52 protein-coding genes (1 of these 52 running past the window's edge) are annotated in these 57,671 nt (G+C 42.0%); 20 read left to right on the top strand and 32 right to left on the bottom strand.

What is annotated here, in order from left to right:
* The 6 genes from HWQ44_RS03900 to HWQ44_RS03875 form a co-directional block, all read left to right on the top strand.
* Window positions 1-274, top strand: partial view of a hypothetical protein gene (locus HWQ44_RS03900; RefSeq protein WP_292715092.1) — the 3' portion only. Its footprint begins 311 nt before the window's first position; only the last 274 of its 585 coding nucleotides appear in the window; the start codon falls outside the window, past its left edge; the stop codon is at window positions 272-274.
* A complete protein-coding gene (locus HWQ44_RS03895) occupies window positions 264-2,630 on the top strand; it encodes a collagen-like protein (RefSeq protein ID WP_292715091.1) in 2,367 nt (788 codons plus the stop codon). The genes HWQ44_RS03900 and HWQ44_RS03895 overlap by 11 nt, the downstream gene beginning before the upstream one ends.
* Before the next feature lie 3 nt (window positions 2,631-2,633).
* Window positions 2,634-3,482 (top strand): hypothetical protein, encoded by an 849-nt coding sequence (locus HWQ44_RS03890; RefSeq protein WP_292715089.1) that lies wholly within the window; start codon window positions 2,634-2,636, stop codon window positions 3,480-3,482.
* A 321-nt stretch (window positions 3,483-3,803) separates the two neighbouring features.
* Window positions 3,804-4,373: a hypothetical protein gene (locus HWQ44_RS03885; RefSeq protein ID WP_292715086.1), complete on the top strand. Its 570-nt coding sequence runs from the start codon at window positions 3,804-3,806 to the stop codon at window positions 4,371-4,373.
* On the top strand, window positions 4,373-4,750 hold the full coding sequence (locus HWQ44_RS03880; RefSeq protein WP_292715083.1) for a hypothetical protein: 378 nt from the start codon (window positions 4,373-4,375) through the stop codon (window positions 4,748-4,750). The genes HWQ44_RS03885 and HWQ44_RS03880 overlap by 1 nt, the downstream gene beginning before the upstream one ends.
* A gap of 25 nt (window positions 4,751-4,775) precedes the next feature.
* A complete protein-coding gene (locus HWQ44_RS03875; protein ID WP_292715082.1) occupies window positions 4,776-5,087 on the top strand; it encodes a hypothetical protein in 312 nt (103 codons plus the stop codon).
* Window positions 5,088-5,161: 74 nt separating this feature from the next.
* Here the strand turns inward: HWQ44_RS03875 and HWQ44_RS03870 are convergent, their stop codons facing one another.
* The 9 genes from HWQ44_RS03870 to HWQ44_RS03830 form a co-directional block, all read right to left on the bottom strand.
* A complete protein-coding gene (locus HWQ44_RS03870; RefSeq protein ID WP_292715079.1) occupies window positions 5,162-5,368 on the bottom strand; it encodes a hypothetical protein in 207 nt (68 codons plus the stop codon).
* A gap of 85 nt (window positions 5,369-5,453) precedes the next feature.
* Window positions 5,454-6,002, bottom strand: a complete 549-nt coding sequence (locus tag HWQ44_RS03865; protein WP_292715116.1) for a hypothetical protein — start codon at window positions 6,000-6,002, stop codon at window positions 5,454-5,456.
* A 54-nt stretch (window positions 6,003-6,056) separates the two neighbouring features.
* Window positions 6,057-6,833 (bottom strand): class I SAM-dependent methyltransferase, encoded by a 777-nt coding sequence (locus HWQ44_RS03860; RefSeq protein ID WP_292715077.1) that lies wholly within the window; start codon window positions 6,831-6,833, stop codon window positions 6,057-6,059.
* A 69-nt stretch (window positions 6,834-6,902) separates the two neighbouring features.
* On the bottom strand, window positions 6,903-9,494 hold the full coding sequence (locus HWQ44_RS03855) for a U32 family peptidase (RefSeq protein ID WP_292715075.1): 2,592 nt from the start codon (window positions 9,492-9,494) through the stop codon (window positions 6,903-6,905).
* Between the two features lie 115 nt (window positions 9,495-9,609).
* Window positions 9,610-12,021 carry an AAA family ATPase gene (locus HWQ44_RS03850; RefSeq protein ID WP_292715072.1) on the bottom strand — a complete coding sequence of 804 codons (2,412 nt, stop codon included), beginning with the start codon at window positions 12,019-12,021 and terminating at the stop codon, window positions 9,610-9,612.
* A gap of 74 nt (window positions 12,022-12,095) precedes the next feature.
* Window positions 12,096-12,671, bottom strand: coding sequence for a Uma2 family endonuclease (locus tag HWQ44_RS03845; protein ID WP_292715071.1), 576 nt, complete (start codon window positions 12,669-12,671; stop codon window positions 12,096-12,098).
* Between the two features lie 162 nt (window positions 12,672-12,833).
* On the bottom strand, window positions 12,834-14,642 hold the full coding sequence (locus HWQ44_RS03840) for an ABC transporter ATP-binding protein (RefSeq protein ID WP_292715113.1): 1,809 nt from the start codon (window positions 14,640-14,642) through the stop codon (window positions 12,834-12,836).
* Window positions 14,643-14,854: 212 nt separating this feature from the next.
* Window positions 14,855-15,985 (bottom strand): aldo/keto reductase, encoded by a 1,131-nt coding sequence (locus HWQ44_RS03835; protein WP_292715069.1) that lies wholly within the window; start codon window positions 15,983-15,985, stop codon window positions 14,855-14,857.
* 194 nt (window positions 15,986-16,179) lie between these two features.
* Window positions 16,180-16,677: a bifunctional nuclease family protein gene (locus tag HWQ44_RS03830; protein ID WP_012406891.1), complete on the bottom strand. Its 498-nt coding sequence runs from the start codon at window positions 16,675-16,677 to the stop codon at window positions 16,180-16,182.
* Window positions 16,678-17,017: 340 nt separating this feature from the next.
* Here HWQ44_RS03830 and HWQ44_RS03825 point away from each other — a divergent pair, with 340 nt between their 5' ends.
* Window positions 17,018-17,698, top strand: coding sequence for a riboflavin synthase (locus HWQ44_RS03825; protein ID WP_292715067.1), 681 nt, complete (start codon window positions 17,018-17,020; stop codon window positions 17,696-17,698).
* A 76-nt stretch (window positions 17,699-17,774) separates the two neighbouring features.
* On the opposite strand, the gene HWQ44_RS03820 is transcribed toward HWQ44_RS03825, so the two are convergent.
* Both HWQ44_RS03820 and HWQ44_RS03815 read right to left on the bottom strand, forming a co-directional pair.
* Window positions 17,775-19,346, bottom strand: a complete 1,572-nt coding sequence (locus HWQ44_RS03820; RefSeq protein WP_292715064.1) for a M23 family metallopeptidase — start codon at window positions 19,344-19,346, stop codon at window positions 17,775-17,777.
* 90 nt (window positions 19,347-19,436) lie between these two features.
* The gene (locus HWQ44_RS03815; protein ID WP_292715061.1) at window positions 19,437-20,255 is read right to left on the bottom strand and encodes a biotin--[acetyl-CoA-carboxylase] ligase; all 819 of its coding nucleotides are present in this window, start codon (window positions 20,253-20,255) and stop codon (window positions 19,437-19,439) included.
* A 78-nt stretch (window positions 20,256-20,333) separates the two neighbouring features.
* On the opposite strand from HWQ44_RS03815, the gene pgeF reads away from it, so the two are divergent.
* Window positions 20,334-21,119 carry a peptidoglycan editing factor PgeF gene (gene pgeF, locus HWQ44_RS03810; protein ID WP_292715058.1) on the top strand — a complete coding sequence of 262 codons (786 nt, stop codon included), beginning with the start codon at window positions 20,334-20,336 and terminating at the stop codon, window positions 21,117-21,119.
* A gap of 85 nt (window positions 21,120-21,204) precedes the next feature.
* On the opposite strand, the gene HWQ44_RS03805 is transcribed toward pgeF, so the two are convergent.
* Together HWQ44_RS03805 and csaB are read right to left on the bottom strand one after the other, a co-directional pair.
* Window positions 21,205-21,993 (bottom strand): hypothetical protein, encoded by a 789-nt coding sequence (locus HWQ44_RS03805; protein ID WP_292715055.1) that lies wholly within the window; start codon window positions 21,991-21,993, stop codon window positions 21,205-21,207.
* 69 nt (window positions 21,994-22,062) lie between these two features.
* Window positions 22,063-23,100, bottom strand: a complete 1,038-nt coding sequence (gene csaB, locus HWQ44_RS03800) for a polysaccharide pyruvyl transferase CsaB (RefSeq protein WP_292715110.1) — start codon at window positions 23,098-23,100, stop codon at window positions 22,063-22,065.
* A gap of 150 nt (window positions 23,101-23,250) precedes the next feature.
* Between csaB and HWQ44_RS03795 the strand changes: the two genes are divergently transcribed.
* The 4 genes from HWQ44_RS03795 (at window position 23,251) to HWQ44_RS03780 (ending at window position 26,269) form a co-directional block, all read left to right on the top strand.
* On the top strand, window positions 23,251-23,586 hold the full coding sequence (locus tag HWQ44_RS03795; protein ID WP_292715053.1) for a DUF2499 domain-containing protein: 336 nt from the start codon (window positions 23,251-23,253) through the stop codon (window positions 23,584-23,586).
* Window positions 23,583-23,882 (top strand): DUF3593 domain-containing protein, encoded by a 300-nt coding sequence (locus tag HWQ44_RS03790; RefSeq protein WP_292715050.1) that lies wholly within the window; start codon window positions 23,583-23,585, stop codon window positions 23,880-23,882. Before HWQ44_RS03795 ends, HWQ44_RS03790 begins: the two co-directional genes overlap by 4 nt.
* Before the next feature lie 47 nt (window positions 23,883-23,929).
* A complete protein-coding gene (gene hisA / locus HWQ44_RS03785) occupies window positions 23,930-24,703 on the top strand; it encodes a 1-(5-phosphoribosyl)-5-[(5-phosphoribosylamino)methylideneamino]imidazole-4-carboxamide isomerase (protein ID WP_292715046.1) in 774 nt (257 codons plus the stop codon).
* A gap of 300 nt (window positions 24,704-25,003) precedes the next feature.
* A complete protein-coding gene (locus HWQ44_RS03780; protein WP_292715043.1) occupies window positions 25,004-26,269 on the top strand; it encodes an MFS transporter in 1,266 nt (421 codons plus the stop codon).
* A 274-nt stretch (window positions 26,270-26,543) separates the two neighbouring features.
* Here HWQ44_RS03780 and HWQ44_RS03775 read toward each other — a convergent pair whose 3' ends face one another.
* Complete coding sequence (locus HWQ44_RS03775) at window positions 26,544-28,541, bottom strand: serine/threonine-protein kinase (protein ID WP_292715040.1); 1,998 nt, start codon at window positions 28,539-28,541, stop codon at window positions 26,544-26,546.
* Between the two features lie 301 nt (window positions 28,542-28,842).
* Between HWQ44_RS03775 and HWQ44_RS03770 the strand changes: the two genes are divergently transcribed.
* Together HWQ44_RS03770 and HWQ44_RS03765 are read left to right on the top strand one after the other, a co-directional pair.
* Window positions 28,843-29,391 (top strand): MFS transporter, encoded by a 549-nt coding sequence (locus tag HWQ44_RS03770; RefSeq protein ID WP_292715038.1) that lies wholly within the window; start codon window positions 28,843-28,845, stop codon window positions 29,389-29,391.
* The gene (locus tag HWQ44_RS03765) at window positions 29,336-29,590 is read left to right on the top strand and encodes an MFS transporter (protein ID WP_292715036.1); all 255 of its coding nucleotides are present in this window, start codon (window positions 29,336-29,338) and stop codon (window positions 29,588-29,590) included. The genes HWQ44_RS03770 and HWQ44_RS03765 overlap by 56 nt, the downstream gene beginning before the upstream one ends.
* Before the next feature lie 19 nt (window positions 29,591-29,609).
* On the opposite strand, the gene HWQ44_RS03760 is transcribed toward HWQ44_RS03765, so the two are convergent.
* Window positions 29,610-31,280 carry an alpha-amylase family glycosyl hydrolase gene (locus HWQ44_RS03760; RefSeq protein WP_292715033.1) on the bottom strand — a complete coding sequence of 557 codons (1,671 nt, stop codon included), beginning with the start codon at window positions 31,278-31,280 and terminating at the stop codon, window positions 29,610-29,612.
* Between the two features lie 100 nt (window positions 31,281-31,380).
* Window positions 31,381-31,602 carry a hypothetical protein gene (locus HWQ44_RS03755; RefSeq protein ID WP_292715031.1) on the bottom strand — a complete coding sequence of 74 codons (222 nt, stop codon included), beginning with the start codon at window positions 31,600-31,602 and terminating at the stop codon, window positions 31,381-31,383.
* 333 nt (window positions 31,603-31,935) lie between these two features.
* Between HWQ44_RS03755 and HWQ44_RS03750 the strand changes: the two genes are divergently transcribed.
* Window positions 31,936-33,306 carry a glycosyltransferase family 2 protein gene (locus HWQ44_RS03750; RefSeq protein ID WP_292715029.1) on the top strand — a complete coding sequence of 457 codons (1,371 nt, stop codon included), beginning with the start codon at window positions 31,936-31,938 and terminating at the stop codon, window positions 33,304-33,306.
* A gap of 310 nt (window positions 33,307-33,616) precedes the next feature.
* Here the strand turns inward: HWQ44_RS03750 and HWQ44_RS03745 are convergent, their stop codons facing one another.
* Genes HWQ44_RS03745 through HWQ44_RS03735 form a run of 3 tightly spaced genes read right to left on the bottom strand, consistent with a single transcriptional unit; the run spans window position 33,617 to window position 36,067 of the window.
* Window positions 33,617-34,207, bottom strand: coding sequence for an SAM-dependent methyltransferase (locus HWQ44_RS03745; protein ID WP_292715027.1), 591 nt, complete (start codon window positions 34,205-34,207; stop codon window positions 33,617-33,619).
* Window positions 34,204-34,932 carry a PIG-L deacetylase family protein gene (locus tag HWQ44_RS03740; RefSeq protein ID WP_292715025.1) on the bottom strand — a complete coding sequence of 243 codons (729 nt, stop codon included), beginning with the start codon at window positions 34,930-34,932 and terminating at the stop codon, window positions 34,204-34,206. The genes HWQ44_RS03745 and HWQ44_RS03740 overlap by 4 nt, the downstream gene beginning before the upstream one ends.
* Before the next feature lie 10 nt (window positions 34,933-34,942).
* Window positions 34,943-36,067, bottom strand: a complete 1,125-nt coding sequence (locus tag HWQ44_RS03735; RefSeq protein ID WP_292715107.1) for an acyl-CoA dehydrogenase family protein — start codon at window positions 36,065-36,067, stop codon at window positions 34,943-34,945.
* Window positions 36,068-36,343: 276 nt separating this feature from the next.
* Here HWQ44_RS03735 and HWQ44_RS03730 point away from each other — a divergent pair, with 276 nt between their 5' ends.
* Window positions 36,344-36,658, top strand: coding sequence for a hypothetical protein (locus HWQ44_RS03730; protein WP_292715022.1), 315 nt, complete (start codon window positions 36,344-36,346; stop codon window positions 36,656-36,658).
* A gap of 27 nt (window positions 36,659-36,685) precedes the next feature.
* Window positions 36,686-42,124: an ATP-binding sensor histidine kinase gene (locus HWQ44_RS03725; protein ID WP_292715020.1), complete on the top strand. Its 5,439-nt coding sequence runs from the start codon at window positions 36,686-36,688 to the stop codon at window positions 42,122-42,124.
* Between the two features lie 249 nt (window positions 42,125-42,373).
* Here HWQ44_RS03725 and HWQ44_RS03720 read toward each other — a convergent pair whose 3' ends face one another.
* Window positions 42,374-42,526, bottom strand: coding sequence for a lmo0937 family membrane protein (locus HWQ44_RS03720; protein WP_292715017.1), 153 nt, complete (start codon window positions 42,524-42,526; stop codon window positions 42,374-42,376).
* A 353-nt stretch (window positions 42,527-42,879) separates the two neighbouring features.
* Between HWQ44_RS03720 and HWQ44_RS03715 the strand changes: the two genes are divergently transcribed.
* On the top strand, window positions 42,880-43,839 hold the full coding sequence (locus HWQ44_RS03715; protein WP_292715015.1) for an N-acetylglucosamine kinase: 960 nt from the start codon (window positions 42,880-42,882) through the stop codon (window positions 43,837-43,839).
* A gap of 47 nt (window positions 43,840-43,886) precedes the next feature.
* Here the strand turns inward: HWQ44_RS03715 and HWQ44_RS03710 are convergent, their stop codons facing one another.
* The 4 genes from HWQ44_RS03710 to HWQ44_RS03695 all read right to left on the bottom strand — a co-directional run bounded on the left by HWQ44_RS03710 (window position 43,887) and on the right by HWQ44_RS03695 (window position 47,007).
* Window positions 43,887-44,627: a dienelactone hydrolase family protein gene (locus HWQ44_RS03710; RefSeq protein WP_292715012.1), complete on the bottom strand. Its 741-nt coding sequence runs from the start codon at window positions 44,625-44,627 to the stop codon at window positions 43,887-43,889.
* A gap of 347 nt (window positions 44,628-44,974) precedes the next feature.
* Entirely contained in the window at window positions 44,975-45,619 is a 645-nt protein-coding gene (locus tag HWQ44_RS03705; RefSeq protein ID WP_292715009.1) for a nucleotidyltransferase family protein, read from the bottom strand.
* A 12-nt stretch (window positions 45,620-45,631) separates the two neighbouring features.
* Entirely contained in the window at window positions 45,632-46,789 is a 1,158-nt protein-coding gene (locus HWQ44_RS03700; protein ID WP_292715006.1) for an XdhC family protein, read from the bottom strand.
* Window positions 46,786-47,007 carry a hypothetical protein gene (locus HWQ44_RS03695; RefSeq protein WP_292715003.1) on the bottom strand — a complete coding sequence of 74 codons (222 nt, stop codon included), beginning with the start codon at window positions 47,005-47,007 and terminating at the stop codon, window positions 46,786-46,788. Before HWQ44_RS03695 ends, HWQ44_RS03700 begins: the two co-directional genes overlap by 4 nt.
* Before the next feature lie 328 nt (window positions 47,008-47,335).
* Here HWQ44_RS03695 and HWQ44_RS03690 point away from each other — a divergent pair, with 328 nt between their 5' ends.
* Window positions 47,336-47,953 carry a flavin reductase family protein gene (locus HWQ44_RS03690; RefSeq protein WP_292715000.1) on the top strand — a complete coding sequence of 206 codons (618 nt, stop codon included), beginning with the start codon at window positions 47,336-47,338 and terminating at the stop codon, window positions 47,951-47,953.
* 160 nt (window positions 47,954-48,113) lie between these two features.
* On the opposite strand, the gene HWQ44_RS03685 is transcribed toward HWQ44_RS03690, so the two are convergent.
* The 5 genes from HWQ44_RS03685 to HWQ44_RS03665 form a co-directional block, all read right to left on the bottom strand.
* Window positions 48,114-49,430, bottom strand: coding sequence for a Gfo/Idh/MocA family oxidoreductase (locus tag HWQ44_RS03685; RefSeq protein WP_292714997.1), 1,317 nt, complete (start codon window positions 49,428-49,430; stop codon window positions 48,114-48,116).
* A gap of 60 nt (window positions 49,431-49,490) precedes the next feature.
* Complete coding sequence (locus HWQ44_RS03680) at window positions 49,491-49,622, bottom strand: hypothetical protein (protein ID WP_292714995.1); 132 nt, start codon at window positions 49,620-49,622, stop codon at window positions 49,491-49,493.
* A gap of 217 nt (window positions 49,623-49,839) precedes the next feature.
* Complete coding sequence (locus HWQ44_RS03675) at window positions 49,840-50,535, bottom strand: DUF4142 domain-containing protein (RefSeq protein ID WP_292714992.1); 696 nt, start codon at window positions 50,533-50,535, stop codon at window positions 49,840-49,842.
* 178 nt (window positions 50,536-50,713) lie between these two features.
* Window positions 50,714-51,784: an aldo/keto reductase gene (locus tag HWQ44_RS03670; protein WP_292714989.1), complete on the bottom strand. Its 1,071-nt coding sequence runs from the start codon at window positions 51,782-51,784 to the stop codon at window positions 50,714-50,716.
* Between the two features lie 265 nt (window positions 51,785-52,049).
* Window positions 52,050-52,310 (bottom strand): hypothetical protein, encoded by a 261-nt coding sequence (locus tag HWQ44_RS03665; protein ID WP_292714986.1) that lies wholly within the window; start codon window positions 52,308-52,310, stop codon window positions 52,050-52,052.
* Between the two features lie 135 nt (window positions 52,311-52,445).
* Here HWQ44_RS03665 and HWQ44_RS03660 point away from each other — a divergent pair, with 135 nt between their 5' ends.
* Window positions 52,446-54,836, top strand: a complete 2,391-nt coding sequence (locus HWQ44_RS03660; protein ID WP_292714983.1) for a tetratricopeptide repeat protein — start codon at window positions 52,446-52,448, stop codon at window positions 54,834-54,836.
* Between the two features lie 156 nt (window positions 54,837-54,992).
* Here HWQ44_RS03660 and HWQ44_RS03655 read toward each other — a convergent pair whose 3' ends face one another.
* The 3 genes from HWQ44_RS03655 to HWQ44_RS03645 form a co-directional block, all read right to left on the bottom strand.
* Entirely contained in the window at window positions 54,993-55,370 is a 378-nt protein-coding gene (locus HWQ44_RS03655) for a DUF6632 domain-containing protein (RefSeq protein WP_292714980.1), read from the bottom strand.
* A 404-nt stretch (window positions 55,371-55,774) separates the two neighbouring features.
* Window positions 55,775-56,713: a cation diffusion facilitator family transporter gene (locus HWQ44_RS03650; protein ID WP_292714977.1), complete on the bottom strand. Its 939-nt coding sequence runs from the start codon at window positions 56,711-56,713 to the stop codon at window positions 55,775-55,777.
* Between the two features lie 204 nt (window positions 56,714-56,917).
* Window positions 56,918-57,671: macro domain-containing protein (locus HWQ44_RS03645; protein ID WP_292714974.1), on the bottom strand; the 754-nt coding region annotated here is incomplete at its 5' end.

Genomic DNA, 57,671 nt, shown 5'->3' with positions numbered 1-57,671 from the left:
TTACAGTGACAACACAGGTGATATGACCTTTAAGGTGGATTACAAATCTACCGATAATATCATTAGAGTCACTCATGATGGTGAGTTGATATTCAAAGATGTGGCAGTCGCACCGATAACATTTAAAGTCGATTGCATCAGAGTGAGATGTCCTGAAGGTACTTGTGAATGCAAGCAGGATGCTTACCCCGGCTACTGTTGCAATGATTGTGAAAAGACCACAGCTAACTTACATGCGATGGTAGAGCAACTTAGGAGGGTAAATGGCAAATGATTGTGAAAGTTTAGCAAGAGAATTAGCGTTATTGAGGGCAGAGATTGCGAGTATACAGCGAGTAGATGAAAACAGGATTATTGCATCTACAAAAGCCGCGTTAGAGCCGGGAATTGCAAGCGCGGTAGTTGGCGGAATAGCGGTAGTTTCTAATAAGTTACAACCACAGATTGATAGCGGTATAGAAAAGGCACGTCAAGCATTTGAGAAAGCTTTTAGTGCCGAACGATCAGCAGGATTTGCTGGAAGTGCAGCCCAAGCCGCTAATGCGGAAGCCTTAAGAGCTAATAGAGAAGCTTTAGCAGCTAGCGTAAAGGCTGCGAGAGCATCATCTGCTGCGGAGGCGGCAAGTGCGTCGGCTGGCACATCGACAAAGGTTGCAAATAATGCTTTTGACAAAGCAGGGAATGCAGCAAGAAAAGCTGAACTATTAGAAGCTCAGGCAGAGGCAGCACGAATAAAATTAAACAATGTAGAGGATATTGCTAAAACTGCCAGTAGAGAGTCAAAGCTTGCACAAGGACTAGCAAATACTGCTGACGGTAAAGCAACGGGAGCCGTAGCAAATTCTGCAAAAGCAATTCGTGACGCTGCCGCCGCTAGTAATGAGGTTGGTGGATTACGCGGGATAGTTAACGGTATCGGTTCAAAAGTCGATAGCTTTGGTAGAGCGATCGGAAAACTAGAAAGCGCTGTTGGCGACGCAGTTGTTAAAGCAGCTAACGCTATTGGCATCAGCAAGGAAGCACTTTCTACTACCGCAAAGTGGGCGGGTCGAGTACTTGAATTATTCAACGTCGTTGCAACAATATTTACGCTACTTGAACAGCTTGCGGTGCTAGAAGTCCTTGGGGCGCGGATTGACGCGGTAGAGAATCAGGTGTTGTCTCTTGGTGGTCAAGTTAGCGGAATTCTTGGGAATTTACTGGCGTTAAAGAATAGGGTAAATGTGATCAATGGCATCGCAGTAGATGCGACATATTTAGCACGGCAAGCACTTGGAATCGCTGACAATGCCGCATCCATCGGTCGTGACGCCCTCGGATCGGCATCAACAGCCGGGGTAATTGCTGTGGGTGCGGCAAAGGAAGCGCAAAGGGCTAGTACATCGGCGGCGGCAGCAAAACAGCAGGCATCGAATGCATATCAAAAAGCCCAGGAATCGCAGGGCATCGGTGAACAAGCAAAACGTGTTGCAGGTGTTGCTTTGAACAAAGCAGGTATAGCGTTGGGAACAGCACTGACTGCAATTGCTTTGTATCAAGGAATCAAAAGCCTACGAGGTCTGCAAGGAATTCCAGGTAAGCAGGGCGAACGTGGTGAAAGAGGATTTCCGGGCGCACCTGGTAGGGATGGTGTTAATGCCAACACGATTGTAATCAATGTGCCAGGTCAACAGGGCGCTCCTGGCGCACCTGGTAGAGATGGCAACGACGGTAGAAACGGTATCAATGGGAGAGATGGACAAGACGTGAACCCAGCAGATTTGGCAGCATTACAGGCATTGATAGTACAGCAACACCAGGAGACACGAGCCAATGTAAATGCAACGACAACGGGCTTGATTGGTGGATTGCAAGCTTTTGCAAGTGCTAGATTTGCTGGGATAACTTCGCTCATGACTAGCATTGCTCAGAATACTTATGTAGAAAAAGCTTTGCAAGTACTAACTTTTGCTACTACTTTGCACAATGCTTTGATGCTTACAAATAATTTGGGGCAGACATTAGGTAGTATTATTAATACCGTACTTGGATTAGTGCTTCCTAAGGGAATCGACGGAACGCCACTTGATATTAATTCGATTCTCGGCAAGGCAACAACAAGCCTGATTCAAGAAGCTATCGGAGAAGATAATTACACAAAACTTTCTCAAGAATGGGCGCTTGCCAATAGAATTTATCAAGCATCGGCGAACGTTTTCAACTCCATTACAAATGCCACAAGCACTCTGATAAACGGATTAGAAGTTATCGGTAGTCATGTAGCCAAAATCGGCAATGCTCTCAAGGTGTGGCGAGTATTAGGAGAAAAAGCTTATGAATGGTTTCATCCAAATCCCAATTTCCACAATAAGTTTTTCACGTTCTTGAATAATGCCGAAGCTGGCGCTAACACTATACAAGCTGTGGTGCAAGTTCCTGTCAGCATTGTTGATGCCAAAAATCAGATTGATAGTGCCAACGCTGAATTTAAGTCAGCCATCAAAGGTGAAAAAAATCCAGATGGCAGTCCAAAAGAAAGTGGCATACCTACTGAAGAGAATAAGGATAAGAAGGATGAAATTGCGGCTGCAAGAGCTAATTCTCAGCCATTTAACTTTGACTTCTCAGATTTGTTTGATGGAGAAGATTAATTTATGGACTTGCCAGATAATTTTAATCCAGTTGAACACCTCCAGCAGACTTATAAAACTGAATTTAATCGACGGGTAGATAGATATTTTAGAGATGTAGAAGGTAATGGTGATTTGTCGGGGACAAGACCATCACTAAAATTAGCGTGCCGAATTACAGATGACGATAATGACGCGATAATGAATATCCGTCACAATTTATTCTTTAATGTAATCGGCTATAGCAGAAAAAATTTAGCTGTAGTTTATGGCTCAAAATTTGATACCGCTCCCCCTGTTGCTGGTCATCCTCAACTATTTTTGTATTTCTCCCAAGATGGAGCTGCACAACCAACAGATGAGCCATTGATTGAACATGAGAAAAGTTGCAGGTTAATGAATTTCTCATGCTCAAGCGGAGGGATAAAACCTGCTATTACCAAAGCAGACATGGTGGCAATCGGAAATGAGATAAAAACCTTATTTTTAGATTCTAAAAAAGGTATTACTTATAGCTGTGGCAATAAATCTGCATCCTATACAGATCCAGATAACGGTTTTCCAAAAGGAAATTATATTCTAGTAAATTCTAAGACTGATGCAGAAAATATATATTCAAAGATGTGCAACGCAATTGATGCACCTTTTAAGGGAGAATCCCATATCGTTTTAAACGATCCAGATAAGCCAAGTACAACTACAGCAACTGCCGGCAAAACAACTATTCTCGGTAAACCGACAAATAACAGACGTTATAGACCAGTAGCCGTACTGCGATTTAGATATGCTTACATCTCACTAGGGAACCTTATTCCCCCTATATTCTTAATTGACACTACGCTTAGAAATCACTCGCTAGTCGAATGGTTGTAATCGTTGAAAATCATAAAAATCATATTTTATAAACTTAATTAAAAAAGTAAAATTAAGATGCAAAAAATTATTTATAGCTAGAGTTAATTTCCAATAGTTAATATACAACTTAAATCCTCTACGCAAAAGCACTTAGATATGATCAACATAATAAGCGTTTTTGATAGTACTTATACACACAAGTATTTAATGCAAATTAGATAATCTAACAACATAAGTCAATTTTATAGGAAACCTTATAGGTTTCCTGGGTAAAAAAGTAGCCAAAATCTGGTGTTAGCGTAGCGGTTACAAGGAATTTAATCCAGGAAGTTATACAGAATGGCTAGAAGGTTGAGTGCGGCAGAACTTCAAGCGCGGGCAGACAAAGCTAAAGCAAGAGAAGCAGAACGAAGACAAAATCTGATCAGTAATCCAAAGGCATATAAACCACAAGCTGCTGATGATTATGATACTGCTTACTATCGCGATCCTTTGGAAGCAGGACTGATTCTAGCAGTAACAGTAAAAAAAGAAGCTTACACAAAATTAGGTGGTTTGACTTCAGTTGGACTGCTAGCAACTGTTCCAGAGAATGCAGTATCAATTCCCAAGGTCAGAGGTGATAAAAGGAAGTTGATTACAGTCAGTTGGTTCTTTGGAGATGACACTCCTATAGTTGTTCCTGCCACTGCAACTCGAAACCGTTATGTCAAATTCTATGACAAAAACGGCAATCAATCTCACTACAGCATTCCATTCTCTGTTGCTACAGGAGCTTTCACTCTATCAACCATCATCACGAATTTTGGAACCTTATTCAATAAAACTAACGGAACTAAGCGTGAGGTTCTTGGCGCTCATGGTGAAGTCTTCCTGAAATTTGGAAAAGAAGTAATAGCGCGTTTCTGATGACCATTTCATGGAACTTGCTTGGTGAAGTTCAAGTTTCAGATAACTGGCAATTATTTACAAATAATGCAATAAGTGACACTTTTAGAATCACTACAACCATTACGGACATTCAAGGATGGAACAGCACGAAGATACAAAGTGCTGCCTATATACAATTCTTGTATCCAGATACAGAATCTACAAAATCAAAGATTGTATACATTCCAGTCCGCGATGAAATTATTGTATATGAGTTGCCAGTTCCTCATCAAATGCGAGAAGCCGGATATTATATCAGGTCAATATCTTGTCGATTCTCGTCTAAATGGGTGGGTCAACTTCCATTAGCATCATTTGCTGGATGGAAACTCAAGATAGAAGAGTTTAATTCTTAACTTTAAAATTAATGCTCTTTAAATAATGAAATTTGATGCAACTGTAGCGAGTTTATTATTAGCTTTAGTTTGTGCTGTATCAGGTTGGGTTGTTTGGTGGTTTAACAAAATTCAATTCGATAAAGAAATAGCCACCCAGAAGGCAGCAGATGCAGCTACAAAAGCTTATGCGGCAAAGCGTGACTTTGAACACCTCAAAGGTAATCAAAAAGACATATCCACTGGCATTGCTCTTGGATTCGATGAAATGGAGAAACGCTTTGATGCTCTTGACCGAGACATTCTAGAAATCAAAGCTCACATCGTAATCCGTGGTGGAGCTACTGACCACAAGTAACTCACCGGGGATTCAGGGTAACTGAAACTTTTATGGGGACTCTAGACAATTGGGGAATGGGTATCAGAGATTGGTTATTCACGAGTGCGTCTTTCCCTTTGTCTTTTAGCCATTCCCTCAGCTAGTTGCTCTACTCGCTCGCGTTTGCTGAGTGGACGGCTAGCCACAGCTTTAAGCACAAAATAAACTAGCAGAAAAATAGCAGACGACAGCAACCCATATTGAAGAGTCAAAAACGTGGATGCACATCCAGCACTATAGTCATACACAGAGAATTTCATCTGCAAAAATTAAAACCCCAGTTTAGCCCTGTGGGGATTCAGTATATGGCACTCGGCATAGGCACAATACGTATAGTCTAAATTACTAGAGTGAACGCTGTAACCCTATCTTGTTCTTAACAGTCGTTTGGATAGTGCATAAAGCTGGACTTGTATTAAAGTTGCAAGTATAGGTTGCCAAGGGTTCTTTTTGATAATTAAATACCCGGACGTTGTAACCAAAGTTTCGTGCAGCGCTACCCAAGCGATTTACGAAGTCGTAGCGCTCTACATACTCTAGTAAACTCCAAATTTGCTGATTCACGATCAAGTCTACTCGTGCAGGTTCTTTGTCAGTAGCTGGATATGCTATCCAATTATCCAATAGCTTTTTCTCAGAGTTTTGTTGTGCCCACCATAAACTGGGAACGGTTAATCGTTCTGGATGAATGGTGTTAGCTGTGATTACGTAGTCTTTTGGCTTGGTTAATAAGTCTAGTTCTAAAGGCGCACTAGAAGGCGACGGTATTGAGGGGGTTTGCGCTAGTGAGGGCGGGACTAGTAAAGTCGTGAGGCTAATAGTTAGTAGTAATGAAAATGATATCTGGCGATGGCTGCGCCCGCCGCAGGCATCGCACAATTTGGGTATATGCATAACTGATACTAATTCATAATTCGTCATGAAGGTACAAGTTAAAATTCGCACACATTAAAGTTTAATGGCAACGATGCGAATTCTTCGATAATCTGCTGTCCAAGTTCCTTGTTCATATAGTGTTGGCTTCAGATATTCTTCTACGACGGGAATTATTTCTATTTGTTGCTTAGGTGAAAGTCCGGTAAGGAAAGGGCTGGCGAACATTTTAATCCAATTTGCTATGCCCGCTTCTCCCTCTGCTAAAGGAGTGGGACGAGGAAACAGGATAGCATAAATGACATCAAAGCCTTGCTGTTCTAGTAGGCTGCTGTATTCACCAATACTGGGGTAATACCAAGGATTCTCTACTTGTGCTTGAGGGATACCAATGGACTCTAAAGCGCTGTATAAAGCTGTGGCGATCGCCTGTACATTTCCCTTACCACCAAATTCTGCGACAAAACGCCCTCCAGGTTTTAGGGATTGATGGATGGAAGCGATCGCGCTATCTGCTTCTTTCACCCAATGTAATACAGCGTTGGAAAATACAGCATCCAATGGCTTATCTACTTGAAAATTTCTAGCATCAGCAACATCAAAACGGATATGGGGATAGTTTTGTCTTGCCTTCTCAATCATCTCAGATGCATGATCAACTCCCATTACTTCAGCCCCAGTTTGAGCAATTTTTTCTGTGAGTTGTCCAGTCCCACAGCCAAGATCCAAAATGGATTCTCCTGGCTGAGGGTTTAGTAATTTCAGTAAGTCTTCGCCATATTGCCAGACAAAAGCGTGTTTATCTTCGTAAAGGGAAGTATCCCAATTATTGCTTGTTGAAATATTATTCATAAATAACAATGATGGTTTTTAATTGAATCTGATTGTTGACTATTTAGCTTTGGGCGATCGCAAAATCAATTACGATCGCAGTGCTGATACTCCCATAGGGCCACGAGTCACACCCAGTTGATTTTGCAACTTCAACTCACGCCAGAGTTGGGAACCTGTAATCTCACCTTGCAATAGTTGACTATAAAAATGTATTGTTTTACTCACTTGCTCTGGTGTCTCATTCACAAATTCGATGCGAAAGTTACGTAATCCTAGTTCTATCAGACGCTGTACGTACTCGGCTCCAGTTTGAGCAGTGCCATTAAATACAGTATTGCGGCAACCTACATCTGCTTTGAGAACGTGTTCGCTGCCTACACGGTCTTTTAATTTCACTTCCTGCTTTTCACAAGGTCTTCCACAGTTGGTGTAATCTGTACCTGTCGAGAGAAAGGCACAAAAAACACAATGCTCCATGTGGAACATCGGTATATGCTGATGGATTGTCACCTCAAACCACTGGGGGGGAGAACTGGTGAGTAAATCTTCAAGTTGGTTAATATTTAGGTCATAAGAAGCCGTCAGCCGTTCTAAACCAAAGCGTTGCTGAAAGTAATCTGCTGTTAAGGGATTAGCAACGTTGAGCGAAAAATCTCCGATACAACGGTCTGCTGCAAAGAATTGCAATTGGTCATAGTTCCGTATCAGATAGCCATCTGCTTCCGAAGCACGGACTTGCTGCAAAATCCAATTTTCCCCCGGTTTAGTAATTCGGGGAGGTGCAACCCAGATGGTGGGGACTGGGGATTGTTGTCCTGCTTGGCGTACTAGCTGCACCGCTTCTCGGTAGGTGCGGGGATCTTCAAATTCACAGTACAGTGTTTCAACACCAGCTTTGAGGGCGGCTTGGAGTTGCTTGAGATTGCGTACTAGGACGATGAGTGAAGGAGATAAAGGAGACGAGGGAGATGAAGAGGGAAGTAAGTCTTGAAAAGAGACATCAGAATGTAATTGCCAGCGTTTGGATTGACTCCGCAATTCTTCCAACTGCACCACGATTTCCCGCCGCATCCGGTTCAACTCACTTACAGGCAGCATAAAGTTACCACTGAGGTGATTGGTTAGCGTTCCCAAACAGAAAGGTGTGTTACCGAGACGACCGAATTGTTCTTGTAAACGGTCTGTATCTAGGGGTTTGGTGTGCGCTTCAACCAGTGAAATTGCAGACTCTAGCTGTACAATATTACCGAGTCGATCGCGGGCGATCGCAATCAATGGCTGACCAACTTCTCCATAAATTTCTACATTAATGGGACGCTGAAATTGTGGGTTCTCGCCAGCAAAACTCTGACGCACTTGCTTATCGAGTTCTGGATCGCTGGTTTTCCAAATGCGATCGCCTATATGCACTCGGCGTAGGTTCAAGTCATTTCGACCAAAGGTCAACATAGCTTCTTTACCCTTGAACACCACAGCATAAACCCGGCCGCCTTCTTCCTTCGCCTCTGGATGACCGCAGTCAAAAACAATTCCATCCCCTGGTTTTACAGGTGCTTCCAATTTGACTGTTACCTGTTCGTTGTGAATGCGGGTAACTTCACCTAAATAAACCCCACGTTTTTTACCAAAGCGGGCGTGAACTAGTTCCTGATTATTAATCCCGCTAAACCAACCCGTATAGAGTCCGCGAGAAAATGCCATTTCTAGGTTGTAGTGTTCTTGATCTGATTGACCTCTCCCCCAGCTCCTCTCCGAAACGGAGAGGGGAGCTTTTATTCCCCCAACGCTAGTAGGGAAGGGGGTTAGGGGGTTAGGTCTTTCCAATTCCTCCATCACGCCATCCAAAGCTTGCCGATAAACACGGGTGACATTAGCAACATACTCTGGAGCTTTTAGGCGACCTTCAATCTTGAGACAAGTTACTCCTGATTTGACCAAATCTGGCAAAACATCTAATCCAGCTAAGTCTTGAGGACTAAGTAAATATTTGCGATCGCTCAAATTCACAACTTGCCCATCAGCGATTAACTCGTAGGGCATCCGGCAAGCTTGGGCACATTCACCTCGGTTAGCAGAACGTCCGCCTAAAGCCTCACTAGTCAAACACTGACCGGAATACGCTACACACAAAGCACCGTGAACAAAGACTTCCAAGGGCAGCGAAGTTTCCTGTAGGGCAATCTGCTGCTGAATTTTATTGATTTCCTTGAGAGAACATTCACGCGCCAGCACTACTAATTGACAGCCGAGTGACTTGGCAAATTCCACCCCAGCCGCACTGGTGATGGTCATTTGGGTTGAAGCATGGATAGGAAAATCAGGCGACAGGTGACGGATGAGACGGCATATACCCACATCCTGAACAATCACCGCATCTACACCTGCTGCAATAATTGTGCGGAGATATTGCTGTGCTTCTGCTAGTTCTTTGGGAAATATTAGTGTGTTGACAGTGACATAACCCTTTACGCCCCGACGGTGGAGGAATTTCATCAATTGGGGTAAGTCCGCCTCAGTAAAATTTTCTGCCCGCATTCTGGCGTTAAACCGATCCAAACCGAAGTAAATCGCATCTGCCCCATTTTCCACAGCAGCTTTAGCACAGTCCCAATTACCTGCTGGCGCGAGTAGTTCGGGACGTTGAAGAGAGAGTGGGGGAGAGGGGCGATCGCTTTTCATCAGATTTAGGGAAGGTTAACTAGCACCATAGTGATTTTATCTAAGTTTATCGGGCAGGGTGGGGAAAGGATAGGGTGAGGTTTGATTATTTAGCATCCTGATAATGAATTTTTACTTAAGTCCAACGTTGACTGATGCGTTCTCGTAATTTTCTTTGGCTATCATAAATTTGTTTTTGAGGTAAAGAAATATATAGACTATCTTGTTGCAAGCAATATTCAACAAATAATTTAATAATAACTACCCAATCTTGTCGAGTTCTTTTCTTTTTAAGAAAATCACGCACACGCATAAGATAACTTTGACTAGCGATAGGCGTATTTAAAGCCATTTGACCTATATAAATTCCTTCTTTTTCTTCAACAGCAAATTCGTAATGTATACGTCCGCAAGGAGTAATTTTAACTCTTTGTGATTCGTAAATATTTGCATCAGTTGGGTCATAGGTTTCAATGAGGCGATAATCCAGAAGAGCCTTTAAGTGTTCCTTAACTAGAATCCTGTTGATTGTTACAGGCTCAAAATAATTTAAAATATCATCAATATACAGATAATTCTTTTCTGCATCTGAGTTCTCAGAATATGTGTCAGATAATAAGCGTAGTATAGATAACCTCAGTAGTGGGCTTGTGATACTGCTAGGTTGAACTTCAAAAAGATTTAAAATAAAATTGCTATCTTTTTGATAAAAGTGATTATAATCTCCAACTAATAGTGCTTTTTTTATTTGCCAATGACTGATGTGAGACTTTTTACCAATTACATAAGCATTTACAGGTACAGAAATCTCAATAATAGGTGAAGTGATAATTCTTCGAGCAATTTGTAAACTTCTTCTGATATCATGATTAGAGAGCCACCCTACTATGCGTCCTATGTAATCTTCATTAATAAATATATCTTCTACAGCAAAAGCAAAAGCACTAATGTTAGGAATTGATAAGCGAATACCTTTTTTAGTAAAGTATTTTTTACTCCCTTCTGAATCTTCTATTGCTTTTTCTTTTATGAATTCTATCCGTTTAGCTAAAACGTCTTTTGTAGACGGTACAGGAAGATAAAAAGCTTGATTTTCATATGACTGTAGTGGGCCTGACTTTGACAACTGCCAAATCGTTCGATCTGTTATTGGACAAATAATAAATGAAAAAACTTTTCTATATATAGATTGTGCATATTGAAACACTGCTTCTTGGAATATCTGTGGGAAATGATCAGTGTTATCAAAAACTATACATGGCATTAATCCTCTTGCTTTAGTAGCATTTTTAATCAATTTCATTACATAATCATCTGGATGTTTTTCAGTAAAATCTGCAATATATTCTCCAAATTTTTCCTTAAATTCATTTTTGTTCCTTTCATACAAAGGCTTCCGCTCACCACATCTCCATCTTTGATATTCTTGATAAAATACTCCTTGAAGTTCGCTATATGATGGATATTCACCCTTAAACAAGCCATTTTCTAACTCAATTTTGAGTTTCTCTGTTAGCCAACTAGTAATAGTAGCTTTTTCCCCATTAGAATCAGCTAAATCAACCCTAATTAATAAACAATTTTCTCTAAGACTCTTGTCTAATATTAAACGAAAAAATCTATCGATAAATGTAGTTTTACCAGCTCCTTTATTACCTATTATTAAAACAAATTCTCCTTTTTGTAATTCTACAGCATTACGGATTTGATTTTGTAGCTCAATACCCTTCGCTGAATTAACAATATCAATTCTATTCAATAAGTTTCGTGTTATTTTTTGTAAATTTTCATCGGCTTCTCTACTTTCTTTTGATTCCACAAAACATTTGGCAAGCATATCAGGATCGTCTTCCCCTGACATACTAGTGAAAAAGCTGTGGTAGACATTCTCAATATCTTTGAATAATGCAGACTTTGTAAGTAAATATCTATCAGAATTCTCAAGTACTGAATAAAGAGATTCATTATGACTAATTTTTAATCCTTCCGCCTCATATATGTACGTTTTGTATAAATCTTCTAAGATTCCCTCTCGTGAGAACACGTCGTAGAAGGTAGCAAAATTCTGTTGAATAGATTCAAGGTTAGGGAATGCAATTGCTTTACCCTCACTTGGAGGCTTACCGTCAGTACGAAGGGCCCAGAAGCCAATCCACTCAAAACCTGTTGTCAAGGCACAAAACAACACAGCTTTGTCAGTACAATAGCGTTTTGCTTGATTTAATCCATCTGCTGCTGACTCAAGCGCAGAACCACCAACTTTGTACCAAGCCATACGTGGTTGACGAGTATCAATCAGTAGCTTTGATGTTCGCTTCGCCTCCACTACAAGCCTGCTGCGTCCTCTAGACGTTATTAGGTAATCAATATAGCCACTGTCTGTATGAGGCTCTGTAAGAATTTCTTCTCTCTGCCATCCCAAAACTTCTGTCAAAATTCGGTCAATAACTTGGAACCGTGCATCCTGTTCAGTCTCAATTTTTATGCAGCTTTGTGTTAATTCTGTATATAGTGAGTTAAATTTTTCTTTTGCTTGATCAATATTCATTAGCATCTAATCCTTTGCAGATACTACAGATTAGCGGCTTGAGGCTGCTATTAGTATAAATATACTAGTATAATTTAAGGCTCAAAGTTTACCTTGTTGTATAAATCCTGTAGAGAAATCTCAAAGGGTACGGTTACAAATGCGATCGCTTCATCTTCTTCATCATATTCACGAAGCGTCCATTGTTTTTTCCCAGTTTTGGAAAATTGATCAATATGAATCCGAGTTTGGTCAATTAATAGATATTCTTGAAACGTAGAAATTGTCCGGTAAGCCTGAAATTTATCCTCGCGATCGCAGCCTTTAGTAGATTTTAATAAAACCTCAACAATAATCTGTGGATTCAGAATTATATCCTTTCGGTTGTTAAAAAACTCTGGTTCACCTGCCAGAATCATCACATCTGGATAGGTGTAGGTAAGCTTTTGGGGTATCCATAGACGAACATCACCCATGAAAACCCGGTAGTTCTGCTTTTTAAAAGCAAAATTCAACTCAGTACTCAAGTTAAGTGCTATTTGATTGTGATTTATCGTCCCACCCACCATAGGAATTATTTGCCCGTCAATGTATTCACTTTTGTAGTCAGCAGCTTCTTCTAGCTCTAAATATTCCTCTGGGGTATAGTATCGCTGTTGTGTTATTTGCATAGTTTTATCAGGTAACAATGAACGATACGGAGCATCTAGTGACCCATGTTTACTGCACAGTTTAACGTGGTTAGATAGAGATGTTATGTGCTTTGTACAAAGTGAGCGTAGGCGCAGCCCAACCTAGGCATCGCTATCTAAATTCACAAAATAGCTCACATCTTATTGATAACCAGCTGCTTGTAACAGAAATAACTTGGCATAACGTCCTCCTAGCTGTAACAACTCTTCGTGAGTTCCCTGTTCTATAACTTCACCGTTTTCTATAACTAGGATTTTGTCAGCCATTCGTACCGTTGAGAAGCGATGGGAAATCAAAAGTACCATCTGATTTTGAGTAATAGCGCGAAAATGATTGAAAATCTCAAACTCAGCTTGGGCATCTATTGCTGATGTTGGTTCATCTAACACCAAGATATCTGCTTGCGATCGCATAAATGCACGAGACAGCGCAATTTTCTGCCACTGTCCCCCCGAAAGTTCCTGTCCTCCTTTAAACCAACGACCAAGTTGAGTCTGGAAGCTTTGGGGTAATTGGTCAATAAATGATTGGGCCATACCTTTTTGGGCAGCAGTTTGCCAGAGGGTTTTGTTTTCAAGATGTTCTACATCGCCGACGCCAATATTCTCACCCACAGTGAACTGGTAGCGGACAAAGTTCTGAAAAATCACACCAATGCGACGCCGCAATACATCCACATCCCATTCTTGCAAGTCCAAGCCATCTAAGAAAATTCGCCCAGAGTCTGGCGTGTAGAGTCGGGTAAGTAGTTTGATTAAGGTAGTCTTACCGGAACCGTTTTCACCCACAATTGCCAGTTTCTCTCTGGGTTTCAAATGCAGCGAAATATTTGTCAATGCTGGCTTAGAACTTCCCGGATAAGTAAATGATACGTTCTCGAAACGGATACCATCTTGAGGATTTAAACCAATGGTTGCCTTACCCCAAGATTTTGGTACTTCTTCTTCCAAGAAATCATAGAGATTTGATAAATATAGGTTGTCTTCATACATCCCTCCAATAGAAGTGAGGGCATTGGAAAAAGTAGATTGTCCTTGGCGAAAAACGGTGAGATACATTGTCATATCTCCCAAAGAAATCTTACCTAGCACTGTTTCCAACACAATCCAAGCATAAGCTAGGTAAAAAGCCCCAGTACTGACTAAACCCAAGAGATATCCCCACAGTCCTCGCCGCAGAGTCAAATCGCGGTCTTCGCCATAGAGTTGATCGAACAGGCTGCGGTAACGTTCTAGCAACATCTCTCCCAGCTGGTAGAGTTTGACTTCTGTGACAAAATCTTCTCTTGCTAATAGATTTTCTAAATAGTGCTGTTGACGAGTTTCTGACGCACGCCAACTAAACAAGCGAAAGGCTTCCCCAGCAAACTTTGTTTCCGCAATAAATACTGGCATAGCGGCCAAAATCAGTACCACCACCGCCCAACCTGAGAAATTTACTAGCAAAATCCCGTAGGTAATCAGGGAAAGGGCATTTTGCACCAATCCAAAGGTGCGGCTTACTAGGGAAAGAGGACGAACTGATGCTTCTCGTCGGGCATTGGTCAATTTGTCATAAAATTCTGAATCTTCAAACTGCCTAAGATCCAGTGTCAGCGCCTTTTCTAAGATGAGTACATTTACCCGCTGACCCATTAGCGCCCGCAACAACGACTGACAAATGATGATTCCCCGCTGACTGCCTGCTAGTAAAATTACAGCGATCGCTTCTAATCCTACATAAAATAGCGCGGGATAAATATTGACTAAACCATTGCCTTGTGAGTTAACTTGAGAGGCAAATACCACTGCATCCACAATTAACTTACTGATGTAGGATATCGCCGCCGGTAAAAGACCAGCAACTATTGTTAAACTAGCCAAAAGAATAGTAAGCGATCGGCTAGTAGTCCATACTAAGCTTACAGCCCGTCCACTGTAGCGGAAAACCGTCAGTGATTGGCGGAGGATATTTCTTTTTTTTTAATTTTCATCTTTCTTTCCGCGATATACCCAGCTTGGGCGGATCTTCCTAATTCTTTTAATCTTTATAAATTTTACCAATAAAGAACTCAGAACTTAGGAGCCGGAAGTCAGAATGACGAATGTGTGACTGGGTGGTGACCCCCATACTTAGGGTAACGGATATTCAGAATTCAGAATACTGACTCCTGTTTACATTTTTATCCCCACAATCTCCGACCTGCTTTCCCACTTAATCTCTGGTGAGTATCTGACAATAAAGCTGGAATATCTAATTTTTCTGGACACCGAGGCAAACAGTCACCGCATTCTGTACAGCGGTTTCCTTTCATTCCAGGGAACCAGTGACCGGCATTTTCAAACATTCCGTAACGATATTGTCCATAGTCTTTCATGTCGTATGCCACTGCGAGATTACGTAACCGTAATACCTCTGGAATATTGATATTTTCTGGACAGGGCAAACAAGCATAACACTGGCTACACTTATCAGTTTCCAAAGCAACTTTTTGGTGATTTTCTAAATGCCAGAAAGTGGAAATTTCTGCTGATGTTAACTCTCCATCCTGGTCAGCAATTCGCAAAGGTTCTATTAATTCATCTGGGTTGGCTGGCCCGATACTCAAAGTATTAATACGGTTGTCAGAAAGTAAAAATCGATAATTTAACTCTAGGGGTGAATACGGGTGACATAGGTCTTTTAGAGTTTGAGGTGGCGTGTAGAGGCGTCCTCCCTTATCAGCAGGGGAAATTATAAAAATGCCCATGTCCTTTTCGGCAGCTAGTTGAATCGCTGGTGCGTGCCGTTGAAAAAAATAGTAATAATGCAGATTGACAAATTCAAAAAAATTTGTGTTTATTGCAGCCTGAATTACTTCTAATGACCCGTGGCTGGAAAAACCAACGTGTCGCACTCGACCATCAGCAACAGCTTCCTCTACAGCTTGCATACAGCCATTTTTGGCTTGCACCCACTCTAAATGTTGCCAAGTGTTCAAACCATGAACGCCTAAACAATCTAAATAATCTAGCTGTAATCGTTCTAGGGATTCGTCGATGCAGCGACGCATGGTATCAGCATCTGCTGTGGCTGAGATTTTAGTAGTGACATAAAGCCTCGTTCGGGGTAATGACAACCCAGCTTTTAGCGCCCTACCAAGATATTCCTCGCTTTTGCCGTAACCTCTGGCGGTTTCTAGATGATTAATTCCTAGCACTAAGGCTTGTTCGATGGTCTGGTGAGCATTTTCAAAATCAGCCAAGTAGCGCATTGTTCCCAAGGAAAAAACCGAGAGGTGCAGATTCGTTTTTCCAAAGCGTCGGTATTTCATAAATTGAGTCCTGAATAGTGAGTGCTGTTAGCGGATAGCTAGGGTTTAGCCCATCCTGAGTAGAAACACGATTAATAGTCTCTGTACAAGAATGACAAAGTGAAAAAGAAAGAATAAAGAACTTATTTTTATTCTTTAAGATTCTCTATTCTTTCTCAGCATTCAGCACTCAGCACCCAGCACTCAGCACTCTCCTAGCTGTCGCCATTACCAAAGCGCTTGATCAAATCTTCAGGACGGAGATTGGAAATAAATTCACGGAAGGCTTGCTGTTCGGCTTCATCTGCATCGCGATCAACAGGGATAGAAGCATCGGCAATGACTTCTTCCATTACCCAAATGGGGGTATTTGTACGGAGGGCAATGGCGATCGCATCGCTAGGACGCGCGTCAATTTCTTTTTTGACCTCGCCTTGTTGGACAATTAAAGCTGCATAAAATGTATCCTTTTGCAGGGAATGAATGATCACCTTTTCTAGAGTCATATTCCAAGTCTCTAGAAGATTCACAATCAGGTCGTGAGTTAAGGGTCTAGGAGGCTTCTGATTCTCCAGTGCGCCCATAATGGCCCTAGCCTGTTCCTGACCAATGTAAATTGGCAAAGCCCGCCGATCTGAAGAATCTTTCAAAAGTACGATCGGGCTGCGGGTTATGGCATCTAATGCTATGCCAGCGACTTTCATTTCAATCATTGGCTAGGCCTCTACAATGCTTTGAGAACCTTGGATGCTGTGTAACAAATAGTACCCTTTTTTGGGCGGTTTAGCGAGACTAATAAACATAAGCATTCGTTCTCTATAATTGCTTCTATTAAACTCCGAACTTGTGGTGAAAACCAGAGTAAGTCAAATTGGTCTTCTTAGACAATAACCTTCTTACCCAAGTATGCCTTGTGAAGGATGCTAATGTGTTAATATTCCTATACGAAAAAAAGTCAGAAAATATACTTGGATGTTCTCAATTTCTGTGACAATTACCAATTGATTTCAGCCAAAATTAGGCAATAAATAGAGTTAGTTTGACAAAAAAGCCGTGTTTACAGGATTAATCCAGGCATTAGGAACGATGGAACCCTTAGGGGGCGATTCTTGGCAAATTACTTGTGTAAGCCAGTCGGGTGAAGTAATTATGCAAGATTTGGCTTATGGTGACAGTGTTGCTGTAGATGGTGTTTGCCTGACAGTGGAACAAGTTTTAAAAGACGGATTTATTGCCACGGCTTCACCGGAAACTCTCCGCCGCACGACTCTGGGAGGTGAGCAAACGCAACAAAGATATGTCAATTTAGAAGCGTCGCTTAGGGTAGGCAGCAAAGTTGGCGGTCATTTTGTGATGGGTCATGTAGACGGCATCGGTCGATTGCTAGTGGCCGAACAAACGGCTAGCTCTTGGGAAATGACCTTTATTGCTTCCGTTGCGATCGCCCGGTACATTGTCCCTAAAGGTAGCATTGCCGTCAATGGCATCAGTCTCACAGTCGCCGCTTATGAGCCAGAACTCTCCCAATTCAAGGTGGCGGTAATTCCTCTCACATACACCGAGACAAATCTTCGCTATTTGGTTTCTGGCAGTTTGGTGAATCTAGAAGGGGATATTCTCGGCAAATACGTGGAAAAATTCCTTTATTCTGGCAATCCACACACCACAACCCCTGATGACAATAGTATAGATGGTATTACACCCGCATTCTTAGCAGAACACGGGTATTTGTAATTGGGCATTGGGCATTGGGTATGGGGCATGGGGCATTAGTTATTTTTCCCCTGCCTCCCCTGCTCCTCAACTTCTTCTAGCTACCTGGTTGCTGGCTTACCTGGGCGGTTTGTAAGCCTCGCACTAACTGGCTGAGGGCACTTTGTAATTCCACGCCTGGGTCAGTAGCAACCCACCCATCTTGTGTTAGGTGACGGACTTCAAAGTGCAGGTGAGGGCCTGTGGAAGCCCCAGTGCTGCCAACTCGCCCGATGACAGTTCCAGGTTGTACCCACTGACCGGGTTGAACAAGGATTTCTGACATGTGACCGTAAAGAGTTTGTTCAGCAGATTTGTGATTTAGGATAACGGTTAAACCATAACCACCCATCCAGTTAGCAGTTTCCACTTGACCAGCAGCAGCTGCCAAAACTGGTGTTCCCGCAGGCGCACCCAAGTCTGTACCAGCATGGAAGCGTTGATTACCTGTGATTGGATGAACTCGCCAACCAAACAAAGAAGTAATGGGAGCGGGAATAGTCAGTGGATACATCATTCCCGTACCACTATAAGCAACTCGCCCCGTGTAGGGGATTTGCGGCAATACTGATGCTAGTGAGAAGTCATAAGCTACGTTGCTGGGGCGGGGTGCAATGTTACCATCTGCCATTGGTGGAGGTAAAGTCCCGCCGCTCGGTGCAATGGGAGTTGCACTCACTCTTGTGGGGCTGAACTCGCTAGGACTTGGAATAAACCGATTCGGGCGAAATGCGCTCTTGCTGTCACCAGTAGAATCACTTTGAGCAGCACGCCATCTGCTGGTGTTGCCAGTAGTTGCAACCTGCCGCACGGGTGAAACTACTGGTAATTGGGCGTTTTCACTTCTTCTGAGCCAAGTAGGTGCTGCTTTACCATTAGAATCAGCTACACTCCTTTGGGGTACTTTGGCGCAAACGCCGCCTAATACGCTTTGCCCTGAAGGCAAAATGGCTCGGCAGCCACTGGAGCGTTCTGTGAGAATTACGGAGTTTGGTGCTTGATAAGTACCTGTAGCACCACTGTCATAACTATTAGGATCAATATAGGCGTTATTATAATCCTTGGTTTTCTCCGCAGTTGCACTGACAGGGCTGTTCGAGTTATTTGATGGTTGAGCAACTTCTGGGAGTTTTTCAGGTGCATAGCGGACGGGAGTATTGGGTTTTTCCTGTCTCACTCTTACAGGAGTAACCTGAGAAGCTTCCACCTTGGGCTTTGACTGTCTGATAATCACAACAGGTTCAGCAGTTTCGATTTTGGGTGTAGACTGCCTAACTGGCTCTTTTGATTGAGCAACCTCTGGCTTACCTAGTCTCTGTCTGAGTCTGGCTCGTCGTTGGGAAAATTCCGGTTGCGCTGGTGTTGCATCCGGTGCGACAGCCTGTTTTTTAGGAGTCGAGGCTTTAACTGGATTTGTAACTGCTGTTGGTTGAGAACTTTCAACAGTGGGAACGATGTTGTCTATTTGTGTTTCCGTTTGGGCAAACACGAAGCCACCGCTAAGGAGGCTAACACTACTCAGCCAACAGAGGCTCTGGGCTGGTAGCGTCAAGGCAAAGCGTTTTTTCGTCAAACCTTGCTGCCATAAGTAATGCAAACGATAAGGGGCAGAATTTTTGCGCTGCGTCATTTGTTCTCTCAGTTGTGTGTAATTAGCCTAAAGAGATGATGCTAGTGGTTTGTCTTGCCCAAAGAGCGAAATTTTGAACAAACCTCAAATTTAAACGGAAGATTTATGGTACCCCAAACTGATTGTACCGGGTTCAATATAAATTTCCGGTGTAATTAGTTCCTTTGTATCATGTGTTTCTAAATCAACTCGTAAATTTCCTTGAGGAGTCACTCCAACTACTGTACCTGAAAGATTATTGACGTAAACCCGATCGCCCATGTTTGTAAGCAAATCTAGATAGCGAGACAAGAGTATGCTTATTCCTTCTTGAAAAAGGCACTCCATACCGGATTCTATTCCCAGCAAGACTGTAGAGGTGAGCATTTCCAGACACGAGATTGGTCTGAAATCTTGGGATGCTTGCCACGATTCCAGATTGATTCCAGTTTCTGGGACTGGGTTTGTCCAGTTAATACCAACACCAATTACTGCTTGAGTGATTTGTCCTTTGTTTACTTTGGTTTCTGTCAAAATGCCGCCTAGTTTGCGACCATTTAAAACTAAATCGTTGGGCCATTTTATCCCAATATCTACGCCGCGTTGGCGCAATTGCGACGCAATTCCCCAAGCCGTAGCGAAAGTTAGCTGATAGCTGTCAGTAGCCTCTATTTTGTGGTCAAAAGAAATCGCCACGGAAATATATAATCCCCCAGTTGGAGAAATCCACTGGCGTCCCCATTGTCCCCGCCCAGCAGATTGCTGAGTTGCGATTACTACTGTTCCTGAAATAGCCCCTTGGTTGAGTAAGTTCCAGAGGGTTTGGTTGGTTGAGGAGACGCTTTCAAAAAAGTGAAGGGAAAATGGTAAATATGTATACTTACGCCCTGCTTGCAAGGCTGTTTCTAAGTTTTGCAGATTAAATCCCACAGCAGTTAACCCAAATTCCGTTGTTCAAGTTAGCATTGATTGGCTGATGAGTGATTTTCCGTTTAGGTTTGGTTGAAGATGCACACTTGGCACTGGCGCAATTGGGAAGGACTGCCCTATCTAACTTGTAGTATTCTGGAACGTTGGCATCACGGCTTTTTTACCCAGCAGTTTTGGCCGCGATCGCCACAAGTTATCACAGAAGTATTGCAACCAGAGGCATTAGTCTATCGCTTAAAGCAGGTTCATGGCAATACTGTTCTCACCCCTCAAGAAGTTGAAAGCTTCTTAAGCTCTGCTGAGGAGGATTTCGCATCGGCAGATGGTTTAATTAGCGAACAGCCTCTACAAGCTGTTTGGGTAGCTAGCGCAGACTGCACACCCGTACTAATTGGGGATGTGCAAACTGGACGGGTGGCGGCATTACACGCAGGTTGGCGGGGGACTGCTAAGAAGATTGTTCCCTTAGCGATCGCTAGATTACAATCTCAAGGCAGTAAACTTGATGATTTACGCATTGCGATGGGCCCAGCGATCGCTGGTGAAGTTTACCAAGTCTCTATCGAAGTGGCTGCGGAAATCGGGGCTAGCATTATATCAGATAATGACGAAGAAAAAATTATAACTGCATTGCATGAACTACCAAATTCACCTTTACTAGAAGACCCCGATCCTGGAAAGGTAAGGCTGGATGTGCGGCGAGTCAATACCTTACAATTGGAAAATATGGGGATTAGTGCAGAACAAATTGCGATCGCACCTTATTGTACTTTCCAAACTCCAGAGCATTTCTTTTCTTACCGCCGAGAGAATGAGAAAAAAGTACAGTGGTCAGGGATTGTTAGCGGCAAAACGAGTCACTAGTTTATATTCTCAGCACGGATATTTTGGAAAATTATTTAATCTAGTTCTAGAGTATCCTGTGCTACTTAAATGACTTACTGTGTGATTATCCAGAAAGCCGAAAATGAGCAACTTTAAGAAGTCGATTTTTGCCGCCAACTATAAAAGGGAGAATATTCATTAAACCTTGACGTTTTTTATAGTAGTCGTAGCAAAAGTACTTATTGATGAGAGTAATGCCTTGATTCCAAGATTCCATTTTTTTACAGTCATTAATCCCCCATTGAAAACGACCGCCCGGAATTGCTTTAGAGCGAAATAACTGTGTGCTGTTCAATATAAATTTACCAATAACTTCCATAACAATTTCTGATGCAGCAAATCTCTGTTGGATAGTTAAAATAACCTGTTTAACTTCGGCTTCTTTTAGATACAAAAATACTCCCTCTGCAATAAATAAAATTTCTTGATTTTGGTCAGTGAATTGATTAAGATAAGCCAAATCTGTCACAAGAGAGGGGATAAAGTGATTACGTGCAGATTTTCCAATTAATTTATTCCAAAATGGTTTAACATAAGGAGCATCAACACAAAACCATTGAGCTTGACCATTATCTAGTAAGAGTGATCGCATACAAAGTCCGCCTTCGAGAGTAATAATTACACCAGTAGGACGTTGTTGTAGAAATTGTTTGACAACATTATCGACTAGTAAAGTATGAATTGCAATACCAAACTGTATTGTCCAGTCATCAACAATAGGGCAATCGGGAGTCATTCGATCCAGTAATTTAACAGCTAGCTCATCTTTAATAATTCCATCATTTCGCCTTGTTTCCATTGCCCGAAAGTACACAGGCTTAAACAAATACTCTGGAACATTTGTGATTTTCATCTTAACCAAGACTTTTAATCTATTGAAGTGCTTGATGCTGTTAATTGTTTTACTATTTTCAATTCTTGCTTAAATTAACGTTTCACTTAACAATTCACGGTGCATCAATGCTCTATCCACTAAAGACTGAATTTGCTCTGGCGGCAGAGGTTCACCATTAGCATAATGCTCCATCCAAGTCAGACTAATCAAGTTGGGATCATCTGGTAAACTAGCTAAATCCCATCCAGGCATTTCCAAGTCTTCCATGAGACGATTTACTTTAGGATCATAACTAAGAGCAAAGCAGCGACAACCAACAGCCGCAGCCATAATTAAACTGTGCAGACGCATCCCAATTGCCATTTCCACGCCGCGAAACACACCTTTTAATAGTTGCGGATCTTCCAGACACAAAATCTTGCTGACATCTTTAAGATGTGGTTGAATGGCTTCGGCAATACTTAAATCTTCACTTTTTTGAAACGGCAGTAATAAAATGAAAGCCTGCGTAGCTTTTTGAAAATCTACCAAAGCACGAGTTAAATTTGCCAGACGTGTTTGAGTAAGTTGGGGATGCGATCGCAACGTTACCGCAACTCTCGGCGCAGGTAAATCCCAAAGTCCTGGGACTGGTTGAGATTCCAACGCCCAAACCGGGTCAGGAGCTATAATACAAGGAATTTGCCAATCAGATAATAAAGCCGCACTGGCGCGATCGCGGACACTAATCTTGGTACAATTACCAAAGGTTTGCTTTGCCAGCCAACGAGTTTGTGGACGCACTAACGGCCCAATACCCTGCGCCCAAGCAACAGTTTTCAAACCCATTTTCTGCGCTAATGCCATCAGCCCGCCATAATAAAATGGGCTGATAGTACTGGTAACATCTTGAATCAGACTCCCACCGCCCCAAATCAAGGCATCACTTGAGCGTAAAGCTTGTAGTACAGCTAAGGGAGCCATGCGATCGCAAGTTTCTACATTGTAGCGATCGCGCGTTTCCTCTGGATTACCAGAAAGCACCACAGGCGTTACGTGAGATGGTAACATTTGCAAAAGCGTTGCCAACAAAGCTTCGTCACCACCATTACCTTTACCGTAATACCCAGACAATAATGCCCGCATTTTGACCATTTTAGATTTGAGATTAACAATTTTTTTATACAGAACATCTGTCGTTGATACAGATAGTAAACTCATTCACAAGCTCTATTTTCAAAGTTGGTAACAGAGGAAGATAGAAACAACTCCCAACTCCTAACTCTTAACTTTCTTATGCACGTCCTTTCGATTCCCACCTGGATTATTCATGTTTCTAGCGTTATTGAGTGGATTGCCGCCATTTGGTTAATCTGGACTTACGGCGAACTCACTAATAACCATAATTGGTGGGGATTATCCCTTGCCATGTTACCAGCTTTAGTCAGCGCCATGTGTGCCTGTACCTGGCATTATTTCGACAACGCCCAATCTCTAGAATGGATGGTAACGCTTCAAGCTACCATGACTTTAGTTGGTAATTTTACGCTTTGGGCAGCGGCGTTTTTGATTTGGCGTTCTACCAAATCTGTCAACACTGTTGAACCAAAACCTATCAAATCAGAGCAATGATTTCTAAAGAAACCCTGTTTGCACTTTCCCTGTTTCCCTATTTGGGTTTCTTGTGGTTTATCAGCCGCAGTCCGCAAATGCCGCGTTTGGCGCTGTATGGATTTTACGGCACTCTTGTCTTTGTTGCGATCACCATCCCAGCCGGAATTTACGCTCAACTGCATTATGGTGAGTCTTTAGCTAATGTAGATTGGTTACACGGTGGCGCAGAACTATTTTTGACGCTTTCTAACATCTTGCTTGTGCTAGGTTTTGGGCAAGCTGTAAGGCAATTAAAAATGAAAAATGAAGAATAGTAAATTCAGCTATAGCTAGCGTTTTGATTGCAATGAGGAAAAGGTAAATGGACGTAATTCCAGCAATTGATTTACTAGAAGGTCGCTGTGTGCGACTGTATCAAGGAGACTACGATCGCTCACAAGTTTTTAGCGAAAATCCTGCTGATGTTGCCAAACAGTGGGTAGATCAAGGTGCTACTAGATTGCATATAGTTGATTTAGACGGTGCTAAAGCAGGTAAAGTAGTAAACTTGGGGGCAATTGAAGCGATCGCTCAAGCGGTGTCAGTACCCATTGAAATTGGTGGAGGATTGCGCGATCGCACCAGCGTGCAACAAGTATTCAATCTGGGTATACAGTGGGCGATTCTCGGCACTATTGCCGTAGAACAACCCCAGTTAGTTCAAGAACTCTGCCAAGAATTTCCTGAACAGATTATTATCGGTATTGATGCTCGTAATGGCAAAGTAGCAACTCGTGGCTGGTTAGAAACCTCAGAAGTTTTAGCAACTCAACTGGCTGTACAAATGCAAGAATTGGGCGCAGCCGCCATAATTTACACAGATATCCACCGGGATGGTACGCTTACAGGCCCCAATTTAGAAGCTTTGCGAGAACTTGCAGCAGCAATTTCCATCCCGATAATTGCTTCTGGCGGGGTAAGTTCTGTCACCGATTTATTGAGTTTGTTGGCGTTAGAACCTCAAGGTGTGACTGGTGTGATTGTCGGACGTGCCTTGTATACTGGGGATATTTTACTCAAAGAAGCATTACGAGCGATCGGGCCTGGGCGGATTCAGGATATTCCCCCGAATCTCGGTTTTTCTACCTTTGCTTGACATTTTTATCATTACCAACATCTTTTAAATCTTCCACTTCTTTGTCATCCCGCCTCGGAATCAATTCCGAGGCTTGGGCGTGTTTTCAAACCATTTATATCTTAAAAAAGGGTGCGAACAGTGGAAGCAGGTTACACCACAAAAACTACGAATAGGTAGGTCTTAAAGATGACCACTGCATCCTTCTTAATGGCATCCTCTGGATACTGAGACTAGACATGCTGGAACAGTATGGAAAGTGGGAAAGCATCGTAACAAGGTTTTACTGATGGCAAAAAGCCAGAGTCTGGAACCAAATCCATGAAAAATCAAACAAACTCTCCTTGGACTTTCATCCCCACCTTATATTTTGCCTCCGGCATCCCTTACGTCATCATCAACACAGTTTCTGTAATCTTTTACAAAAAACTGGGAATAGATAATGCTCAAATTGCTTTGTGGACAAGTTTTCTCTATCTACCTTGGGTTATCAAAATGTTTTGGGGCCCAATTGTCGATATTTACTCTACCAAACGTAAATGGATACTTTATACCCAATTTGCTATGTTTGGTTGTTTAGGTTTGATAGCCTTCTCCTTACAACTGCCAAATTTCTTTTTCATCTCCCTCGCAACATTAACAATAGGAGCATTTATTTCTGCAACTTATGATATTGCTACAGATGGCTTCTATCTGCTGGCTTTATCTCCAGAACAACAAGCCTTCTTTGTTGGTATTCGCTCACTGTTTTATAGAATGGCTGTCATTTTTGGCTCTGGAATATTAGTAGTTTTAGCAGGACAGCTTGAAATATCTCTCAACGACATTCCTTTAAGCTGGACTATAGCTATTGGCTTCTCAGCTTTAATTTTAGCAATCCTGTTTATTTCACATCGCTTAATTTTACCCTTACCTGAATCAGAGAATCAACGGCAAATAGAAGCTAGAAAAAATATCCCTTTTTGGTCAATTATTAGCTCATATTTTGCTCAGGATAAAATTATAAATATTTTAGCATTTATCTTGCTTTACAGACTTGGTGAAGCAATGCTTGTCAAGATAGCTTCTTTATTTTTATTAGACAAACCAGAAGTAGGAGGTTTAGGGCTATCTACATCAGATGTCGGATTAGTCTACGGAACATTTGGGGTGATTTCACTAATTTGTGGAGGGATATTAGGAGGGTTGCTAATTTCCAAATATGGATTAAAAAAGTGTCTGTTTCCTATGGCTTTAGCTTTGAACTTACCTGACATATTTTATGTGTATATGGCTTACAGTAAACCTTCATTAACATTAGTGTATCCCTTGGTTTCCTTGGAGCAATTTGGGTATGGTTTTGGGTTTACCGCCTTTAGTGTCTATTTAATGTATATTTGCCAAGGCGAATATAAAACTTCTCATTTTGCCATATCCACTGGCATCATGGCTTTAGGCATGATGATACCAGGTTTAATTAGCGGTTATTTGCAAAACGCATTTGGCTATCCATTATTTTTTATCTTGATTTGTTTGCTGACCATTCCTGGGATGATTGCTCTCTTTTTTATCCCTTTAAAAGAAGAACCCAAGCGTCAGAATAATTAAGGTCAGGAGTACAATCGCGGGAATTGTGAGAAATTCAGGTGGGGATTTTAATCGTAACGGAGGAAAGGGTTCATGGTATGCTATTGCCAAAAAATGGCAGGCGATCGCCTCAATTTAGCCCAATGTGACATCAATATATATAGTTAGTAGTTACACATAATTAGGATTTCGTGGAATTCCTTGTGTCTACAACTGTATACAGGTAAAGTAGCTACTAATTCGTAACGCTGTTATACGGTACAGTTACCCTTGCATAAATGATTGGCAAAAATTGCTACGGTACTTGCCAAATCTTGATAGTCTTGTCTTTACCAGCACTAACCAACGTTTTTCCATCTGGACTAAAAGCAACAGCATAAACCTCAGCAGTATGCCCTTCAAAGGTGTGTATTACCTGTCCTGTATACAAATTCCAAACTTTTACAGTTGTGTCATCACTACCAGTAACGATATTTTCACCATTTGGGCTGAAGGCCAGAGCATTAACATCGGCAGAATGTCCCACAAAAGTGCGTAGTTTTTTGCCTGTGTTCAGGTTCCATAGTTTAACGGTTTTGTCATCACTGGCACTGACCATCAGATGGCCGTTTGGGCTAATGGCAACGGCATTCACATCACTTGAATGACCTAAGAGAGTGCGTATTTCCTTGCCTGTGTTCAAATTCCAGATTTTGATAGTGTTATCTGTACTGCCACTAACAAGAGTTTGACCATCTGGGCTGATAGCAACAGACAAAATCTCTCCTTCGTGACCCAAGAGAGTGCGTATTTCCTTGCCTGTGTTTAAATTCCAGATTTTGATAGTTTTGTCATAACTACCACTGACAAGGGTTTGACCATCGGGACTAATGGCAACAGAATTCACATAACTGGAATGACCCAAGAGAGTGCGTATTTCCTTGCCTGTGTTCAAATTCCAGACTTTGATAGTTTTGTCTTTACTACCACTAACAAGGGTTTGACCATCGGGACTAATAGCTATTGCATAAACCCAATCTGAATGACCCTGAAGAGTGGCGGTTTGCAGTCGAGCGTTTAAATTCCAAATTTTGATAGTTTTGTCATCACTGCCACTAGCTAATATTCTCGCTTGGGAGAAATTGCGGAGAATTGGTCTAAAGGCAAGAGAATTAACTTCGCCTGAATGTCCAGTTAGAGGCAAACTTTGCCGCCAATACAAATATCCTCCTAATCCTAAAAGCAAGATAGCACCAGCACCACACACTAAAAGTTTATTTGGCAGCAGGATTTTTGGTTGAATTACAGTTTCGGGCAAAACTGTTGATTTTAGACCAATCCTTGACAGCAAAGGCTTAATAGCTAGCTGACGTGGAATTGGTGTTAGTGGTGGCTGAGGCTGCACATCTTGAAAAACTTCATCTGCTGACTGGTAGCGATGCTCAATATCTTTTTGCAACAGCTTGTCTAACACTTGCTCTAGTTTTGCAGATATGGGAGATTTCAAGTGTTTCCGCCAGTGCGCTACCCAACCATAGCCAGACTCCATATACAGATGATATGGGGGAATTGCCGTCAATAGATAAAAGCAAGTCGCGCCTAGACTAAATAAATCGCTAGCTGGATATGCCAAGCCTAACTTCATCTGTTCTATAGGTGCATAGCCATAGGAACCAATGCTCGTTCCTGTTTGTTCTATCTCTATGGTTGTTAACTGCTTGGCTACACCAAAATCAATCAATACCAGATTTGCCCCAAGTCTTGTTGAGTAAAGGGAATTAGTATTTGGCTGGGAGCGACGGATAATATTTTCTGGCTTGATATCGCGGTGAATTACCTGATGCTCGTAGATAAATTTCAGCACAGGTAATAATTCCCGCAAAATTTCCCAGATTTTATCTTCGCTGAAAGTTCCCTGCTGTTTCAATTCCTGCCCTAAAGTTTGTCCCTGGATGAACTGCTGTACCAGATACAGATAGTCATCCTCCCTAAAATAGGCATACAAAGTGGGAATTTGAGGATGCTCTCCTAGCTGTTGCAGACGGTACGCTTCTTGTTGAAACAGTTCAGTCGCCTTATTCAAGGCGTTAGTTCCACGGGCTTGAGGTGCTAACTGCTTGACAACACAAACTTCGTTGAGCTTGTCTCCATCCTCTGCCAAAAAAGTTCTGCCAAATCCCCCACCTCCTAACGGACGAATAATTCGATAGCGATTTCGCAGCAGCGATATCAGTTTTGTCCCACAACTAAAGCACAATTGTGTGCCATCGGGATTGAGGGGCTTGTTGCAAGCAGGATTTAGACAGTAGCTCATAGTTGTCTATAACAGTGTATCCATCGGCTACCAACGCACAATCAGAGTTTACAGTATTTGGGCTTTGTTGATGGAGCCGGAATTGCCAAAAACATTGCAGACGGAGAAATTGGAATATTTTACAAAAAAATTCTCCGATAGTGATTTCAGTACAGCATTTGGGAAAAATTTATGGAACTCAGGTTTTTGTGGGTACTTACTACTTACTAAGTACCTAAAAAAAGAAGGTAAACCTGTTTTAAATGCAGCCTGAGTTTTCCCAATAGAGGAATAAATCACCAAACTTGCAATATCTTTAAAAATGCTCAATTCGGAAATTCAAAAAGACCTTCGCCATAACTTTACTGTCAATATTATTGAAAGTGGATTTTTTGGTTTTGGGATAAGCACCCCATTATCTGCCATTGAAACTAAACGTGAATTTTGGGACAATCTGAGTGTGATTCTCCGGTGCGATGGGAATTTCCGTTACTTTGTGAGCGCACGTATGCTGTCACAGTTAGCGCTGATGCCACTTCCCTTCTATACACTCTATGCCGTACACCAATATGGAATGGAAGAAGCATCTGTTGGGTTAATTACTAGTCTACTGATGGTCACACAAACTATTGCTGGATTGGTTTTGGGTTGGGTAGGCGATCGCACAGGTTACAAGTTGGTCTTGCAAACTGGTTGTGTCGCCTGTACGTTCAGTTCGGTTTTAGCTTGGCTGGCACCAAATGCAAACTGGTTTTACTTGGTGTTTATAGGAGCGGGAATAGGTATGGTGGCTCTGCAAAATATTGCTGCGGTAAATGACCTTAGAGTTTGGGAACGAGCGCCAACGACCAGCCTATATTGGTCTTGGTAATACCCTTATCGCCCCTGCTACCATCCTTGCTCCCCTACTAGGTGGATGGATAGTGGAGAATATTGACTATAAAACTACCTTCTTGGTGGCAGCTATCAGTGGATTAGTTACAGCACTGCTTTTGCACCTAAGAGGAAGCGATCCACGCTATCTTGAACAGAATTTGAGTAACCATTCAGTTAATGTCTTACCTGAGTAGTAAGCATCTGAATTCTTGTCTACTGCAAAACAAATATCTTAGCTGTATAGCTTGGCAAGTCAGTGACTAAACCATCCTCTCCAGATTCCACTTCTCGATTACCGCCCCAATCTCGCCAAGACTCAGCAGTTGGGAAGTCTGAAATTTTATATTGATTTAGATTCTGATCGGAGAAATTTGCCACGACAACAATATGAGAATTTTGCTCATCCCAACGGGTATAAGCCAGCACTTTCTCATCTGCATTTTCGTAGAAAAACTTAATATTGTCACTTTGCAAAGCTGGAGTTTGCTGGCGTAGAGCAATAAGTTTTTGATAATACTCAAATAAATCATGATTCTGGTCGCCTGACAACAAAGACCAATTAATCTTCTGCGGCTTAGTCACATCTTGGCTTTTTTGCTGGTATTCGCCAAACTCTTCTCCCATCCACAGCATCGGTACACCCATCGCTGTCATTAATAGAGCAGCTGCTAACTTGGCTCGTTCAAATGCGGAGGCGTTAAAGATGCCACAATTACCTAATTCTCGTAATACACGTTCGCGATCGTGGGTTGCCAAATAATTGATCACATTGGTAGCGATCGCATAACCCTGCTGTTTGGGATCTAAAATCTGCTTGAGTTGTTCTAATTCAAATGATTTCCCACAAATATATGGAACTATAAAGTACCGAAAACTCTCATGCCAACAAGCATCTAATGGGCCATCTGGCTTGACTACAGTGTTTGTATCGGGAATATGTTCAGCAATGTTGTAAAATTGCTTGGGTGCAGCATAGTTTTTTGCTTCCTTAGTCAGCCAGTTGAGAAATTCAAAGTTAGCCAATTGCCGCACTGCATCAAAGCGAATTCCATCAATGTGATACTCCTGAATCCAGAATTTGACCACATCGCCGATGTATTCCCATGCAGGCTTAATATTTAAGTTTTTGTCGTAAAAATCATAGTTAAACTCTGGCCCCCAGTAATTATCTGGGTCTTCAGGATAATGCTTGTGTTCGTAGTACCAGTAATTTCGATCAATCAGTATTAAAGGGCATTCTTCATCTGTGTGGTTATAAATTCCATCCATAAAGACGCGAATGCCTCTACCATGACACTCGTCAATCAACCGCTTTAAATCTTCTGTTGAACCATAACTAGATTCTGTAGCAAAGAAGTGGCGAACTTTATAGCCCCAGTTATAATCACCAGGGTACTCATTAACTGGCATTAATTCAATTGCATTAATTCCCAATTCACAAAGATAATCTAACTTAGCAATTATCCCTAAATATTTACCTTGTTTGTCAGAGTCAACTTCATCATCAGTAAAATCTGCAACGTGCATTTCATATATAACTAATTCCCGGTTATCAGGCAACGGCATTTCATCATGTTGCCAAGCGTAAGTATCAACAATGCGTTGCCCATCTTGAATGCGGACTATGCTATATTTTTCTGTTTCATCAACATCTGTTGCTTTGGGATCAATGATATCTATCCATTCATCAGGTACAAAGTTTGGACTTTTGGTTTGAATGCGAAATTTATATTGATAAACGCCATCTTCCAGTTTTATTTGAGTGCGAAAATAACCATCTTCACCTTTTAGCATTGGGATTTCTTTCCAATCCGAAAAAGACCCAATTAAAGCAACCCCTTTGTTGCGAGGAGCAAATAATGTAAATTCAGTTAAATTTGCCATCTTCACACTTTGATAATTTTTTCTATGTACATGTAATTAACTTATTGTGTAATAAAAATTAATTTGCAGCTTCTTTCTTAAGTGCGAATCAAAAACGTGGTTAGGGTTGCAAACGGCAGATATAACTCACCACTTGAGCTAGATTCCAATCATGATCTGCGGTTAAGAAAATTACCAAGTAAGGTTCAAAAACATCTCGCACATCGCCCAAGGAAAGGTTGAGCCGATCTAAACTATGAATAAATGTGCTTTTAGAATTACCTTTTAAATGTTTATAACGACCAAAAAGCAGGTTATTAACCTTATGTTTAAGTTTTTGCATAAATCTGCTTTGGTCTTATTTAGTTACTATTAATAATGAATTTTAATAAATTGCAATATTAATTGTCTCCATCTTCAGACTGATTATCAGTAAGAAAAATCAATAGAATACATGATTTAAGTATGATTTCATAGTCTGAGATTTGACTTTGGCAAAAAATATATAAGAAATATGCCTTAATTAGTAAATATTTACTAAAAGCAGATAAACTTTAGTCTTTTATAGCTTGTTTTCCGAAAGTTTTAATCAACACTAATCATACTGTAGGTGGATTCCAAATAAATGAGAAAATATCCAAAATAGAGTTATAAATATTAATATTTCCGAGCGTAGATGAAAGACTGTGTTGCTGTTCCTGGAGATGGAAAAATGGTTTTTATGGAAAGTCAGCGCTTGCTCCTCGTTGCTGACTTTCCATGTGTCCAGATCGAGAAAGATTTTTCTCAAACTTTAGTCCAAATACCGCCATCACCGCATTGTGAAGTTTGTGTAATTGTTCCAGTTCGCAATGAAGCTCAGACGTTGGCAGCAACCCTTACTGCCCTGATACATCAAGTTGATCTAGAAGGACAGCTTTTAGATCCCAGACGCTACGAAATAATTTTGTTGGCAAATAATTGTAGCGATGATTCAGCAGCTATAGCTCGGAGTTTCGCGGGGCAACATCCAGATATCGCACTGCATGTAGTTGAAAAATCTCTGCCTCCTGCAGAAGCCTATATTGGTCGAGTGCGTCAGATTTTGATGGATGAAGCATACCACCGTTTGTGTAGCTTAGGACGCCCAAGAGGGGTAATTGCTTCAACTGATGGAGACTCGCAGGTAAGTCCAACTTGGATTGCTGCTAACTTGTACGAAATTATTTCTGGTGCTGATGCTGTCGGTGGGCGAATTCTCGTTGAGCGCACTGGTCGTGCCTCTCTAGAGCCTTACGCCAGAGCTTGCTATCTGCGTGAAGTAGGCTACCGCTATTTAATTACTGAATTAGAAACTTATCTTGATCCCGACCCCTATGACAGTTTTCCCCGCCATTATCAACACTATGGAGCAAGTTTGGCAGTGACAGCAGAAATGTATGCACTGGCAGGAGGCTTACCAGCAGTGCGGACTCCTGAAGATGTAGCTTTTTACCGGGCTTTGGTACGGGTAAATGCCCGTTTTCGCCACAGTTCTCTAGTGCGGGTAGTAACTTCAGCAAGACAAATCGGCCGTACAAATGTTGGTTTAGCCAATCAGCTAAGTAAATGGATAGAAATGGGAAGGCAACAGCAACCATTTGTAGTCGAGCCAGCAGCGGCTATCGAAACTCGTTTTATCGCCCGCCGCCAATTACGACTGATGTGGTGGTACGTTCTTAATGGCTATCAACCAGATCATCCCAGCGTCGCGTCCTTGGCAGAAATGCTGGGAGTTTCAGCCCAATGGCTTGTGCAGAAATTGACGCAACCTTATACCTTTGGTCAGTTGTTTGAATTAGTTGAAGAACGCCAGCAGGAAGAAAAAAAGTGGGCTTCGCGCTGGAAATTTGTGAAAATTGAACAAGCAATTGGAGATTTGCGCTTGCGTCTTGAGAGTTTGCGGCTCAGTTGGAGCAAACTCGAAGGGAATTCAACCCCAGATGATTTGGAACCACGTAAAGAGTCTTACCCTGCGGGAAGCTTACGCAACAGTGGGGGTCTTATATCAAGTTCAGGTGATTACTGATAATAAAATTGATCAATGTAGTAGCACGTCAACCTTAAAACATTGGGTTTAAAAAAACCTAGAAAGTCCCAAGTAAAACTATTCTATGATTACTCAACCCAATAAGTTAAGCTTGCCGCGCTAGTAGGTTGGGTTGAACGGCAGTGAAACCCAACATGAACAAGGATCAAGCGTTGGATTTCGTTCCTCAAGCCAACCTACAGATGTTATCAGTATTTAACTAAAGTTGATATTATACCCTTGCTCTGAACGCGTCACCTATACGGATAAGGGATAGGGAGACAATTCCCCTTGTCTCCTTCTTCAATTCTCAGACTCGCTCGAATAAATCAAGTCGATATTCTTCATCCCGTAGACCTTTTAAATGCCGCAGTTTATTTGGGGTCAACTCAAAAAACGAGTTATGAACTTCATCCCCACTCAATGGATAATCACGGGCATAGAGTGTCCAATGAACTAAAAGTAGATGTCCTCCGGGTTCCAGGTGTTCCAGAATGTACTGTTGGGATTTTTTCAGGTCTTCCCAACTCCAGTAATAGCCAACTTCCGAGACTAGGGTCAAATCAAACATCTCATTAGGATATTGCTCTGGGACACGCATAATCTGGAATTTGACATTGGAGAGATGCTGACAGCGTTCTTTTGCTCTATCCTGCGCCAGTTTTGATACATCAACTGAGAGCAGTGAGTCACAACGCTCTTGCAGTTTCTCGGTTAAAACACCAATGGAACCGCCGATTTCAAAGGCAGACTGATAGCGCTCTTTGGGTAAAGCTGCGATTGTGGCAGCATATTTTTTGGCTTCGTATTCACTCGTCTCAAACTTCCACGGGTCACGATCTTCGCTGTAGAGTTTATCAAAGTAGCTGGGTGGTAGGGAATTGGATTGTAACGGGTTCATAGGTTTTCCTCTATATAAACTTCCCAAGGATGAGTGAAGTTTGCTAACATTTCGGGAGTCAGGCGAAAGCCTTCTGGGTCATCATCAATTAAGTCTGTAATTTGGGAACGATAAGCAGCGATCGCTTGCTGTTTTAATTCCACCACCGCGCCAATATTCAACCGCCAGGTTGTCACCTCAAGAGATACTGGCAGACTCCCCCGTTGGTCTGAGTCCCAATCCCAAATAGGATACTCAATCAATCGGGGACATAAGCGTAAATCATCCAGCACTGCATGAATTAACTTCCACGTCGCTCGGTGGTCTGCATGAGGATCATATCGCCACGGTAAAAAGATAATTTGTGGGGCGATTTCTGTGATGTAAGCACGACAACTAGCTACTGCACTTTCATACTGTGTTGAAATTGAGCCATCCTGCATTCTACAGAAGGTGACATGATTAACCTCTACACCCAACAATTTTAATGCTGATAAGGTTTCTGCTTCCCGCAGAGCTAGGAGTGTATCTGCGGGATATTTCTGAGAGTTGGGGTGTGAAAGTGTACCATCACTGATGACTAAAACTTGCACATGACAATTTAAAGAGCGTAACAGAGCGATCGCACCCCCACAACCTAACGTTTCATCATCAGGATGGGGTGCGACGATCAGTGCCGGACTACAAGCGATCTCGTTAATTGAACGCCAGGGCAAAACATTCGGATTGCTTAGTGGTAATCCCATCAAACCGAATTTATTCATCATTCCAAAGCATTGAAGCCGGATTACTTTGCTGCAAGACGTACTGCCCTACATTTGCCAAGGCCGCATCAAAAGCAGGTTGACGCAGATATAGAGTTAAATCTCGGATAATGCGTTCCATCGGATTTGGTGGCATTAAGCCGCGAGTCCCAACAGAACGTTCGCACAACTGCATCACATCAATGCAAATTTGTTCAATTGCTGTCCTCACCATGTTTGCATAGGCCACGAGTTGGTCTGCTTGTGGGTGGGGAACTGTGGGATCGCCACCAAACACTGGCGCATAGGCTGCTACCCGATCGGCAGCCCCACGCAACCAGAGATTACCACTTTCAATGGCGATCGCCATTCTGCCCAGCCGTTCTTTTTGATATGGATCATTTGTATATTCCAACTCCTGGAGATACTTGCGAGTCAGGTTAAACAGTGCTTCTGCCCCACCTAGTTGCACAGCAGCAAACCGAATCACCCCAACAGACAACCAAGGCTGTCGATAGTAATCTCCTGGTTGACCAATTAAAGCGCTCTGATCCAACTCTACACCGCTAAAATCTACTTTATAACTAGCAGTAGCTCGCATCCCAGAAGGTTGCCACCAAGCTGGATCGCTAACTGTTGTCACTTCCTCCATCGGCACAATGCATATTTGCCAACCGCCGTCTGGCAATACTCCGTTAACGAAAGGACGTTCAACATAGCCTGCACCAGTACAAAAAGTTTTAGAACCTTCCAGCCGATAACGTCCATTCTCAAAAGGAATTATCTTGACACCATCAGAGGCTTCAGCATTCCAAACACCAAATATTTTATGGCGATCGCGGGCATCACGGGCGTAGCTTGTAATTTGTTCTCTAGAACCAAAAGTCTGAATCAGTTGCAGGGCATTGATATGTCCTTCATAAATTCGGCCAACTGCCAGATTGCCATGCCCCATCTGCTTTAATAACATTAAAAGCTCGTAGGTAACATTAGCATCGATTCCTGCACCCCATCCGCCTAATTCTTTCACCAATGGTGCAGCCAACAACCCAGCCTTAGCAATCAGCTCAAACTCCTGCTGAGGAAAAGCATTATTGCAATCTATAGCACTGGCATTCTTAGCACAATAATCAGCAATTTCCGTGGCACGTTTTAGATCCAGAGCAATGTTGGAATTATGCCATTTTGGGATGACGACATTATTTGATAATAGGATGCTAATAGCTGACTCCTTTTTGTAATATTTATTTATATCTTGTTGATAATAATGAAATTGAGTCGGTTAATACCTCTATCTTTTGTGTGATTCTATACTCAATAAAAAGGGGGAAATTAAAATACCTCTAAGAGGATGTTTGAAAAGCGTCTTTTGCTTTTATATTTAGCACATTGAATCATCTCAGTACATCGCTATTTGCGGCGATATGGCATTTGGTTAATAATTCCCCGCAAGTCGAATGAACGCAGACGGGGTAAGTTTGACAAGATTTGCACTACCGAATGTTCTCATGTGGGTAAGCGTGGGACACAGATCGCGATCGCTATCTGCTACAAAGGGAAAGTGGATGACCCGATTAAATATTTCGCCGCCAAAGAGAATCAAGACTTAGGACTAGTCAAAGCCAAGAAATCGCCAGTATCCAAGCTAGATTTGTCCCTTGGACTGCGCCTCTTGAAAAAATGCAATTACCTTAATCTCTCACGAATGGGGCGGATCTGGGAATACTAAATGCTAAGGTCTTAAAATTTCTAAAGTATGATTAGCACTGTAGTTAGCATTCCCGGCTATCAGGTCAGCGAAGAACTCTACAACGGTTCCAGAACCCTGGTTTATCGAGCCGTTCGAGAGATTGACTCATTACCTGTGGTCATCAAGCTACTGAAAAATCCTTATCCGAGTTTTTCTGAACTAGTACAGTTTCGTAATCAGTACATGATTGCCAAAAATCTCAACTCATCCACGATCATCCAAACCTATAGTCTGAAGACGCATCAAAATGGTTATGTGTTGGTGATGGAAGATTTTGGCGGAATTTCTCTAAAAGATTATTTTGCTCGTGACCAGACGCGAGACATCGGGTTTTTAGAAGAGTTTTTACAAATAGCGATCGCACTGTGCAATACATTAGATATTCTAATTCGTCATCGGGTCATTCACAAAGATATTAAACCCGCCAATATTTTAATTCATCCAGAAACTAAAGAAGTTAAGTTAATTGACTTTAGTATTGCATCTCTGCTGCCACGAGAAACTCAAAGCCTCATGAGTCCTAGTGTATTAGAAGGGACACTTGGCTATTTGTCTCCAGAGCAAACTGGAAGGATGAATCGGGGGATTGATTACCGGACTGATTTTTATTCTCTGGGTGTAACTTTTTACGAGTTACTAACAGGGCAATTACCATTTCAATCGCACGAACCGATGGAATTGGTACATTGTCATATTGCCAAACTTCCACCACTTTTAGGGGAGAGGGGAGAGGGGACAGGGAATAGGGAAGAGATTCCTCAAGTTCTCTGTGACATTGTGATGAAATTGATGGCGAAAAATGCTGAAGACCGCTATCAGAGCGCATTTGGGCTGAAATATGATTTAGAAAATTGTTTGGCTCAACTCAAAGAGACGGGGAAAATTGTAAGTTTCCCAATTGCTCAACGGGATGTGTGCGATCGCTTTATTATCCCAGAAAAACTCTATGGTCGTGAGCATGAAGTTGAAACTCTGCTAAAAGCCTTTGACCGCGTTACCAACAATCAAACAGAAATAATGCTGGTGGCTGGTTTTTCTGGCATTGGTAAAACTGCTTTAGTTAACGAGGTTCACAAACCCATTGTCCGGCAACGGGGCTACTTCATCAAAGGCAAATTTGACCAATTTAATCGGAATATTCCTTTCTCCGCTTTTGTGCAGGCATTTCGAGACTTAATGGGACAATTACTGAGTGAATCAGATGAACAATTGTCAACTTGGAAAAATAAAATTTTACAAGTGCTGGGCGATCAAGGGCAAGTCATTCTTGAAGTAATTCCCGAACTAGAACAAATTATTGGTCAACAACCACCTGCAACTGAACTTTTACCAAGTGCAGCCCAGAATCGCTTCAATTTACTCTTCCAAAAGTTCATTCAGGTATTCACTACAAAAGAACATCCATTAGTAATTTTCCTTGATGATTTGCAGTGGGCTGATTCTGCATCACTCAAATTGATGCAGTTGCTGATGAGCGAGTCAGGAAGTGGCTCTTTACTTTTAATTGGGGCTTATCGAGACAATGAAGTATCTACCACGCATCAGTTGACGTTGACTTTAGCGGAGATTCGCAAAGCCAATGCGACAATTCACAGCATTACTTTAGTTCCGTTAAGTAATGCTAGTTTAAATCAATTGGTGGTTGATACCTTGAGTTGTTCAGATAAAACTGCCCAACCTCTAACCGAACTCGTCTATCAGAAAACTCAAGGAAATCCATTTTTTGCAACACACTTTCTCAAAATATTATATGAAGATGGACTGATTACTTTTAATTCTGAGCGAGGGTACTGGCAATGTGATATTGTTGCTGTCAAAGCACTTGCGCTTACCGACGATGTTGTAGAATTCTTAGCGCTACAGTTGCAAAAGTTGCCAGATGCAACACAAAATATGTTGAAATTAGCTGCGTGTATTGGCAACCAGTTTGATTTGCGAACCTTAGCAATCGTTTCTGAACAATCGCAAACTGAAACAGCAGCATTTTTATGGAAAGCTTTGCAAGAAGGGTTAGTTTTACCTACTAGTGAAGTTTATAAATTTTTTCAAGATAATGAACATAATTCTGAATCAAATCCCTTAAATTATAATTGCCAAGTCCCTATCTATAAATTTTTACACGACCGGGTGCAGCAAGCGGCTTACTCTTTAATTCCAGATGAAGAGAAACAATTTACCCATCTTAAAATTGGTCAATTACTCTTACAAAATACCTCTGAATCACAGCAAGAAGAGCGAATTTTTGAGATTGTCAGTCAGTTAAATCGAGGAATACTGCTAATTAACCAACCGGCTGAACGTCAACAATTAGCTCAGTTAAATCTGAATGCTGGTCGAAAAGCGAAAGAATCTACTGCTTATAGTGCAGCAATTCATTACTTCTATTCTGGAATGCAACTGCTGCCGATTAATAGTTGGAAAATCGCCTACGAACTGACTCGAAGTTTATACGAAGAAGCTGCCGAAGCGGCCTTTCTCAATAATGAATTTGACCAGATGGAATCTCTTATCCAGGTCGTCATCGAAAAAACAACCACCTTACTGGATAGAGTAAAAGTTTATGAAGTGCAACTCCAAGCTTATCAGGTGCGGAATCAATCATTCAAAGCGATCGCAACTGGACGCGAACTTCTGGCTCAACTTGGGGTAACATTACCTGAATCAGTCACACCTCCAGACGTTCAGCAATATGTATTCAACACGCTCTCGACTTTGGCTGGCAGAAGTATTCAGGGCTTAGTTGATTTACCATTGATGGATGATCCCAAAGCTTTGGTTGCTTTGCGGATTATGGCTAGCATTGCTCCCGCCATCCATCAGGCTGCGCCTTATCTGTTCCCAATTATTGCCTGCGAAGAGGTGAATGTATCTCTTAAATACGGCAATGCATCACTTTCTGCACCAGGGTATGCAGATTTTGGAATTGTACTTAATATTTGTAACCAACTGGAGTCAGGCTACGAATTTGGCAAACTAGCTTTAATGCTTGTGGATAGATTTCAAGCAAAATCTGTTCAAAGCATGACTATATTTAAAGTGGCTGCATTGAATCAATTTAATAAACAACATGTCCGCATCTCAATTAGTTTATTACAGGAATCCCATAGTCTTGGATTAGAAACAGGCGATTTTTTTCATGTGCTGGCATCGATGATTTTCAAGTTATTCTATGTCTATTTAAGTGGCACAGAAGTTTTGGAAATTCTCTTAGCAGATATCAAAGCCTATGAATCTAATTTTGCCCAAAATCAGCGCTTATTAAATTGGTCGAATATAATTTGTAAAAGCATTAATAATTTAACCGAATCTAGCGATCATACAGAGCGCTTCATTGGTGAAGATTATCAAGATGAACAACTATTATCTGCGCTGATCGAAGAGAATGACGAATTAACACTCCATGTATTTTTCTTAAGTAAATTAACACTCAGTTATTTGTTTGAGAATTTTCCGGCGGCAGTTGAAAATGGAAATCAGGGAGAGCAATACCTCAACGGTGGCGCAGGAATGCTATCTGTGCCTGTTTTCTACTATTACGATTCTCTGTCTCGTCTGGCTGTCTATGCAACGGCTGAACCATCTCAACAAGAACAATTACTCTTAAAGGTTGGCGAAAACCAGGAAAAATTGCAGTTTCGAGCCAAATCTGCACCGATGAATTTCCAGCACAAATATGATTTGGTGGAAGCAGAACGCCATCGGGTTTTAGGCGAAAAAATAGCAGCAATAGAATTGTACGATCGCGCCATAACTCTGGCGAAAGAAAATGAATATATCCAAGAAGAAGCCTTGAGCAATGAGTTAGCTGCCAAGTTCTACCTCGACTGGGGGAAACAAAAAATTGCCCAAGTTTATATGCAGGAAGCTTATTACTGCTATGCTCGTTGGGGCGCTAAAGCCAAAACTGAAGACTTAGAAAAACGCTATCCTCAACTCCTAACTCCCATCTTACAAGGGCAGCATCATCGCTTTCAACTGAGTTCAACCGTTGATGCATCATCATTTCCACATCAAACCATCCACACAAATCTTTCTAGCAGCAGTATTTCGGAAGCCCTCGATTTTGCCACCATCTTTAAAGCCGCACAAGTTCTCTCCAGTGAAATTCAATTAGAGCAATTACTCACTACCCTTTTGCAAGTGGTGATGGAAAATGCTGGGGCACAAAAAGCTGCATTACTTGTACTCCAACAGGGCGACTTAGTGGTTGAAGCTGTAGCTACCATCAATGAAGGAGTCACTCTGGTATCTGTACCATTGTCAACCAGCGAAGGCATTCCCGTCACACTGATGAACTATGTCAAACGCAGCTTAAAAACTGTTGTGCTGGATGATGCAACAGCACAAACTGATTTTATCGCCGACTCATATTTCATACAGCAACAACCTAAGAGTGTATTGTGTACGCCGATGTTAAATCAAGGTAAACTCATTGGGTTGCTATATCTAGAAAATCCGCTAACAATTGGTGCATTTACAAGCGATCGCACCGAAGTTATCCAACTACTATGCGCTCAAGCTGCCATTTCTCTAGAAAATGCCCGTCTTTATCAAGAATCTCAAAATTATGCCCAAGAGTTAGAGCGATCGCTACAAGAACTTGAGCATACCCAATTACAAATGGTGCAAAATGAAAAAATGGCAACCTTGGGTAATTTGGTTGCTGGGGTGGCACATGAAATTAATAATCCCATTGGATTTTTGAAAGGCAGTCTCAACAATGCCGAAGAGTATATTCAAGACTTACTTGCCCATATCCAATCCTACCAACAACATCATCCCAATCCTGCGATCGCAGTTATTGAGCATGGTGAAGAAATTGACCTAGAATTTCTGACTGAAGACTTACCAAAATTAGTAGGCTCAATGAAGGTAGCAAGCGATCGGATTAAAGATATTAGCATCAGTCTCCGTACCTTCTCCAGAGCCGATACAGCCGAAAAAGTTGCTTGTAACCTCCATGAAGGGATTGAGAGTACCCTGCTGATTTTGAAGTATCGCCTCAAAGCTAACGAAAAACGTCCAGCAATTGAAATCATCACTAAATACGGAAAGTTACCACCTGTCAAGTGCTTTTTAGGACAGCTAAATCAAGTATTTATGAACATCCTCGCTAACGCCATTGATGCCTTAGATACTTCCTGCGAGGGGCTTTCTTTTGCCCAAGCACAAGACAATCATCACCAAATACTGATTCACACCGAAGTATCCAGTAAGCAAAACATGGTGGTAATTCGTATCAAAGATAACGGTCAAGGGATACCAGAGGAGGTTAGAGCAAGGATCTTTGATCGCCTATTTACAACAAAAGAGGTTGGGAAGGGAACAGGATTAGGATTAGCGATCGCTCGTCAAATTGTTGATGAAATCCATGATGGGCGGTTGAGTTGCAATTCTGTGCTTGGCGAAGGAACAGAATTTGTCATTGAGATTCCTGTATCTTAATAGCTACTAATTTAATTGAAGAAAGTACGGTAATGTGGTTGCCTAATTATGGTCAACTGATTTTATCTGCACCCTAGTATTTGGCACAAGTTGCTTTGAAAAGGTTTTTATCTCCTATTTGAGGCTATATCGGCCAAATAATAATTTCCTAAAAATTATTTTTCAGCAAATATCCGCCAAAAAGTCAAACTTATGTATCTGATTTAACTAACCTCACTGAAGCGGAGAAAAGCGTCAGGAGTTATTTATTTACACATCACGCGCCTTGAAAAAATTATAGATAGCAAGGCCAATGGCTACAAGCAACACTGCATGAATTAAATTTCCAGCAATATGAAGTGTCAGTCCTAATGCCCAAAAAGCAACCAGTACAACAACAATGCCCCAAAGTATACTGAACATATATTTGCTCTGAATCAAGTCAGTTTTAATTTGTTCAAATATTTTACTCCCTAACTTTACTTTTATTCTATTTACCCTCAGAGAGGTCTAGACATCTAAATCATCTCTCTTAAGAAATAAAATGATGTTCAGAAATCAGGAGGCTTTTTTGCCACTACATCATCCAGGTTACGCATACCCATTCTCGGTTTTGTCCGCGTAAATATTTGTTAAAAGCTGCATGTACTCACTGCTGTGTGTTTTCCAGCTTGTTTAAAAGTTTATACTTTCGGTAAGTCTCCGATTAACTCAGTCCTGCTGGGTAATTTTGCATTGCTTAGTCTAAACTCCAGTAATTAACATTATTACAGATTATGAATTATGTTTTGGGAATAGATGGCGGCGGTAGCAAAACTGTTTGTGTCTTAATGGATGATTCGTGTCAAGTGTTAGGGCGCGGTGAAGCAGGCCCATCTAATTATCAAAGTATCGGTATCGAAGCCACTCTACAATCTATTCAATCTGCAATTCATAATGCAGTTGAAGTAACAATAATTAAAAATACTGTGAATATTGAAGCGATATGCCTGGGTTTAGCAGGTGTAGGTCGTGCAGCAGATATCGAAGTAGTAAAAGGTTTAGTACAAGAGTTACAAAATAATAAGTCTCGCCCTATTATTTGGGTATTACAGCCAGCAAATATTGTAATTTGTAACGATGCTTTAATTGCTTTAGTTGGTGGAATTGGTCAGCCTGTAGGAATTGTGGTTGCATCTGGTACTGGTTCGATAGTTTTCGGGCGAAATCATCAGGGACATACCAAACGAGTCGGTGGCTGGGGTTATATTTTAGGAGATGAAGGTAGCGCCTATAAAATTGCTGTCTCTGGTATGAACGCAGCATTAAAATATTATGATGGACGAGAGATATCAACGAGCTTATTAGAGGCTTTTAAACAGCATCTTGATTTGGAAAGTATAGAAGATTTAATAGAATTAATATATCGGCGAGAATGGGGAGTTAAACAAATAGCGGCTTTAGCACCAATTGTAGATTTGGCAGCAGCGTCAGGTGATATAGTCGCGAATATGATCATTGATGATGCTGTAAAAGATTTAGTGAAAGCTACATCTACAATAATTGATGCAATTTTTAATTCTGACTCAATTTTAGAAGTAGTCACCACGGGAAGTGTCTGGCTCGGTAGATGCAAAATCCATGAGAGATTTGTCGCGTCTCTTGTTAATAAGTTTCCTAAAGTAAATGTGATTTTTCCCAGGGATGAGCCTGCTTACGGTGCTGGTTTGTTGGCGTTGCAGACAACTCAAAATTGATGGGCTACTAACTGTCAAGTAAAGAAAGAAAGCAATAATAGAAGTTTTCAGTTGGCAAATATGCGCCCTAAGAAAGTTACGATTTCAGACCAAGCAGACGTAGTAGCACTGGAATCATAACGATAACCGTCATCCCGCATGAAAGTATGTTCTGCTTCATACAAGAAAACTTGGTGAGGGACATGAGCATTCTCAATTGCTGTAATTATGGTTTGGCGATCGCTTTCTGGCACATGAGGGTCAAGAGTACCGAACACCATTAGCATCTCGCCTTGGATTTCACTTACCCGCTGGATTGTATCGGCTACTTCCTTACCCAGTTTGCCACTGGGAATGCCAGTAGGGTAACAGCAGACACAAGCCCGAATTTCGCTTTGAAATGCTGCACGGAAAGCTAAATGTCCACCAATACAAAAGCCTAGAGTGCCTATTTGATTTGGAGAAACTGCACTCTCTCCTTTGAGAAATTCAATCACAGCAAGGCAATCGGCATCATAATCAGCTACCGAAGTTCGACGAGCATCGTCATTACCCCGCATCCGTCCAAGATCGTCTGGCTCAATCACTAAACCAACTGGCTCAATTCGGTGAAAAATTTCTGGGGCTGCTACTACATAGCCGTATCCTGCTAAGTAGTTAGCTAGACGAATCATTGGATCACCTAACTGATAAATATCACTGTAGAAGACAATACCAGGGTATTTTCCTGCTGCTTTGGGAGCCGCAACATAAACACGCATTAAGCTGCCATCTACTCTTAATTCAACATTACGCTTAGTGATTTGCACTTTTTTGTTTCCCAATATTGCCGAAGGCATTCATTGAAAGCGACGGGAAACTCCATCTCCAGGTGTCTGTAGAGGGATAGTCGCCCCGTCGCTTGGGGCATTGGGCATTGGTAACTTCTTCCCCATTCCCTATGCCCAAAAACTCCATCCCGCAAGTGGCGTGGAGTTTTTTATCTGCATCTACACAATACCCGAAGTTTTTCTAGCATCCGGTTACTTCTGTCAGTGAAAATTTGTTGCGATCGCCTTAATCCACCCGTTACTTTAGCGACGGTAGGCTATCCTTCTTGTATCAAAGTGGGAGAACCCAATTGCTGAAAGCCTTTCGCAGCTTTAATTTTCACAAACTAATGAATTTGGGTATTTAGACCATGTGATAGCAATTGTTCGTAATCCTTTGGTGTATCAATATCGATATTCCCTAGTGGAAATGGAATAGAAAACACTTCATTGAGGTTGTTATTAATAACTCTTTTTGCCCCGGAAGTTTCTTTCAAAGCAGCAAGTTCTGAAAAAAATATTTGACTAAATAGAGCAGGTACACCTAATGTACCCGCATATTCACAAGCGATGATCGGTTTTTTCGTCGAATAATATGCATCAACAAGTTGATTAATAATTTGGTAAGAAACAAATGGCTGGTCGCAAAGTGTAATAACTACTGCTTCTATTTTTTGCGGAAGATTATTTAATAATTCAAGACCACTCTTGATGGAAGAACTCATTCCACAAGCCCAATCCAAGTTCTGAACTACTCTAACAGGAAGTTGCTTAATTTGGGGATGAATCTGTTCTGCATTAGCTCCAAGTACTACTACTACAGGCTGACAAACTGAAGCGATCGCCATTTCTGTAATGTATTGCAAAAAACTACGTCCTTGGTAAAGCAATAGTTGTTTAGGTGTACCCATCCGTGTAGATGCACCAGCAGCAAGAATCATAATGGCTATGGTTGATTTTTCATTATCTATTTGCTCAGTGTGAAATACCATAACAAATAAAAACTATGTGCTAACTAATAAGTTTGAGTTGCTTTCATAGGATTGGTGAATTGGTTGATTGCGATTTCTTAAAAAATTACCACTGCGGTTTGTTAGCACTGCCTGAATTTCCGCAATAATGGCGATCGCTATTCCTTCAGGTGTATCTGCTCCTATGTCAATCCCAATCGGGCCATGCAATCTTTTTAATTGTTCAGTAGTATAAACTATTTTTTGCGCTCGTAAATCTTCAAGCAATCTTTCAGTCCGCGGCTTCGGGCCTAAAGCCCCTATGTAGCGTGCAGGAGATGCTAGCAACATCTTTAAAATTTCTAGGTCGTCAAGGTAATTATGCGTCATGACTACAGCAACCGTGTAGGCATCTATAAATATCTGTTTTTGTACAATTTCTCGCCGACTAAGAATTACATCACAAGGCATAGGAAATCGCGCTTTAGTTGCCTGATTAGCTCGACAATCAACTACAGTAACGTCCCAACCTAATGCTTGAGCAAACTGGGCTACAGGTACAGCATCATAACCTGCACCAAATATTACTAAAGGTGTGGGTGGTTGGATGACTTCAATAAATACTTCTGCACTGCCTAAAGGTAATTGATAGTTATTTACGCTTGACTTTTGATTAGCAAAGGCTGTTTGAGTATCTGCAAGCAGAGATTGAACTAAATTTGGATCTTTGATATCAGTGATAATTTTACCATTTGGATACACCAGTAACCGCGACCCAAGTTTTACATCTACCCCGCCTTCAAAGGCAAAAACTGTAGCAATAATACCCAAATGTTTTTTATTAAAGCACTCCTGTGTAAAAGCGATCGCATTTGGTGTGCTTTCTCTTTCAAGACGTTCGATGAGAACTTGCACTATCCCATTGCACCCTAAACCAAAGCCCCAAAGAATATCTTCAGAGGCGGTGTTATCGTAAGTAACAACAATTGTTTCGCCGCTTGACATTCGTTGTTGAGTATGCTCAAATACGTCATTCTCCAAGCAACCAGCGCTGATTGTTCCGATCATCCGACCTGTATTAGTCATCAACATTTTGGCACCCGGTCGGCGATAGGTTGAACCTTGAGTTTTGACTACAGTAGCAAGGAAAGTAATTTCACCACTTTTTTCACTTAACTCGAAGCCTTCTAAAATTGTTTGTAATTCGTTCATTTGATTGCTTCTTTTTCTGTCTCTAGCAGTTTATCAGCTTGAACAAGCAGTCCTAATGAAAACAATGTGATGACTGTGCCATTGTGCATTACTGCTAGTGTCAAACACGAATCGATTTGCCGCCCGTTAACGATTACACCCCGCAGGTATTGCAGTGTTATTCTACCCAAGATAAGCGAAAATACCGCTAAAATCATGCCTCGCAGGGTAGTTGCCAACTTGAGTTATTTATCTATCATAAGAGTTATCACAAAATACTGTTTTTCCATAACTTCCAGTTTTGCCAGAGTCCCTTAAACTGTTTGCAAAATTTTTAATTTAAGACTCTTTCTTTTCATAGGAGGTATATTGCACTCAGTTAAAATATCTGTCTCTAGGCTGAATTTTGCTTTCACACAAAGTATAGGTTGTTATGACCAAAGAGCAATACCAAAAATGGGCAAATAGTATTGAACTTAGGTAAGGGACTTTCCAGTCAGTTCTTGAATAATTTATTTTTTGGTATTCACTGAATACTCTCAACTACCCGTAATATTATAAAATTTTATGTTATCATTTGTGCCGCAGGAAATGAAAGACCCTGCTCCTTACCATCTATTGACGAGCATCGTTGCTCCTCGCCCAATTGCCTGGGTGTCTACAATTAGTGCCTCTGGAATTCCTAATCTCGCCCCATATTCGTTTTTCAATGCAGTAGCAGGTTTTCCACCAACTATTATGTTTTCAGTCGCATACCGTAGACATGAGCCAAAAGAAAAAGACACGTTACGCAATATTCATGAAGTTGATGAATTTGTGTGTCATGTGGTTGATGAAACGCTCTCTCATGCAATGGTTCAAACAGCAACGGAATTCCCTTATGGAGTTAACGAGTTTGAAAAAGCAAACTTAAAAGCTATTCCTGCTACAGATGTCCGACCGTTGCGGATTGAAAGCTCACCTGTGGCGATGGAGTGTAAAGTCACACAGATAATTCCAGTGGAAGGAACCAATAATGTGATGGTATTGGGTCGAGTGTTACGATTTCATGTGCGTGAAGACCTATACCGCCAAGATTTGGGGTTAGTTGATACTGTAGGGATGCAGCCGATTACACGCTTAGGTGGGCCAGTTGAGTATACAAAGATTGGGAAACTATTTGAGATGACAACTCCAAAGGTATGATGAAAGGTCTTTTCTCAGCTCGTGCTTGTTGGGATTAATGAGCATAAATCATGTGAGAAATAACCGGGGGTTCATCGCCTGAATCAAGCCAGCGATCGCGAAACAAAGATTTACGGAGCGGACTCCAAGCAGAGGTTATCATGACAGCGGTATGCAGTATTTACTTCAGCATTCTGGGAGCGGGGCCACGAGTGGTATCTAGTCCCGACACACGAGGTAGGGTAATTGTCTTGCCTGTTTGTGCTGCTTCGTAAATTAACGCGATTAGTTTTTGGTCTTGCAAACCTTCTTCACCAGGCGTATGGGGTTGTTTATTCTGAATCACACAATCTGCCATGTGATCGATTTCCAAAGCAAACTGATTCTTCTCGCCTATGCGAACTTCGCTGACATTTTCTGCCATGCTGTTGGTTGGGGATTTGCGCGAAATCATCATTCGCAAACCGTTGTAAGAGAATCCTGGATCGAGCTGCGCCCAAGCATCAGAGCCGAAGACGCGAAAGCGGCGTGCTTCGTGAAAGCCGTAGCTAGTGGAGCAAATCCCTAGTATCCCACTAGGAAAGCGCAATTGGAAGGTGACATTTTCTTCTACCTCTTTGAAGCGCGGATCGCCAGGAGTACTAAAGATTTGGGCGCTAATTGCGATCGGTTCTTCTCCCGTCAAATAGCGAGTTGCATTCAAGCAATAAATTCCTACATCCGGTAAAGAGCCACCTCCAGCTAAGGCGCGTTTCAATCGCCACTGGTTTAAGTCACCGCCTTGATTTTGTCCGTTGTCTGCCTGAATTACCTTGATAGCTCCCAATTCTTTGCTACGGATCATCTGAATCATGGCGCGATGATGCGGCTCATATTGGCAGCGATAAGCAATCATCAGCTTGCGATCGGCTTGTTTGCACGCATCGATCATCTGTTGAGCATCTTCCACTGTGGTTGCCATTGGCTTTTCACACAAAATATGCTTTCCTGCTTTAGCACCACGCACCGTATATTCCCGGTGCATACTGTTAGGCAATACGATATAAATCACATCAACGTCTGGATTGTTGCGGAGATTATCATAATTCTGATAGTTGTAAACGCTCTGCGGTTTGATGCCATACTGCTGGGCAACAAGATTTGCTTTGGCAGCATCACCACTAACTAATGCAGTCGGCTTTGCTAGTTTACATTCTGCAAACGCAGGCATGATTTCTTCCAATGTCAATCTGCCAAGTCCGACGATCGCAAACCCCAAGCGTCGCTCTGGAGGTAATGCAGTTGGTGGCCCACCCGTATCAACCTCAGTCTTTTCCGAGATGGGTGGAAACTGAATCTGAGGCGGTAAGGAGCCTCCGCGTGGGGTAGCTTGCCCAGTTGGCTGTTGGGCAACAACCTCTTCGCCCATACTACCAATTGCGGTGACTGAAACGGCTCCTAAGCCAGCAGTAGTGAGAATCTGACGACGAGAAAATTTTCCTTTAAACACTTCAGGCATCGTGGTTCCTTAATGATGAAATGATGAAATTTTGAATTTAGTACAGCAATTCGTAGCGAATTAAATTTGGAAATACCCTGCAATGCCAATGCGTTGTCTGACAATGCCAATGCGTCGTCTGACAATGCTAATGCGTCGCCTGACAATGCCAATGCATTCCTCTGCAATTAAAAAATCTACGCTCTGACGCAAAACTGTACTTAGAGAACTCCAAGAAATAAATTATCTAATTCCTTCATGCAACGCTAATATTAGATTTTTCTGGCTAAAACTCTTTAACGTATATGCAGAGCGACTTACCGCAGGCTATCGCTTTCTTTATGAGACACTACGCGTAGCTTGCTTTTTTGCAGGAGTACGCGCAGCGGACGCAAAGGGAAAGAAGAAATGTTTAACTGAACTGTATGCCTTATGGGGTACTGGTTGGAGTTGGGGTACTACTTGGAGTTGGAGTGCTAGTTGAACTTCCAGGATTAACAAGAGAACGAACCTGTTGCAGGTGTTCTTGGAGAGTTGGTAGCGTTTGAGCAGCAAATGCTTTCACGTCTGGATCTTGTCCTTGTTGAGCTTCAGTCTCAAATGCAGAGACATCCTTTTCATGATCTTGAAGCATCTGATTCAAATATTGGCGATCAAACTTAGCACCAGAAAGTTTGGATAAGCTTTGTAGGACTTGCTTATTTTTACTGTCAAGACTAGTTGGCAGCGTTACACCTTTTTGAGTCGCCAACTGTTTGAGTTGATTGTTTACCTGAGTATGATCTGTAACCATACGCTGTCCATACTGTTTTACCGCATTGCTAGTTCCACGTTTTGATGCAAGTTGTCCTAATTGGACTTCTGCTAAACCACCTTGAGCAGCTTCAGTCATAAACTGTTTGTCTGAAGAACTGGGGGTATTTTGCCCTGGTGTAGTTGGCGACGTAGTTGGTGATGCAGTTGGTGATGCAGTTGGTGATGGACTCTCAGTTGCTTGTACAGGTTGAGTTGTACCAGATGGAGCTTCAGATGTAGTCTGGTCTTGGGGAGTAGTTGGTGTGCAACCAGTCGCCAGAGATAAGGCGATCGCTATTAGACCAGTAGAGAGTATTTTGAAGTTGGACATAATTAATGTTCTCCTTGGATAAAGCTATATGTTGCAAAATTGAATGAAAAACAAGTGCGATCGCACAGTTGAGTCCGACCACTAATGCTGAAATCATGCACCAGATGCCGTCAGTGCAAACTGTGCAAATAGATTCAACATTTTTTGTAAAAAAAATGGTTAAAAATAGTATTAATATTTACCCCAGCCAAGCTGGATTCATGGCTGTACTATCATTTTGGGTTGTGGTCTTATATCGCTCGTACTGCCCTTTAGCCGCTGCCTCACGGGTACGCGCTAACAGGGCTGTAACTCGTGCCTGATCCATTGGCTTAAACGTGCGGACTGCCTCAAAGGCTTGGTCTAAAATTTTCATGCTATCGATGCCAGTAATCACAACTGAGGTTGGCAAATTCATTGCGTAGTGCAGGCAGTCAATCGCGCTAACCGTGTTGCTTCTGAGGATGTAGGACTCCCCGATCGATTTCATTCCCAGCACACCAATATTGTTTTTGACTAGCACAGGTAAAACCTGGTGTTCAAAACTTCTAAAATGGGCATCCATCACATTTAATGGCATCTGTACAGTGTCAAAGCGGAAACCATTTTGTGTAGCAGTTTCCAGCATCTGAAGGTGAATCTGGGGATTCTTATGTCCTGTGAAACCGATATAGCGAATTTTGCCCGCCTTCTGCGCTTCAACGACTGCTTCCATTGCGCCACCGGGAGCAAAGACGCGATCGGGGTCTTCAAAGCGGAGTATTTCATGATGCTGCAATAAATCAATATGATCGACCTGCAAATCTTTGAGCGATTCATCAATCTGCATCTTGGCAGCGCCTTTGGTGCGACCGTCGATTTTCGTCATTAAAAAGACTTTTTGACGATAACCATCTTTAAGAGCATTTCCCATCCAACGGTGGCTACGTCCGTTGTTATAGTCCCAAGAATTATCCATAAAGTTAATGCCGCGATCGATGGCACTGCGGATCAACTTGATACTTTCTTGTTCCTCTTCAATTTTTCCAATGTGATACCCCCCCAAGCCAATCACAGATACTTGTTCTTTGGTGCGTCCGAGGTTGCGATACAACATTTCGCCGCGTCGCGTTGAAGTGGGTGAACTTTGGGCTAGCAATTGAGTATTTTCATCAACAGCTTCAGTTTTGGCGAGGAGCGGCTGCAAAAATCCTTCCGAAATTGCAAGTCCTGCTGCCACTAATCCCGAAGCAGAAGCAGTTTTTAACAAGCTGCGTCTACTGATTTCCATAATTGTCTCCTACAAGCAACAACAGGAATGAGCCGTATAGTATCACTGCTATCTGGCACAGAGACTCTAGCTAAGGTGTGTTTTTAAATATACTCCGCAAGATGCATTCACAATGCAAGTTAATACATTCACAATGCAAGTCAATACATTCACAATGCATCAACTTGCATTCATAATGCTTACCCTTTGTTTAAGCTTGCCCGACTTAAAACTTTATCAAGAAAGGTAGAGTTAAAGGTCAGAAGGAAAACAGCCTCTAAGTTGACTACTTCTTTTTTTCCCTTGTTGGGCTTACCATTACAGGCACTAAAGTTTTAACTAAGCCCGTAATTGCCACAATCACAGTAGCAATTCCCCCAATCGACAATGAAGTTAAAATTGCCGCCGCGAGGATGATTTCAGTGGGACTGTATCCATCTCGCATCCAGGTAGATGGATTCTCTACCGATGTTGGCGAGGCGGGGATTAATTGCGAAGTTTGGGTGGTTTGATTGGAATTGACTGGAGTTGTTAAGGCAGTTTTCACGGCTGAACCTCTTCTAAATGTTTCTATGCAACAGCTTATTTCTGCCAGAAGAAGCGGAGATTCCCTAGAAATGGAGACAAAGTAGAGAGAAGGTAGAAATTAAGTAGAATCGAGAAGAAATCTCACAAGCTGTCTATGCAATGGGTTGATTTTCTAGCCAACGAAGCTGCTACTCATAGCTTATCCCCAGAGCAAACGGCAGCTTTTGTAAAATGTTTAAAGACTGAAAACTCAGATAAGAGTCAAACGGAAGTTGCCACAGAACTGAAAATCGGTATTCTTGCTTTCAAAAAGCGGATGACTGAGGTTTATGACAAGTTTGCCCAGAGTTATCCTCAATTAGCCACCTCTAAAGGTCGGGGTAAGTTAGAAAAATTACGGGCTTGCCTGACAAGGAAATATAATGGCGGGCAAGATGCCCACCCCACAATTAAGGAAATTCATCATAATATTCCCCCTGCTGTCCCATTTGAAAAATTTGTGGGACGTGAGGCGGAACTACAAAACCTGCACCAGCAATTACAAATATCTCGCCAAGTTGCGATTGTAGCTGTGGGAGGTATGGGTGGAGTCGGCAAAACTGAACTCGCTACCCAATACGCCAAAAAGCACTTGCAGAATTATCAAGGTGGGGTTTGCTGGTTATCTGCACAGGGAATAGATGTCGGAATTCAGATTCTCAGATTTGCTGAATTGAAATTCAACAGAATTGCACGAGACGACTGGGAATTAGCAAATAGGCTGAGATACTGCTGGCAGAATTGGCAACAAGGTGAAGTGCTGCTAGTGTTTGATGATGTCACCGACTACAAAACACAGGTTCAGCGTTATCTACCACCAGAATCACCCCGATTTAAAGTATTGCTGACAACGCGCCAGAGATTTGATAGAACTTTGCCGCAATTACCTTTGGGTGTTCTCAAACCATTAGCAGCGATGAAATTATTAAAATCGCTGGTTGACAGAGAACGACTTAAAAGCGAACCTTGGGCTGCGAAAGAAATTTGTAAATTCTTAGGATATTTGCCTTTGGCATTAGAGTTGCTTGGGCGATATCTGGATACAATGCCAGATTTATCTCTGGAAAAACTGCTGAAGCAGCTAGAGAAAAAGCGATTGGAACACGAAGCAATAGCTAAGGCCAACCCATTGATGCGTTATGAATATGGTGTGGCTGAAGCTTTTGCATTGAGTTGGGAACAATTGGATGAGAAAGCACAAAGCTTAGGCTGTTGGCTGAGTTTGTATGCTTTGGCTGATATTCCTTTTTCTGTGGAGACGATAGAAGATGACGATGAACAAGAACTCTGGGAGAAAGCTATCGCTGAGTTGCGGAAACTGCATTTAATACAATGGCAGGCTAAAGGAATATATCGTTTACATCCACTGATTCGGCTATTTTTCCAAATGAAGTTGGATGAGTCAAGTAATGCAGTTGAGGTGAAAACTGCTTTTGTAGCGCAGATGGTAGAGGTGGCAAAGCGAATTCCTCAACAGCCTAACCGTGAAGATATTTTCAATTTCACTCCACATATCCCCCATCTTACAGAAGTTGCAACCCACTTATCCCAGTATCTAAGCGATGAAGATTTAATCAGACCGTTTACAGGTTTAGGCTGGTTTTATCAAGGACAAGGACTTTATCAGCAAGCAGAACCTTGGTTGCGGCAGTGTGTAAAAATTGCTGAGAATCGCCTGGGTTCGGAACATCCCGATATTGCTACTAGCCTGAACAATCTAGCAGCACTTCATAAATCTACAGGACGCTACAGCGAAGCCAAACCCCTATATCAACAGGCTTTAGAACTGACAAAACGCCTGCTGGGAAACAACCATCCTATTGTCGCCACTAGCTTAAACAATGTGGCAGAACTCTACCGTTATACAGGACGCTACAGTGAAGCCGAACCGTTGTTCCAGCAAGCTTTAGAATTGAGACAACGCCTGCTGGGAGACAAACATCCCGATGTCGCCAATAGCTTGAACAATTTAGCATTACTGTACGGTTCTACAAGACGCTACAGCGAAGCCGAACTCTTGTTTCAGCAAGCTTTAGAACTAAAAAAACACCTACTAGGAGACAACCATCCCGATATTGCCATTAACCTGAACAATCTAGCAGCACTTTATAAATCTACAGGACGCTACAGCGAAGCTGAACCGTTGTTTCAGCAAGCTTTAAAACTGAGACAACGCCTGTTGGGAGACAACCATCCCGATATCGCTAATAGCTTGAACAATCTAGCATCACTTTACTGTTCTACAGGACGCTTTAATAAAGGCGAACCTTTGTATCAGCAAGCTTTGGAACTCTACAAACGCCTACTGGGAGACAATCATCCCGATGTGGGCACTAGCCTGAACAATCTAGCAGGACTCTACTGTTCTACAAAACGCTTCAGTGAAGGTGAACCCTTATTTAAGCAAGCTTTAGCAATTTGTGAACGTACTTTAGGTGTAGGTCATCCCGATACAATAATGGTTCGGGGAAATTATGCAAGATTTTTAAGAGAAGCATATCGCTAACGATCGCACCCTTTCAAAAAATCATACCAAATTGATGCCACACAACAGTTGTAGTTCAAACTTTAGCAGCGATCGCCCATCAATTCTAACTTCAAATGGCGATCGCCTTTGCTTATCTCTTCAATTGCAAGAGATGTACAGACATTCCATACCGACTCATGTAGTTGATACCACTTTGCGCGGCACTAAAAAGCCAAGTACAATTGCTACCAAGAACAATGCTGGAACATCACCAAACAAGTGTCCTTGTTCAAGAGGGTCAATTACTGCATGTACCGCCATGATCAGCCCATGAACTACACTTGACCAGACGGTGAACCAGATTAAACTGAGGTGAGCTTCTGGTTGCCTTGAAGCTAACAGCAAAAAGATACCAAGCGTTGCATAAACACCAACGATCATCTGTTCGTATTCGTGCTGACCTGGTTGCCATAACCAGCCTGATGCCCAGACCTGAGTTAGCGGATAGATAAGTAGAAAAGCTATTCCAACAAGAACCAGAGCGATTCGTAAGTACCGATCGCGCCCATCCATTGCTTTAACCTCCACTATTTTCTAGTGCAGTCTTTACTAACAAAACTGCATCATTTTCTGATTGTATTCCCACTAGTGACACTTCAGCTTTAGAGTGTTAGAAATTTTAATGCTCCTCATGGTTTAAAACTGATTCAACTATGAATGCAAGTCGATGCATTGACAATGCAAGTCGATACATTCACAATGCAAGTCGATGCATTGCAAATGCTTACCCTTTTTTTAAGCTTGACCGCAAGCGTCCTTCGCGGAAAAAGACAGTTGCAATGGCGTAACCACTCGCTGGAAGCGATCGCAAGTTAATTAACTTGTTTGAGTTTGAAAATTGGCGAAGCCTACGGCTGGCTACGCCTACGCATTTGCAGTATTCGGCATTGCAGTTTATGAGTGCGATCTAGCAGCAATTAATCTTTTGCGCTCATATCTTGCATTTGCTGATTGCTCGAACGCTCCAACTCCAAATCTTCCCAAGAAACTGGATCTTCTACAGGTTCTAAATGAGTTGTAACGTGGGTTGAAGGTAGCACCCCAAGAATAGCAAGCTCGATTGCTTCGCACAAATCATGCCCTTGTTGCACTGTCCAAGATCCAGGTACAAGAACATGAAAGGAAACAAAGCGGCGGGTTCCAGCAGTGCGGGTTCGCAAGGCATGAAACTGGATGTCTTGACGTTTGTATTCGTTAAGGATGCTCTTAATTGCGTCAATTTCTTTTTTAGGCAAAGCTGCATCCAGTAACGCGCTACTGGTTTCCCGCAGCAAACGAAATCCTGTCCAAGTAATATTTGCTGCTACTATCAGGGCGACAATTGGATCAAGTACGAGAGTGCCTGTTAACTTGACGAGTAAGATTCCAACTATCACACCACCCGAAGTCACCACATCGGTAAACAGATGGTGAGCATCAGCCCTGAGTGTAATGGAACGCAACCGTCGTCCTGCGCGTAGCAAAATAAAGGCAACAACGCCGTTGATTGCGGTTGCAAATAGAGAGAGTGCCAACCCAAATCCTAGCTGTGTTAATGGTTCTGGATGCAGCAAGCGTCCCCAAGCTTCAACAGCAATGCTAATGGCTGCCACTATAATCAACGCACCTTCTGCACCACTGGAGAAGTATTCGGCTTTAGAATGTCCAAAGGCGTGTTCGGCATCGGCTGGTTTATCAGCATAGGTCAATGCCCATAGAGCAACCAATGCAGCTAGCAGATTTACAATTGATTCAATAGCATCTGAAAGCAAACCTACTGACCCGGTTAGCAGGTAAGCGCCAAATTTTAGGGCAATAGTGACGATTGCTGCTGCAATCGATAAGAAAGCGTAGGATCGGGCTGTTGGACTACTCATCTCGGTCACGGACGTAATTACAGTGATTCCGAGCTAAGAGTACCAAATTTTACTTGAGTGGTCATCAGCCCTGAGTCTTCTACTGATTGGTAAAAGAAACTACAGGATATTATTGCCGTGCTTGTTAGCCTGCAATTGACTTCTCAATGTTCAATCCCATCAACCTACTTTGCTATATTATGTCTAGTCAAAGATGATTTTGGCTCAAAAGCACGTTGAGTCCAAAAAGTCTTCTAATGCATACAAATCTACCAAATCGAGGTCTTTGGGATGGATGACTACTGTTAATTTCTTTGTTACAAAGTCTTTCTTTGACGCAGCAATGAAGGAAATAACAATCAGTTTCGTTAAAGTCATGCGGGGAAGATTCGTCCGAGCAAGATCAGAACCAATTATCGGGATAGTAACCTCTAATCCATGACCTTTTAGCCGCACCTTTTCCCAGAGGCAACTTAACGAATACCAGATATTATCAGCAGTTGCTTTGACTTTCAAATCATTCCCCATAAAACCATAGGCATTTAAGAAGAATCGTCTATCTGGCGACCCCAACACAAGAGTTGTGCTGATTGGATATCGCCAAAATTTCCCCTTTTTTTTATTCGCTTCCCTCTTTTTGTCGGCCTTGAAAGGTTCTAAAGCAATATCGATCTCAGCATCCAAGCGTTTTTGGTCGCCATGATACACTCCTGTGAGGAATTGCCCTTGGACACTTGAGGGTTTGATGACCTCCCCCAATTCCGTATCGAAAACATCGTTAACCCCGATTACTAAGTGCCCAGGTTCATCAAAAAGGTCGCCTATTTTAATCTCTATCGTGGCATTGGGTGAAGACAATGACCTGGAAACCGAAAAGCGAGGAAGGTTCAGTGTGATCGCAATCAGTAAGGAAAGGGAAATTAACGCTCTTTTATGTCTCTGGTGAGAGAAAAATGCTCTGATTTGCTGAGATTTTTGA

The organism is Nostoc sp. JL34 (assembly GCF_017114945.1).
Classification (GTDB): domain Bacteria; phylum Cyanobacteriota; class Cyanobacteriia; order Cyanobacteriales; family Nostocaceae; genus Nostoc.
Note: the sequence above shows the minus strand (reverse complement) of the source record. Positions and strands in the feature narration are given on the sequence as shown.

Coding starts and splice junctions, on each gene's coding strand:
- HWQ44_RS03685 (WP_292714997.1), bottom strand. CDS start 49,430: ATGCCTGAAGTGTTTAAAGGAAAATTTTCTCGTCGTCAGATTCTCACT.
- HWQ44_RS03675 (WP_292714992.1), bottom strand. CDS start 50,535: ATGTCCAACTTCAAAATACTCTCTACTGGTCTAATAGCGATCGCCTTA.
- HWQ44_RS03865 (WP_292715116.1), bottom strand. CDS start 6,002: ATGCATATACCCAAATTGTGCGATGCCTGCGGCGGGCGCAGCCATCGC.
- HWQ44_RS03770 (WP_292715038.1), top strand. CDS start 28,843: ATGCTCAATTCGGAAATTCAAAAAGACCTTCGCCATAACTTTACTGTC.
- HWQ44_RS03835 (WP_292715069.1), bottom strand. CDS start 15,985: ATGAAATACCGACGCTTTGGAAAAACGAATCTGCACCTCTCGGTTTTT.
- HWQ44_RS03790 (WP_292715050.1), top strand. CDS start 23,583: ATGATTTCTAAAGAAACCCTGTTTGCACTTTCCCTGTTTCCCTATTTG.
- HWQ44_RS03705 (WP_292715009.1), bottom strand. CDS start 45,619: ATGGTATTTCACACTGAGCAAATAGATAATGAAAAATCAACCATAGCC.
- HWQ44_RS03830 (WP_012406891.1), bottom strand. CDS start 16,677: ATGATTGAAATGAAAGTCGCTGGCATAGCATTAGATGCCATAACCCGC.
- pgeF (WP_292715058.1), top strand. CDS start 20,334: ATGCACACTTGGCACTGGCGCAATTGGGAAGGACTGCCCTATCTAACT.
- csaB (WP_292715110.1), bottom strand. CDS start 23,100: ATGCGGGCATTATTGTCTGGGTATTACGGTAAAGGTAATGGTGGTGAC.
- HWQ44_RS03765 (WP_292715036.1), top strand. CDS start 29,336: ATGACCTTAGAGTTTGGGAACGAGCGCCAACGACCAGCCTATATTGGT.
- hisA (WP_292715046.1), top strand. CDS start 23,930: ATGGACGTAATTCCAGCAATTGATTTACTAGAAGGTCGCTGTGTGCGA.
- HWQ44_RS03720 (WP_292715017.1), bottom strand. CDS start 42,526: ATGTTCAGTATACTTTGGGGCATTGTTGTTGTACTGGTTGCTTTTTGG.
- HWQ44_RS03755 (WP_292715031.1), bottom strand. CDS start 31,602: ATGCAAAAACTTAAACATAAGGTTAATAACCTGCTTTTTGGTCGTTAT.
- HWQ44_RS03860 (WP_292715077.1), bottom strand. CDS start 6,833: ATGAATAATATTTCAACAAGCAATAATTGGGATACTTCCCTTTACGAA.
- HWQ44_RS03805 (WP_292715055.1), bottom strand. CDS start 21,993: ATGAAAATCACAAATGTTCCAGAGTATTTGTTTAAGCCTGTGTACTTT.
- HWQ44_RS03880 (WP_292715083.1), top strand. CDS start 4,373: ATGACCATTTCATGGAACTTGCTTGGTGAAGTTCAAGTTTCAGATAAC.
- HWQ44_RS03875 (WP_292715082.1), top strand. CDS start 4,776: ATGAAATTTGATGCAACTGTAGCGAGTTTATTATTAGCTTTAGTTTGT.
- HWQ44_RS03885 (WP_292715086.1), top strand. CDS start 3,804: ATGGCTAGAAGGTTGAGTGCGGCAGAACTTCAAGCGCGGGCAGACAAA.
- HWQ44_RS03845 (WP_292715071.1), bottom strand. CDS start 12,671: ATGCAAATAACACAACAGCGATACTATACCCCAGAGGAATATTTAGAG.
- HWQ44_RS03745 (WP_292715027.1), bottom strand. CDS start 34,207: ATGAACCCGTTACAATCCAATTCCCTACCACCCAGCTACTTTGATAAA.
- HWQ44_RS03650 (WP_292714977.1), bottom strand. CDS start 56,713: ATGAGTAGTCCAACAGCCCGATCCTACGCTTTCTTATCGATTGCAGCA.
- HWQ44_RS03780 (WP_292715043.1), top strand. CDS start 25,004: ATGAAAAATCAAACAAACTCTCCTTGGACTTTCATCCCCACCTTATAT.
- HWQ44_RS03660 (WP_292714983.1), top strand. CDS start 52,446: ATGCAATGGGTTGATTTTCTAGCCAACGAAGCTGCTACTCATAGCTTA.
- HWQ44_RS03855 (WP_292715075.1), bottom strand. CDS start 9,494: ATGAAAAGCGATCGCCCCTCTCCCCCACTCTCTCTTCAACGTCCCGAA.
- HWQ44_RS03690 (WP_292715000.1), top strand. CDS start 47,336: ATGTTATCATTTGTGCCGCAGGAAATGAAAGACCCTGCTCCTTACCAT.
- HWQ44_RS03740 (WP_292715025.1), bottom strand. CDS start 34,932: ATGGGATTACCACTAAGCAATCCGAATGTTTTGCCCTGGCGTTCAATT.
- HWQ44_RS03715 (WP_292715015.1), top strand. CDS start 42,880: ATGAATTATGTTTTGGGAATAGATGGCGGCGGTAGCAAAACTGTTTGT.
- HWQ44_RS03655 (WP_292714980.1), bottom strand. CDS start 55,370: ATGGATGGGCGCGATCGGTACTTACGAATCGCTCTGGTTCTTGTTGGA.
- HWQ44_RS03775 (WP_292715040.1), bottom strand. CDS start 28,541: ATGAGCTACTGTCTAAATCCTGCTTGCAACAAGCCCCTCAATCCCGAT.
- HWQ44_RS03870 (WP_292715079.1), bottom strand. CDS start 5,368: ATGAAATTCTCTGTGTATGACTATAGTGCTGGATGTGCATCCACGTTT.
- HWQ44_RS03750 (WP_292715029.1), top strand. CDS start 31,936: ATGAAAGACTGTGTTGCTGTTCCTGGAGATGGAAAAATGGTTTTTATG.
- HWQ44_RS03700 (WP_292715006.1), bottom strand. CDS start 46,789: ATGAACGAATTACAAACAATTTTAGAAGGCTTCGAGTTAAGTGAAAAA.
- HWQ44_RS03795 (WP_292715053.1), top strand. CDS start 23,251: ATGCACGTCCTTTCGATTCCCACCTGGATTATTCATGTTTCTAGCGTT.
- HWQ44_RS03850 (WP_292715072.1), bottom strand. CDS start 12,021: ATGAATATTGATCAAGCAAAAGAAAAATTTAACTCACTATATACAGAA.
- HWQ44_RS03670 (WP_292714989.1), bottom strand. CDS start 51,784: ATGGAAATCAGTAGACGCAGCTTGTTAAAAACTGCTTCTGCTTCGGGA.
- HWQ44_RS03890 (WP_292715089.1), top strand. CDS start 2,634: ATGGACTTGCCAGATAATTTTAATCCAGTTGAACACCTCCAGCAGACT.
- HWQ44_RS03725 (WP_292715020.1), top strand. CDS start 36,686: ATGATTAGCACTGTAGTTAGCATTCCCGGCTATCAGGTCAGCGAAGAA.
- HWQ44_RS03895 (WP_292715091.1), top strand. CDS start 264: ATGGCAAATGATTGTGAAAGTTTAGCAAGAGAATTAGCGTTATTGAGG.
- HWQ44_RS03820 (WP_292715064.1), bottom strand. CDS start 19,346: ATGACGCAGCGCAAAAATTCTGCCCCTTATCGTTTGCATTACTTATGG.
- HWQ44_RS03760 (WP_292715033.1), bottom strand. CDS start 31,280: ATGGCAAATTTAACTGAATTTACATTATTTGCTCCTCGCAACAAAGGG.